Source organism: Herbiconiux liukaitaii (genome assembly GCF_041927495.1).
Classification (GTDB): Bacteria; Actinomycetota; Actinomycetes; order Actinomycetales; family Microbacteriaceae; genus Herbiconiux; species Herbiconiux liukaitaii.
The window spans coordinates 169,108-225,718 of the sequence record NZ_JBHFHG010000006.1; the positions used below are offsets into that span (position 1 = coordinate 169,108).

Sequence of the window (56,611 nt, forward strand, 5' to 3'; positions counted from 1 at the left end):
CGCAGCCATTGCGCCACGAGGGCGAGACGCATGATGAAGTACCCCGTGGTGATGAGCAGGTAGTCGCCGGTCTCGAAGGCGCTCGGCACACCCGCCGCGAGCACGAGCACACCCCCCATCTGCAGCATCGTGAGCAGCCGGTAGGGCACGTCGTCGGTGTCGTAGGCGGAGGCGAACCAGGTGAAGTTGAGCCACGCCCACCAGATGGCGAAGAACACCATGAGGAAGTTCGGCAGGGCGGTGTCGAAGTGGTCCTCGGCGATGGCGTGGGCCAGCTGGGTCACGATGGAGGCGACCGCCACCACGAAGGTGAGGTCGAAGAGCAGCTCGAGCGGGCTCGAGACCCGGCCCGGCTCGTCGACGTCGCGGCCGCGCATCCGCACGAAGGGCAGCAGCTGGCGGGTCGGGGGCGCGCTCGCGGTCATGATCAGATCATAGGAACAGCAGCACGAACTGCAGCACGATCGCGAAGATCCCCGCTCCGAGGAGGATCCATCCCGTGGTGCGGAAGGCGCGCCCCTCGTGGCTCGGCTCGTCGGCGCGGCCCACGGCGGGATCGCGCGGATTCACGTAGACGGTGAGCTCGTCGCCCGGCTCGAGCACCTGCGTCTCGTCTTCATGGGCCGGTGCCTGGTAGAGCACGTTGTCCTCGCCCAGCCAGCGGTAGGCGCGCTCGCCGCGGTCGTCGAGCACCACCACGCCGAGCGTCTCGCGCCAGCCGCGGAAGAACGCGCCGCGCACGTAGCCGACGATGAGCAGCAGCACCCCCGCGCCGATGCCGATCCAGCCGAACAGCTCGGTGATGAGCATCACGGCGTCGATCGGATCCTGCATGGTCAGTACTCTAGCTAGGCTGAGCCCCGTGAACGGCGTGCAGCTCCTCCTCGTGATCGTGGGGGCCATCGCCGTGACCGGGCTCGCCCAGCGGCGGGGGCTGCAGCCGGCCCTCGTGATCACGATCGTGGGCTTCGCGGCGTCGTTCATCCCGGGCTTCACCCGGCTCGAGCTCGACTCCGAGATCATCCTCGGTCTCGTGCTGCCGCCGCTGCTCTACTCGGCGGCGCTGCAGTTCTCGTTCGCCTCCTTCGCGAAGAACCTGCGGCCCATCGTCGGTCTGGGTGTGGGGCTCGTGGTGATCACGGCCCTCGTGGTGGGTGCCTTCTCCGCCTGGGTGGTGCCCGCGCTCACCCTCGGATCCGCTCTCGTGCTCGGCGCCATCGTGGCGCCCCCGGATGCCGTCACGGCTGTGTCGATCGGCCGCAAGCTCGGCCTGCCCAAGCGCGTCATGTCGATCCTCACGGGTGAGAGCCTCGTCAACGACGCGGCCGCGCTCACCCTCTTCAGCATCACGGTGGCCGCGGTCGCGGGCACCCACACCTTCATCGAGAACCCGCTGCTGCTCTTCGGCTACAGCTCGGTCGTGGGCATCGTGGTGGGCCTCGCGCTCGCCTTCGTGGCGGTCGCCATCCGTCGCCTGCTGCAGGACTCGGGGCTCGAGACGGTGCTCGGCCTCATCGTGCCGTTCGCCGCCTACCTGCTCGCGGAGCAGCTCGAGGCCTCCGGAGTGCTCGCCGTGGTGGCGGCCGGGTTCGCGGTGGGCGGCTCGTCGGTGCGCACGGGGTACCAGACGAGGCTGCAGGAGCGGCAGGTCTGGTCGTCGCTCGACGTGCTGCTCGAGGCGTTCGTGTTCGCCTACATGGGGCTGCAGCTGCGCTTCGTCATCCAGGACGTGGAGGAGGCGGGCGACTCGGTCTGGTCGATCTTCGCGATCGGTGCGCTCATCCTGCTCGTGGTGCTCTTCATCCGGCCGGTGTGGGTGTTCGTCTCGTTCGGCCGCAACTTCCTCTCCGACAAGATCCTGCGGCGCAGGCTCGCGAGCGACGAGCGGCTGCAGGAGCGCATGCGTGTGACCAACGAGCGGCGGGCGGCGCGGGGCCTGAAGCCCAGGCACTTCCCCATCTTCCTGAACTGGCGCGAGAGCCTCGTGGTCTCGTGGACGGGCATGCGCGGTGTGGTGACCCTCGCGGCGGCGGCCGGTGTGCCGCTCGCGCTCGCGAACGGCGATCCGTTCCCCGGGCGGCCGGAGATCCAGGCCATCGCGTTCCTCGTGGCCGTGGGCACGCTGCTCGTGCAGGGGCTCACGCTGCCGCTGCTCATCCGCTCGCTGGGGCTGAGCGATCCGGGGCAGGACGAGTACGACCGGGCGCAGGCCGAGCACGCGCGGCAGGTGGCGCGAGCCGCCTCCGCCGAGGTCTTCGACGGGTTCCTGAGCTCGCCGCCCGCCGGAGTGGCCCCCGAACTGCTCGAGCGCATCGCCGAGCGCGTGGCGAAGCAGTCGGACGACGCGGAGCAGGACGAGGCCACCCTGGGCGACGACCGTGGCGCCGAGTTCGGTGCCCTCTACCGGCGGGTGCTGACCGCGCAGCGCCTGGCGATCGTGCGCGAGCGCGAGGCGGACAGGCTCGACGACGACGCGGCCAGGGACTTCCTCGAGAAGCTCGACTACCAGGAGGCGGCGATCGTCTCGCGACTCGGCGACCGGCTCTGACCCACTCCCTCGGTCGGTCCCGACCGGGCTCCGACCACCCCGCGACACAGGAGACGACGATGCTCATCACCTACGACGGCGAGACCCCCGAGATCGACCCGAGCGCCTGGGTGGCGCCCACCACCACCGTCATCGGGCGGGTGCGCCTCGCCGCCACGGCGAGCGTGTTCTACGGCGCGGTGCTGCGCGGCGACAACGACCCGATCGTGCTGGGGGAGGGCTCGAACCTGCAGGACAACGTGGTGGTGCACACCGATCTCGGCAGCCCCACCACCATCGGCCGCGGGGTGAGCGTGGGCCACAGCGCGGTGCTGCACGGCTGCACGGTGGAGGACGACTGCCTCATCGGCATGAACGCCACGGTGCTGAACGGAGCCGTCATCGGCACGGGATCGCTCGTGGCGGCCGGTGCCGTGGTGCTCGAGGGCACGATCGTGCCGCCCGGTTCGCTCGTGGCCGGGGTGCCCGGGAAGGTGCGGCGCGAGCTCGCGCCGGAGGAGCGCGAGGGCATCCGGCGTAACGCGGAGACTTATCTCCGGCTCTCGGCCGCCCATCGGGAAGCGACCTCCTGAACCGCTCCTAGACTCGGAGGATGGCTTCGACCCCGCGCGTGCACATCATCCACGAGAACCCCGAATGGCTGCCGCCTCTCGCCGCCGCGTTCGAGGCGGAGGGTGTGCCGTTCACCGAGATCCTGCTCACCGAGGATGCCGTGCACGAGGGCATCGACCTCTCGGCGGCGCCGGCGCCCGGCGTCTACTGGTCGCGGATGAGCGCCTCGGCGCACACCCGCGGCAACCCGCACTCCAAGGACTACACGCGGGCGCTGCTCTCCTGGCTCGAGAACTCCGGGGCGCGCGTGGTGAACGGGCGATCCGTGATCGACCTCGAGGTGAGCAAGGTCGACCAGCACCTGCGCCTCGGCCGGGCGGGGTTCGACGTGCCGCGCACCGTCGCGGTCTTCGGGCGCGGAGGGCTCGTGGCCGCGGCCCGCGACTTCGAGCTGCCCTTCATCTCGAAGCACAACCAGGGCGGCAAGGGCCTCGGGGTGCGGCGCTTCGACAGCCACGCGGAGTTCGAGGCCTACGTGACGGGGCCGTCGTTCGAGGAGCCCGTCGACGGCATCACGCTGCTGCAGGAGTTCCTCGTGGCGGCGGAGCCGTTCGTGACGCGCGCCGAGTTCGTGGGCGGGCGGTTCGTGTACGCCGTGCGGGTCGACACCTCTGCCGGCAGCTTCGAGCTCTGCCCGGCGGATGCCTGTGCGGTGCCGGGTGCGGATGGGGTGACCCCGCCGCCGCTGTTCTCCCTGAGGGAGGGCTTGGAAGGGGATCCGCTGATCGCCCGCTACGAGGCGTTCCTCGCCGAGAACCTCATCGACATCGCCGGGATCGAGTTCATCGAGACCGCCGATGGGCGCCGGGTGACCTACGACATCAACACCAACACGAACTACAACCCGGATGTCGAGGCGGCGAGCCCCGTGTCGGGCCCGCGCTCGATCGCGCGCTTCTTGGGCGGGCTGCTCTGATGGGGGCCGCATCTGAGGGATCCGTGCCTGTGACGCCCATGCGGTTCGGCTACTGGACCCCGATCTTCGGCGGGTGGCTGCGCAACGTCGACGACGAGGAGACGCCCACGACCTTCGCCCACGTCAAGGAGATCGCGCAGACCGCCGAGGCCACGGGCTTCGACGTGACGCTCATCGCCGAGCTCAACCTCAACGACATCAAGGGCCAGGAGGCGCCGAGCCTCGACGCATGGGAGCTCGCCGCCGCCGTGGCGGCCGTCACCTCGCGCCTCGAGATCCTCACCGCCATCCGCCCCGGTTACCACCTGCCCGCCGTGGCGGCGAAGCGGGCGGCCACGATCGACGACATCAGCGGCGGTCGCTTCACGCTCAACGTGGTGTCGGCGTGGTGGGCCGAGGAGGCGCGGCAGTACGGCGGCATCTTCTCCGAGCACGACGACAGGTATCGGCGCAGTCTCGAGTTCGTCGAGATCCTGCGCGGGCTGTGGTCGGAGACGCCGTTCAGCTTCTCGGGCGAGTACTACGAGCTCACGGACACCTACCTGTCGCCCAAGCCGCAGGTGCAGCCGGTCATCTACGCCGGCGGCGAGAGCGAGGGCGGCAAGAACGCCATCTCGCGCTTCGCCGACGCCTACGTGACCCACGGCGGCACTCCCTCCGAGCTGCGCACGAAGATCGCCGACCTCACCGCGCGGCGAGCCGCCGTCTCCGCCACGCCGTTCTCCTCGTTCGGCATGGCCGCGTACGCGATCGTGCGCGACACCGAGGAGGAGGCGCAGGCCGAGCTCGAGCGCATCACGGATGTGCGGGGCGGGGCCGCCTACGAGTCGTACCAGGACTTCGTGTCGAAGTCGCAGCTCGAGACCACCGTCGACCTGCGCGACTACTCGGTGTCGAACCGGGGGCTGCGGCCGGATCTGGTGGGAACGCCCGATCAGGTGGCGGAGCGGATCGTGGAGTTCTCGCGGGCCGGCGTCGACCTGCTGCTGCTGCAGTTCTCGCCGCACCTGCGCGAGATGCAGCGCTTCGCGGCGGAGGTCATCCCGCGCGTGCGCGCACTGGAGGCCGCCGCCCTCGAGGCCCGCTGACCCGAGGGTGGGGTCGTCTCCGCTGACGTGACTGGTAGGGGCGGATGCGCTGACCTCACTGTCAGGGGGCGTAGGTAGTGTGGCGGCATGGCCGAGATGACACCCGCGGAATCGTTGATCGGCGACGAACTGCTGCAGCGCATCCGGTCGCGGGCCTCCGTGCACGACCGCGAGAACACCTTCCCGGTCGACGACCTGCGCGAGCTCGCCGAGGTGGGCTACCTGCGCATGTTCGCCCCCGTCGACGACGGCGGGCTCGGCTTCGGCCTCGAGCGCGTGGCCCGCGAGCAGACCCGCTTGGCCACGGCGGCCCCCGCCACGGCGCTCGCCCTCAACATGCACCTAGTGTGGACCGGCGTGGCCAAAGTGCTGCTCGAGCGCGGCGACGACTCGCTGCGCTGGGTGCTGCAGGATGCGGTGGCCGGCGAGGTCTTCGCGTTCGGCAACAGCGAGGCCGGCAACGACCTCGTGCTCTTCGACTCGCGCACCGCGGCGGTGCCGGCGGCCGACGGGTCGTACGCCTACACGGGCCGCAAGATCTTCACGTCGCTCTCTCCCGTCTGGACCAGGCTGGGGGTCTTCGGGCGCGATGACAGCGACCCCGAGCATCCGCTGCTCGTGCACGCCTTCCTCGACCGCAGCACCGCCGGTGTCACGACGCTCGACGACTGGGACACCCTGGCCATGCGGGCCTCGCAGAGCCGCACCACGGTGCTCGACGGCGCCGTGGCCGAGGCGTCGCGGGTGATCAGGCGGCTGCCCGTGGGGCCGAGTGCCGATCCGCTCGTCTTCGCCATCTTCTCGAACTTCGAGATCCTCGTGGCCGCGGTCTACACGGGCATCGGCCAGCGGGCTCTCGAGCTCGCCGTGGAGGCCGCGCACCGGCGCACCTCGCTCAAGTTCGGGGGGCGGCCGTACGCGCATGACCCCGACATCCGCTGGAAGCTAGCGGCGGCGGGGATCGCGCAGGACGGCATCCCGCCGCAGATCCGGGCGCTCGCCGTCGACCTCGACGAGCACGTGCAGCACGGCGCCGCCTGGTTCCCGCTGCTCGTGGGGCTCAAGGTGCGCGCCACCGAGAACGCGCGGTTCGTGGTCGACCAGGCGCTGCGTGTCTCCGGCGGCTCCTCCATCGCCAACTCGAGCGAGCTCGGGCGGTTGTACCGCGATGTGGTGGCGGGCATCTTCCACCCCTCCGACGGGGAGTCGGCGCACTCCACCGTGGCGAACGCTCTGCTCGGGCCGATCCCGGAGTGAACGCCTCATGAAGACCAGGGCGCGGGTGATCGCGGCCGGGCTCGTCGTGCTCGTGGCGGCGGGGCTCGGCGGGTGCGTGGGCGGTGCGCCGGGCAACGCGGGCTCGGTGGAATCCACGGCGGATTCCACTGCGGGTGGCAGCGCTTCGGGTGCGACCGCAGAGGGTGGGGCCGGCGCGGGCGGGGGTACGGTGGCGCGGGCGCGCGGCGAGTTCCCGGTGGTCACGCGGCAGCAGCAGGTGCGGCTCTACGCCCAGGTGAGGCTCGACACCATGACGCTCGAGCAGAAGATCGCGTCGCTCTTCATGGTGCACATCGCGGGCAGCGATCCGGCGCCCGTGCGGGCCTACCTCGCGGCGCACGATACCGCCGGCGTGCTGCTGCTCGGCGACAACGTGCCGGGGAGCACGGCGCAGACGGCGGCGTTCACGGCCGCGCTCCGCTCGGGAACCCCAGGCAGCGGCGGCACCGAGGGGCTCGGCACCCTCGTGGCGATCGACGAGGAGGGCGGCATCGTGGCGCGCCTCTCGGCCGACACCTTCGCCTCCGCCGAGACGCTCAAGAGCCAGCCCGTGGAGGCCACGACCGAGGCCTTCCGCCAGCGGTCAGCGCTGCTCGACGAGACCGGCATGAGTGTGAACTTCGGCATCGTGGCCGATGTGACGAGCGACCCATCCTCGTTCATCTACGAGCGCGCCCTCGGCACGGATGCCGGCGGGGCGAGCGAGCGGGTGGCGGCCGCCGTGGGCGCGGAGGAGGGTGTGGTGTTCAGCACGCTCAAGCACTTCCCGGGGCACGGTGCGGCGTCGGGCGACTCGCACAGCTCGGTGCCGACGACCGATCTGCCGCTCGACGCGTGGCGAGCGGAGGACGCTCCGCCGTTCGCCGCCGGCATCGACGCGGGCGCCGAGCTCGTGATGTTCGGTCACCTCGTGTACTCGTCGGTGGATGGTGCGCCGGCGTCGCTGTCGAAGCCGTGGCACGACATCCTGCGCGACGAGCTCGGGTTCGACGGTGTGGCCGTCACCGACGACCTGCTCATGCTCGAGGCCTCAGGGGTGCCCGCCTACGCCGACCGCACGGCCAACGCGATCGCGGCGATCGGCGCGGGCAACGACCTGCTGCTCTACAACACGACGGTCGACGTTCCCGCGCTCGTGACGTCGGTGGCGTGGGCGGTGCGCACAGGAGCCCTGTCGGAGGACACCGTCGACGAGGCGGCGCTCCGCACCCTCGAGCTCCGCCGCGAACTCTGGCTCCGCCAGAACCCCACCCCCGCCCCCGCGGAGTAGCGCCGCCGGGCGGGCGCGCCAGGGATTAGGTGGGCGCCGCGCCAGGCCGCATCCATCCGCTGCTCAGACCGCGGGTGGCCCCTGGGGCTGATCCGGCTGCGGGGGCTGCTGAGTCTGGCCGGCCTGCTGAGGAGCCTGGGTGGACTGCTGCTGCTGCTGGGTGGGCTGCTGTTCCGGCTGGGTGGGCTGCTGCGGGCGCATGGGCTGGTGGGCCGGCGCGGCGGACTGCTGCTGCGCTGCGGACTGCTGCTGTGCGTGCGGCTGCGTGGCCCGGCGGGAGCCGCGGCGGCTGAGGGCCACGATGAGCACGATCACGCCGGCGATCACCGCGAGCGGCAGCAGCCACGGGAGGAGCACACCGATCACCACGACGAGCCCGCTGAGCGTGGCCACGAGCGACGCCCATCCCACCGCGAGTCCGCTCCAGAAGTCACCGGGTGCGCTCGAGGGCAGTGCGCCCTTCTCGCGCAGGTCGAGCGTGAGGGTGGAGTACGAGATCTGATCGGCCAGGTACTCCTTCTGCGACTTGAGGCTGTCGAGCTGCCCCTGCCTGTCGGAGATGGCCGTCTCGAGCTCCACGAGGTCGGCCGTCGTGGCCGCGCTGTCGACGAGGGCGAGCAGCCGGTCGACCGAGGCCTGCAGGGCCTCGATCTGCGCGTCGAGATCGCGCACCTGGAGGGTCACGTCGCTCGAATCGACCGAGACGGAGTCGACGGTTCCGAGGTCGCGGAGGCTCTCGATGGCCGCATCCACGTCGTCCGAGGGGATGCGCACGGTGAGCTGCGAGCTCGCCCGGCTGTCGTCGGTGCCGCTCTGCTGCGAGCGGGAGTCGATGCGCCCGTCGAACGAGTCGACCAGGGCGACCGCTTCGTCGGTGGCCACCTGGGCATCGTCGACCGTGATGCTGATCCAGCCCGTGGTGATGACGCTCTGCTCGGCGGGCAGCTGCGACTCGTCGGCGAACCCGCTCTCACCGGAACTCACCTCGGCCGGGCCTTCCTGGCTCGAACCGCTGTCGGGGGCCGATCTGTCGATGGCGGAGGGGTCGCTCGCCGTGGACGACCCCTGCGAGGAGGAGCACCCCGCGAGGAGCACGACGGCGAGCACGGCAGCGGAAGCGAGGATCGGTCGTTTCATGCCGCCAGACTAGGGACGGCACGCTGGGACCGGGCTGGGTCGCTCCGGATGGTTATCCGGTCGTTACCCGCGCTCCCGCGCCGAGCGGCCCGCACGCCGACCGCATAGAGTCGCAACCATGGACACTCGCACCCTCGGACGCACCGGACGCACCATCTCCTCCATCGGACTCGGCACCTGGCAGCTCGGCGCGGATTGGGGTGACGTCGATGAGGACTCGGCCCTCGACGTGCTCGCCGCCTCCGCCGAGGCCGGGGTCACCTTCTTCGACACCGCTGACGTCTACGGCGACGGTCGCAGCGAGCAGGTGGTCGGCCGCTTCCTCGCCGAGAACCCCGGTTCGGGCATCACGGTCGCCACCAAGATGGGCCGCCGCGGCCCGCAGGAGCCGGGGGAGTTCACGCTCGAGAACTTCCGCGCCTGGACGGATCGCTCGCGCAAGAACCTCCGCGTCGACACCCTCGACCTCGTGCAGCTGCACTGCCCGCCCACGCCCGTGTTCTCCACCGACGCCGTCTACGACGCGCTCGACACCCTCGTCGACGACGGGGCCATCGCGGCCTACGGCGTGAGCGTCGAGACGTGCGACGAGGCCCTCGCCGCCATCGCGCGGCCAGGCACCGCGACCGTGCAGATCATCCTCAACGCGTTCCGGCTGAAGCCGCTCGACGAGGTGCTGCCCGCCGCGAGCGCAGCCGGAGTCGGCATCATCGCGCGGGTGCCGCTGGCCTCGGGCCTGCTGAGCGGCCGCTACACGGAGTCGACCACGTTCTCGGCCGACGACCACCGCTCGTACAACCGCGACGGCAGCGCGTTCGACGTGGGGGAGACCTTCTCGGGAGTCGACTACGCCGACGGGGTCAAGGCGGCCCAGGAGTTCGCGGCGCAGCTGCCCGAGGGTGTGGCGCCGTCTGCGGCCGCGATCGCGTGGGTGGCCGCTCAGCCGGGTGTCTCTGCCGTCATCCCCGGGGCGCGCAACCGTGCGCAGGCCGAGTCCAACGCGGCCGCCGGTTCGCTCGAGCTGCCCGCAGGGCTCGACGCCGCCGTGCACACCCTCTACGACCAGTACTTCCGCGCCGCCATCCACCCCCGCTGGTAGCGCACCGGCCGTTGTGCCAGCACCGCCCGGCCCGACTGGCGGTCGGGGGTGCGGGTGTGGCGGTTCCGCCGGTAGCGCTTGGCACCGGCTGGGCCGGCCCGGCGGCCTCAGTTGCGGTCGTCGGGGTCGACTCCGGTGCGCTCGCCCGTCTCCAGGGTGGCGAGGGCGGCGAGGTCGTCGGCGTCGAGCGTGAAGTCGAAGACGTCGATGTTCTCCAGGATGCGCGAGGGCGTGACCGACTTCGGGATGATCGCGATGCCGAGCTGCAGGTGCCAGCGCAGCACGATCTGAGCGGGCGTGCGCCCGTGCTTGCCGGCCAGCTGGGCGAGCACGGATCCGTCGCCCGCCTGATCGAGCACCTGACCGCGGGCGAGCGGCGACCACGCCTGGGTCACGATCCCGAGCCCGGCGTCGAAGGCGCGCAGTTCGGCCTGGGGGAGCCACGGGTGCAGTTCCACCTGGTTCACCGCGGGCACCACACCCGTCTCGCCCACGATGCGCTCGATGTGCTTCGGGTGGAAGTTCGCCACGCCGATCGACGTCGCCCGCCCCTCCTCACGCAGCCGGATGAGGGCACGCCAGGTGTCGACGTACCTGTCCGAGGCGGGTGCCGGCCAGTGGATGAGGTAGAGGTCGACGTGGTCGGTGCCCAGCCGCTCGAGGCTCTCGTCGAACGAGCGCAGCGTGGAGTCGTAGCCGTTGTCGGTGTGCCACACCTTCGTGGTCACGAACACCTCGTCGCGCGGCAGGCCGCTGCGTCGCAGGCCCTCGCCGACGCCGCGCTCGTTGAGGTACATCGCGGCGGTGTCGATGAGCCGGTAGCCGTGCTCGAGCGCGAAAGCGACCGCGTCGGCCGACTCCGCATCCGTGGTCTTGTACACGCCGAGACCGAGCTGCGGCAGGCTGCGACCGTCGTTGAGGGCGAGCAGGGGGGAGAGCGGATCGGCCATGCGTCCATTATCCCAGCCCCGCAGGGCCGGCCGGCCCGACAGAGCTCAGCTCAGGCGTGCCCGGCTCAGCCGACGACGGTGGTGGGCTCCGTGTCGGGCAGCGGGCTCGCATCCCGACCCCGGAGATCGGGGTGGAAGCGCTTGCCGAGCACCGGCACCACGAAGCCGAAGAACGCGAGCCCCGCCGCCACGAGGAACGCGCCCGTCGGCCCGACGCCGTCGATGAGGAAGCCCGCGAGCGCCGAACCCACCGCCGCTCCGATGAGCTGGCCCGTGCCCACCCAGCCGTACGCCTCCGCGGTGTCGCTGAAGCGCACGCTCGCCGAGACGATCGAGAACATCACCGCGAGGGCGGGCGCGATGCCGATGCCCGCGATGAAGAGCACGATCGAGAGCCACCAGATGTTGAGCGAGGCCGCGGCGACAGCGGTGCCCACGAACACGATCGCCATGCGCTTCGCGAGCGCCCACGGGCCGATGGGTCGGTGCCCGAGCGACAGCCCGCCGACGAGCGAACCGACGGCGAAGATCGCGAGCACGATGCCGGCCTCCGCGCCGCCCTCGCCGAACGCCGAGACCACACCGGCTTCGATGGCGGCGCACGTGGCGACGAGCAGGAAGCCCACCACGGTGGCCAGCAGCACCGGCGGCTTCTTGAGCACCGCTCCGAGCTTGCGCTTCGAGCGCGGGATGCGCACCCGGCCGAGCTCGGGGCTCGTGAGGAACCAGATGCCGCCGCCCACGAGGAACGCGACCGCGAGCAGGATGCCCCAGACCGTGCCGATCTGGAGCGACACGAAGGTCGTCATGACGGGGCCGAGCACCCAGATGATCTCCTGTGCCGACGCGTCGAGGGAGAACAGCGGGGTGAGCTGCTTGGAGTTGACCATCTTGGGGTAGATGGTGCGCACGGCGGGCTGAATGGGCGGCATCGTGAGACCGGCCACGAACGCCACGGCCATGTCGGCCGCGATGCCCAGCGGCACGAGGGCGATCACCGAGATGGCGCTCGCGCAGACGATCATGGTGCTGAGGATGACGGGACGCATGCCCCAGATGCCCATCAGTCGGCTCGTGAGCGGCCCGGCGATGGCCTGACCGATGCTGAGCGCGGCGAGCACGAGGCCGGCCACCCCGTAGGAGTCGTAGGTGTGCTCGATGTGCAGCAGGAACGCGAGCGACAGCATGCCGAACGGGAACCGGGCGGTGAGCTGAGCGGCGATGATGCGAGCGACCCCACGGGTCTTGAGAAGATCGGCGTAGCTGCTCACTGAAGAGATTGTAGCGGGCGGGGTGGGTGGGCCAGCGGGGTGGGGTGTGTGGCACGGGTGGGGTGTGGGCACGGAGGGGGTGTGGGCGGCGTGAGGCACGGAGGGTGTGGGCGATGTGAGGCACGGATGGGGTGTGGGCGACGTGTGGCACGCGTGAGGTGTGGGCGGCGTGGGGCACGGATGGGGTGTGCGCGGCGTGAGGCACGGATGGGGTGTGTGGGGGGCGTGAGGCACGGATGGGGTGTGGGCGGTGTGGGGCACGGAGGGGGTGTGGGCGATGTGAGGCACGGAGGGGGTGTGCGCGGCGTGAGGCACGGGTGAGGTGGCGGGCGGGTGGGAGTTCGGCTGTGTTGGTTGCCGGGGGCGCCGTGCTTCGCGCGGCGTCCCCGGGCTGCGCCGGTCCCTGCCCGGCGCAGGGCGGCGTGTTCGGCTGCCGTCGCTTCGCGGCGGCGGCCTCACCTTGGGTCGTCGAGTACGGCCCGTTGCGTGGTGGCTTCGTGCCTGGCTTCGCCGGCAGCGGGCAGATCGCGAACCACCATTCCCCGGGCCTCTGCTCTCTTGCGAAAGCAGCTGGGCGCTCCTACTCGACCCGAGGTGACACCGACGCCGCGCAGCGACGGCGGCGTCACATGTCCCCGGCGCCGCAGGAGCGGCGGCGCCGAATGAAAACACAGCTAAGCCAGGAGCTTCGTGATTCGTTGCAAGGAGGCGGGCTCTGCCGTGCCCAAGGGCTGCGCGAAGAGGCTCACTCGGAGTTCCTCCAGGAGCCAGCGGGCTCGCACGAGGTTGGCGGGGGAGTGGGGGGCCAGGGGGAGGCGGCCGCCTGCGTCGGTGTAGCGGGCTGTGGCGGTCTGCACCTCGGTCATCCAGGCGCGGTCGCGGGCCGGGTTGTCGGGCAGCTTCTCGAGGCGGTAGACGATGCCCGCCAGGTAGCGCGGCAGGTGCTCCAGGCGCGCGAGGCCCGTCTCGCTGATGAAACCCGGGCGCACGAGGGTGGCGAGCTGCTCTCGTGCGTCGCTCACCGCGGGCAGGAGCGCCATGCTGGAGGTCTTCTTGAGGGCGCGGTCGACATCCCGCGCGGCCGTGAGGATGCGCAGAACCGTCGCGACCGTGCGGTCGAGCAGCGGCAGAACGGCCTTCGAGAGCCGGTCGCGCACGGCCTCGAACCCGGCGGCGGTCCACACGAGCCCGTCGGGGTGCAGAGCGAAGAGGGCCTCGTCGGCGCACGCCGCCATGGCGTCGTCGAAGAGCGCGTTGACGTTCTGGTACGGGCTCGTGGCCAGCAGCAGCTTCTCGTTCTGCGTGAGGTGCTCGCGCACGTACGACGCGGGGCTCGGCACCGCGAGCAGCAGCAGCCTGCGCACTCCGGCGGGAGTGGTCTCGGCCTGCTCGGCCGCCGTGGCCATGAGCCGCAGCGCCACCGTGCTCTTCTCGTCGACGAGAGCGGGGTAGGCGCGGATGACGCCCCCGTGCTGCTCGGTGTCGACGAACCGCGGCAGGTCGCCGAGATCCCACGAGGTGAGCCCCGCGCGCTCGGCGAACCCACCTGTGCGGCGCCCGCCGGCAGCTGCGGTGGCGGCCGCCCGAGCGGCGACTCCGGGTGCTGCGCCGGTGGGCTGCGCACGGGGCTCGCTCTTCCCACGATCGGCTTTCGCTGCCGTGCCTCCCGAGGCGCGCGCGATGCTGGCGCGGGCCGCATCCGCGAGCGACGCCTGCAGGGCCGCCAGATCCTTGCCCGCCCCCACGGTCGCCCCGCGCTCGTCGACCACCCGGAACGTCACCCGCAGGTGCTCCGGCAGTTTCGACCGGTCGAAGTCCACCGCCGACACCGGCACGTGCACGAGCTTCTGCATGAGAGCAGCGAGGCTCGCCAGGAAGTCGTCCCCCGCATCCGGCCCCAGCTCGGCCAGCAGCCGCGTGGCCCAGTCGGTGGCGGGCACGAAGTTCACCCGCAGCCGCTTCGGCAGCGAGCGGATGAGCGCGGTCACGAGCTCCTGCCTGAACCCGGGCACCTGCGACTCGAACGCCCGCTCCTCGAGCCGCGGCAGCAGGGCGAGCGGCACGGTGGCTGTGACGCCGTCGTCGTCCGACCCCGGCTCGAAGCGGTAGCGCAGCGCGAGCCGCTGGTCGCCCTGCTGCCACATCGCCGGGAACTCGGTCTCGTCGACCTCGGGCGCCCCCTCGGGCAGCAGGGTCTCGAGCGTCATGGTGAGCAGCGCGGGGTCGTCGTGACGCGCCGTCTTCCACCACCCCTCGAAGCTCCGCTGCGACACCACGTCGCGCGGGATGCGGGCCTGGTAGAACTCGAACACGGCCTCGTCGTCGAGCAGCAGGTCGCGGCGCCGCGAGCGCTCCTCGAGCTGCTCGAGGTCGCGCCGGAACTCCCGGTTGGCGCGGTCGAACGCCTGCTGCGACTCCCACTCGCCCTCCACGAGCGCGTGCCGGATGAAGAGCTCACGCGCGTACTCGGGGTCGATCCGAGCGAACTGCACCCGCCGGCGCGCCACGATCGGCACCCCGTAGAGCGTCACGCGCTCGTACGCCACGGCCGCACCCTGCTTCTTCTCCCAGTGCGGTTCGGAGTAGCTGCGCTTCAGCAGATCCCCGGCGAGCGGCTCGGCCCAGGTCGGATCGATGGCCGCGCTCATCCGCGCGAACAGTCGACTCGTCTCCACGAGCTCGGCGCTCATCACGGCCGCCGGCTGCTTCTTGGCGAGAGCGGATCCGGGGAAGATCATGAACCGGGTCTGCCTGGCCCCCAGGTAGTCGCGCTTCGCCTGGTCGCGCAGTCCGATCTGCGAGAGCAGGCCGGAGAGGATCGACTTGTGGATGCCGTCCGGGTTCACACTCGGCTCGCCGATGGTGAGGCCGAGGGGCTTGGCGAGCTGGCGCAGCTGGCGGTAGACGTCCTGCCACTCGCGGATGCGCAGGTAGTTGAGGAACTCGGCCTTGCAGAGGCGACGGAACGCACTCGATGAGAGCTCGCGCTGCTTCTCCTCGAGGTAGTTCCAGAGGTTGAGCAGCGTGAGGAAGTCGCTCGTCTGATCGGCGAACCGCGCGTGCAGCTCGTCGGCGCGACCGCGCTTCTCGAGGGGTCGCTCGCGGGGATCCTGGATGGTGAGCCCCGCCACGATGGCGAGCACCTCGCGGCTCGTTCCGGTGCGCTTCGACTCCACCACCATGCGCGCGAAGCGCGGCTCGATGGGCAGGCGTGCGAGGTCGCGACCCACGGCGGTGAGGCGGGGCACCGCATCCTTCGTCTCGGGCGCGCGCAGGGCGTTGAGCTCGGTGAGGAGGTCGACGCCGTCCTTGATGCCGCGCGAGTCCGGCGGCTGCAGGAACGGGAAGGCGGCCACGTCGCCGAGGCCGAGCGAGATCATCTGCAGGATGACGGCCGCGAGGTTGGTGCGCAGGATCTCCGGATCGGTGAACTCGGGGCGGCGGGTGTAGTCCTCCTCCGAGTAGAGGCGGATGGCGATGCCGTCGCTCGTGCGGCCCGAGCGGCCGGAGCGCTGGTTGGCGCTCGCCTGCGAGATCGGCTCGATCGGCAGTCGCTGCACCTTGGAGCGCACCGAGTACCGGCTGATGCGTGCGGTGCCCGAGTCGATCACGTACTTGATGCCCGGCACCGTGAGGCTCGTCTCGGCCACGTTGGTGGCGAGGATGACGCGGCGACGGATGCCCGGTGTCGACGACCGCTGGAACACGCGGTGCTGGTCGGCGGCGCTCAGGCGGCCGTAGAGCGGGAGCACCTCCACACCGTTGCCCGTCGACGCGCTGCGGCTCGCGTACTTGCCGCGGAGGGCGTCTTCGGCGTCGCGGATCTCGTTCTCGCCCGAGAGGAACACGAGCACGTCACCCGGAGCTTCGCGTTCGAGCTCGTCGAGGGCTTCGCCGATGCCCTCGAAGAGGTCCTTCGGTTCGCGCTCGCCGCCGCCCGGGCCGCCCTTGCCTCCGCCGGCGCCTGCTGCTCCACGGCCGCCGCTCGGCCCTGCCGATCCGCGGCCGCCGCCGCGAGCGGGCCGGGCGGGTGGGCGCGAGTTGGTGCCGCTGCCGCTGCCGCTGCCGCTGTCGCCGCCCTCATCCTCGTCGTCGTCCGGGTCATCGGAGGGCGCATCCGGAGCGAGCGGCCGGTAGCGGATCTCGACCGGGAACGTGCGCCCCGAGACCTCCACGATCGGCGCGGGGCTGCCGTCGGCGGCCGCGAAATGCCGGGCGAAGCTCTCGGGGTCGATCGTGGCGCTCGTGATGATGAGCTTGAGGTCGGGGCGCTTCGGCAGCAGCTGCTTGAGGTAGCCGAGCAGGAAGTCGATGTTGAGGCTGCGCTCGTGCGCCTCGTCGATGATGATCGTGTCGTACCGGCTCAGCATCCGGTCGTGGTTCATCTCGTTGAGCAGGATGCCGTCGGTCATGAGCTTGATGCGCGTGGCCGCGGAGGCGCGGTCGGTGAAGCGCACCTGGTAGCCCACGAGGCCGCCGACCTCCTGGCCGAGCTCCTCCGCGATCCGCTCGGCGATCGTGCGCGCCGCGAGCCGCCGTGGCTGGGTGTGACCGATGTTCTCGCGGCCGAGCTCGAGGCAGATCTTCGGCAGCTGCGTGGTCTTGCCCGAGCCCGTGGCGCCCGCCACGATCACGACCTGGTTGTCGCGGATGGCGTCGGCGATGTCGTCCTTCCGCTGGCTGACGGGCAGCTCGGGAGGGAAGACGATGCGGAGGGCGGAGGTCTCAGACATGAGCCCTCCATCGTAAGTCCCCGAGCCGCCCACCCGTCACCCGCCCCGCCTCTCGGCTCAGGGGCGTGCGGCGGCGGCGTGGGTGAAGGCGGCCAGTTCGGCGGCCATGGGGGTGGGATCCCAGGAGTGCATGGCGCCTGCGATCTCTTTCTCCACCGCCTGGGGCATCGCGCCCGTCACGAGGGCGGCGGCCGCTTTCATCTCGGGGAAGGTCTCGGTGCCGTACATCGTGAGCACGGGCACGCGGATGTCGGCCAGCTCGCCGCTCGCGAGCGCCTCGGACGCCCAGACGAGCGAGCGCCCGTCGGCCCGCAGCGTGCGGGCGGACTTCAGGATGGCTGGCCAGGCCGGCGAGGAGCTCGCGGCCTCGAGGAACTCGGGCGGCATGTCGCGCATGTACTGCCGCTGGGCGCCGTCGAGGTCGCCGGCGTCGAGCAGGCGCTCGAACTCGGCGATCCACTCGGCTGTGCCCTCGGCATCGGCGCTGAGCGGGAACTCCCACAGTGCCAGCCCGCTCACGGGCAGGCCGGCCGCCGCCGCGGCGAGCGCGAGGGAGCACCCGGAGGAGTGGCCGCACAGCACGGCGGGGGTCTCGGCGTCGCCCGTGGCGGCTTCGATGGCGGCGCGGATGGCGTCTAGCTCGCGATCGAGGTCGAGCACGCCCTCCGCCTCGCTCTCGCCGCGGCCGAGGCGGTCGAACACGAGGGTGGTGATGCCCTCGAGTGCCGCCAGGCGGGCGGTCGCGGTGGTGATGGGGTCGCCCGCGCGGAACGGCCCGGCACCCGCGATGAACACCAGGGCGGGCCCCTCCCCGTACCGGTCGAACGCGACCCGATCCCCGCGAGCACTCTCGACGAACTCGGTGGGCCGGACCTCCACGCCCGACGACCCGGCGGCGGATGGCTCGATGGATGACGGCGCTGCGGTGGTGGGCGGCTCTGTGGATGACTGCTCTGTCATGGGGCGCTCCCGTGGTCTCGTGCGGTCGGCGATCGGCCGCGGCGGGGCCAGGCGGGCTCCGGATGCCCCGACCCTAGCCCCGTCGGTGGGCCGCGTCGAGGGTCGATGCGCAGAAGGAGCCCGTTCGCGGGCCCGGCGTAGGGTCGGGAAGGTGACCACGAGCGAGAACCCCCGCAACCACCTCGGCGATGCCGTGAGCCCCTACCTGCGCTCGCACGCGGGCAACCCGGTCGACTGGTTCCCCTGGGGCGAGGCGGCGTTCGACGAGGCACGGCGGCGCGGGGTGCCGCTGCTCGTCTCGATCGGCTACTCCACCTGCCACTGGTGTCACGTCATGGCCCGCGAGAGCTTCGCCGATCCGCTGCTCGCCGCCCAGCTCAATGAGCGCTTCGTGGCCATCAAGGTCGACCGCGAGGAGCACCCCGAGGTCGACTCGGTGTACCTCACGGCCGCCGGCGCCTTCACGCGCAACCTGGGCTGGCCGCTCAACGTCTTCGTCACGCCCGAGGGCCGCGCGTTCTACGCGGGCACGTACTGGCCGCCGGTGGCGGTCGACGGCCACCCCGCCTTCGCCGACGTGCTCGACGCGGTGCACGAGGCCTGGACCGAGCGGCACGACGAGGTGCTCGACACCGCGGATCGCCTGGCGGCCGCGATCGCCGCGAGCACGTCGGTGGCCACGCGGGAGCAGGGGCCCGCGGATTCGGGGGCGGCAGCGGAGGCAGGAGCGGCGGGGGTGGCGGGCGCGACAGCGGATGCGGGGTTCTCGGCGGTCATCGACGAGCTGCTCGGCTACGAGGATGCGGAGTTCGGCGGGTTCGGCTCGGCCCCGAAGTTCCCGGTGGCGCCGGTGCTGGGGTTCCTGCTCGGCTCGGGTGAGGATCGGGCGGTGCAGCTGGCTCAGCGCACGCTCACGACCATGGCGGCGTCCGAGCTGCGCGACCCGGTCGAGGGCGGTTTCTTCCGGTACAGCACGCAGCGCGACTGGAGCGACCCGCACTACGAGCGAATGCTCTACGACAACGCCCTGCTGCTGGATGCGTACACGACGGCCTGGGCGCAGACGGGACAGGATGTGCTGCGCGAGGCCGCGGAGGGGATCGCGCACTTCCTGCTCACGGTGCTGCAGCTGCCGTCGGGCGGTTTCGCCTCGGCCCAGGACTCGGAGAGCACGGTCGACGGCCGCCGCGTGGAGGGCGGCTACTACCGCCTGGATGCGGCCGCGCGCGCCGAGCAGACACCGCCGGCGCTCGACGAGAAGGTGCTCGCAGGCTGGAACGGCCTCGCCATCGGAGCCCTCGCCCACGCCGCCCTCGTCTTCGACCGCCCCACCTGGACCCTCGCCGCCCAGCACGCCGCCGACCACCTCCTCGCCGTCCACGTCCTCCCCACCCCTCCCGCCGCCGTGGATGGGACTGGGGAGCACACCCTCCCCACCCCGCCCGCCGCTGGGGATGGGAATGGGGAGAATGAGCCACCCGCCCCACCCGCCCCACCCGGCGCCAGGGGTGGGGATGGGGGTGGTGCGCCGAGTGGGGTCTCGCGCTCCGGCTCGCCCGCTCCTACCGACTCGCACGCTCCGGGGAGCTCGGGTGGGGGTGGGGTGCGGCTCGTGCGGGCCTCCATCGAGGGGCGTCTCTCGAGTGCGGCCTCGACGCCGGAGGACTACGGCATGCTCGCGGAGGGACTGCTGCGGCTGGCCTCCACCACCGGGTCGCTGCGTTACGCCGAGGCCGGGCGGATGCTCGTGGAGGCGCTGGCCGCGGCAGGCTTCCGAGCGCCCGGCGGAGGCGATCCGCTGCTCGCCGCCCAGGGCATGCTCGTGGAGCTCGACCCCTCGGAGGGCGCCTACCCCTCCGGCACGAGCGCCACGGCCGGTGCGCTCCTGCTGCTGCACGGACTCACGGGCGAGCGCCGCCACCGCGAGGCGGCCCGCGCCCTGCTCGCGCCCCTCGCCGCCCAGGCCGCCGCGCAGCCCATCTCGTTCGGCCGAACCCTCGAGCTCCTCTCCTCCCTCTCCCGCCCCGCCGAGCAGCTCGTCCTCATCGAGCCGGACCCCACCACCGACCCCGCCGAGCTCATCGAGCCCGACCCCACCACCGACCCCACCGAGCTCGCCGGTCCCGACTCCGCCGCCCACCCGGCCGAGTCGCCCGAGCCGGCGGGTGCCGCCACGCGCGACACGGCCGTCGATGAGGACCACGCGCGCAGCGAGGCCGAGGTACCCCGCGAGGGCGATACGGCCAGCGAGGCCGAGGCGCTGCGGGAGGCTGTGCGGCGGCGCACCGGTGCGCTCGTGGCGAGAGCCGGCGAGACCGAGGCCCGCCTGCTCGCAGACGCCGGCTTCGAGCTCTTCGCCGAGCGCACCGCCCGGGGATCCCGCCCCACCGCCTACCTCTGCCTCGACTTCGTCTGCCGCCTCCCCACCACCACCGCCCGCGACCTCGCCCCCACCCCGCGCGCCGCCTCCGACCCGGGCGCGATCGTGCACGACCACCCCCACCCCCACCCCCACGCCGCCTCCGACCCCGACGGCGGCCCCGGCGCCACCGTGCACAGCCCCTGATCAGGCCCCCGTGCCACACTGGAACCAAGGCCGCACGGCGGCCTCCGGACGAGGGCGCAGTACCCGGAGAGCGACAAGACTGACCACGAAAGGTCGACAGTCATGTCCTGGATCATCCTCATCCTCTCCGGCGTCCTCGAAGCCGTCTGGGCCACCGCGCTCGGCCGCTCGGAGGGCTTCACCAAGCTCTGGCCCACCGTCATCTTCGGCGGCGGCCTCGTGGCGAGCATGGCCGGGCTCGCGTTCGCGCTCCGCACCATCCCCGTCGGCACGGGCTACGCCGTGTGGGTCGGCATCGGCGCCGCCCTCACCGTGGGCTACAACATGGCCTTCGGCGACGAGGAGTTCTCGATCGTGAAGGTGCTGCTCGTGCTCGGCATCGTCGCGTGCGTCGTGGGCCTCAAGCTGCTCCACTGATCCCACGACGGTCACGGATCGGTAACGCTAACCGGCCCACGGTTGTGCAGCGCTCGCGCCCCCGGCTACCGTGACATGCCGCGGAGGCATCGCCCCGCAGAGCCCAGCCCGCAAGAACCCCGCACGAGAGAGGACGACCGTGATGTATCGCACAGATCTGACGCTCGACCTCCAGCGCGCCCTCGCAGAAGCGAACGAGCGCGACACGATCATCGACGCGGTGCACCCGGCCTGATCGCCCGGCCGCAAGGCCAGGCTCTCCCAGCCCCGTACCCGTCGAGGTCCGGGGCTTCTCCGTTGCACTCCGCAGCGGGCCCACCGCCTCCTGCCCGTGCGGGTCAGGGCGCCCCGGACGAGGGCCCATGAAGAACAAGCAACGAAGAGAGAAAGGATCATGGAGAAGATCACCGACCGCCTGTACTCGTGGGCGAGCATCCTCGACGAGAACGCCCGTGCTCAGGCCGTCACCACCTCCACTATGCCGTTCGTGTTCCCGCACCTGGCCTTGATGCCGGATGCGCACCTCGGCCTCGGCGCGACCGTCGGCTCCGTCATCCCCACGCTGGGCGCCATCATCCCGGCGGCCGTGGGGGTCGACATCGGCTGCGGCATGATCGCGGTGAAGACGCAGTTCACGCGTGAGGGCGTGGCCGAGCGGGCCGGCAACGACCCGAGGGGCCTCGCCGAGCTGCGTGAGCAGATCGAGCGCGCCATCCCGCTCTCCGCGGGCGGCACGAACCGCAAGGTCGTCGAGACGGCCGAGCCGCGCCTGCGCGAGCTGGAGGAGCGCGCCGAGGTGGCGGGCTTCGATCCGACCGCGCGCGCCAAGAACTGGCGTCTGCAGCTCGGATCGCTCGGCTCGGGCAACCACTTCATCGAGGTCTCGGCCGACGAGACGGGCGCGATCTGGCTGTTCCTGCACTCGGGCAGCCGCGGTGTGGGCAACCGCATCGCGCAGCACCACATCCAGATCGCTCGCGCGCATGCCAAGAAGCACTGGATCGAGCTGCCGGATCCGGATCTCGCCTACCTCGTGGAGGAGACCCCGGAGTTCGACCGCTACATCGCCGAGCTGCGCTGGGCCCAGCACTACGCCCTGCTCAACCGCGAGGAGATGATGGACCGCGTGGTGCGCCAGATGTCGGAGTGGATGGGGGAGCCGGTCGCCGAGAGCGAGCGGATCAATTGCCACCACAACTTCACCGAGAAGGAGCGCCACTTCGGCAAGGAGGTGTGGGTCTCCCGCAAGGGGGCCATCATCGCCACCGAGGGTGCTCCGGGCCTCATCCCGGGGTCGATGGGCACGGCCTCGTACGTGGTGGAGGGGGCGGGCAACCCGATGGCGCTCAACTCCTCGCCGCACGGCGCCGGGCGCGAGTACTCGAGGTCGAAGGCCCGCAAGACCTTCACCCACGAGCAGCTGCGCACGGCGATGGAGGGCATCGAGTTCCGTGACACGGATGCGTTCATCGACGAGATCCCGCAGGCCTACAAGCCGATCGACCGGGTCATGGAGGATGCGCAGGGCCTCGTGCGCATCCGCCACACCCTGCACCAGCTGGTCAACGTGAAGGGCGACTAGCTGCGGGTGAAGGCATGGCTGCAGTCCCGGGTCACAGCGCGAGCAGCTGCACACCGGCGAGCGAGAGCCCGCCGATGAGCAGCCATGAGCAGAGACCCACGATGAGCGCGCGCCACCCGGTGCGGGCCAGCGTGCGCACGCGGATGTTCGAGCCCAGCGCGAACAGCGCCATCGCGAGCAGTGCCGTCTGGGCGAGGTCGGCGACCGTCAGCACGAGGTCGCCGGCCTCGGTTCCCGGGGTCACGAGGAGGGTGCGCACGAGCACGGCGGCGAGGAACCCTGCGACGAACAGCGGCACGATCGGCGGCCGCTTCAGGTCGGCGGACGGATGGCGGCGCCGCTCCACGAACCCCACGATCGCGACCATCGGCGCGAGCGTGAGCACACGTGTGAGCTTCACCACGACGGCCGCGGCGAGCGCGGTGGGCCCCGCGATCTGCGCCGTCGCCACCACCTGCCCCACGTCGTGCACGCTGAGCCCCACCCACACGCCGAAGTCCTCCGGCCCGAGGCCCAGCGGGATCCGGAGGGCGGGCAGCACCACGATCGCGAGCGTGCCGCAGAGCGTCACGAGGGCGATGGGTGTGGCGGTGTCCTCGTTCTTCGACCGCGTCACCGCGGCCATCGCACCCACCGCCGAGGCACCGCAGATGGAGAACCCGGCGGCGATGAGGATCGGCTGCGTACCCGGCAGCCGCAGCAGCCGGCCGAGCAGCAGGGTCAGCACGAAGGTCAGCGAGACGATCACCACGATGACGGCGATCGCCTCCCACCCGAGGCCGGCGATGTCGACCAGGCTGAGCTTGAGGCCGAGCAGCACGATGCCGACGCGCAGCAGCCGCCTGGCCGCCACCGCGAGCCCCGGGGCCAGCGGCCCGTCGAGCACCCGCTGCACGGGCGGCAGCTGACCCGCCACGATGCCGAGCGCCACCGCCGCGGTGAGCAGCGGCACGGCCGGCAGCGCGACGTGCACACCGAACGCGAGCAGTGCCGCCCCCGCGGCCACCGCGACCCCCGGCAGCCACGAGGCGTTCCGACCGCTCCCGGCGGCAGGCGCGCCCCCGGTAGTCCCACCCCCGGCTGCCGCACCCCCGCCGGCCGGGGTCGAACTCATCGCCAGCTCGGCAGCCAGTAATGCAGGCTCAGGAACCACGCGGGCACGGGCATGCCCGTCCACACCGGGTAGAACCACGCCGTCACGAGCACGCACACCACGAGGAACGCCCCCACCACCCAGAGCGCGCGAGTGCGCACCCACCGCGGATCATGCCGCGACCCGAGCGCGAGCCCCACCACGAACGTGAGCCCCAGGATCATGTAGGGCTCGAACGCGATCGTGTAGAACTGGAAGATCGTGCGGTTGAGGTACATCAGCCACGGCAGGTACCCGGCCACCATGCCCATGAGCACGAGCCCCACCTGCCACTCGCGCTTGCGCACCAGCCGGTAGACGAGGTAGAGCAGCGCCGCCGTGGCGCACCACCAGATGATGGGGTTCGCGATCGACGTGATGTTCTCGTAGCAGACGGCGCCCCCGCACGTGCTGGCGTCGACCTCGTTGACGTACATCTGCGTCGGGCGCACGAGGAACAGCCACGTGAACGGGTTCGACGAGTAGGGATGCGGCGAGTTCTCGCCCACGTGGTAGTTGTACACGGCCACTTCGAGGTGCCAGAAGTTCTGCACCGCGAGCGGCACCCACGAGAGAGCGCCCGACCACTGGCCACCGGTGTCCTGCGCCCACGTGCGGTACATGCCGCCCGAGGTGGCGAACCAGCCGATCCAGGTGGTGAGGTAGGTGATCACGGCCACGGGCACGAGCAGCAGGAACGTGGCCGGTGCCTGCTTGAGCACCGCCGCACTGAACCACAGCGGAAGGCCGAGGCGGCGGCGCGCGAGCGCGTCGACCACCACGAGGTACACCCCGAACGCGGCGAGGAAGTACAGGCCGGACCACTTCACCGACGAGGCGAGCCCGAACGACACGGCGGCCGCGAGCACCCACGGTCGGTTCCACAGCACGGGGCCCCAGGAGGGCCGCACGGGCTCGTCGTCCGGCGACGCCCCCGGCCGCGTACCGGCCGCGACGGCCGCGGCGAGCCGGGTGGCGTGCCACTCGCGATCCAGCAGCACCGCCCCGAAGCCGAGCAGCAGGAAGAGCGCCACGATGCCGTCGAGGATGGCGACCCTGCTCATCACGATCGCGTGACCGTCGATGGCGAGCAGGAAGCCCGCGATCACGCCGAGCAGCGTCGACTTGAAGAGCCTCGTGGCGATGAGCGCCGTGAGGAGCACGAGCAGGATGCCGCAGACCGCCACGGCGATGCGCCAGCCGAACGGGTTGTCAGCGCCGAACAGCGCCATCCCGGCACCGATGATCCACTTGCCGAGCGGCGGATGCACGGCGAACGACGCGGTGGTCTGGAAGATGTCGGTGGCGCCTGCCGCGAACCGCGTGTCGGCATCGGCCGGCCAGGTGGCCTCGTAGCCGAGGTTCCAGGTGGTCCAGGCATCCTTCACATAGAAGGTCTCGTCGAAGACGAGGGTGGAGGGGTGGGCCAGGTTCACGAGCCGCAGCACGGCCGCGAGCAGCGTGACAGCGATCGGACCGCCCCAGCGCCACAGCCGCACCCTGGCCGGAGTGCTCATGAGGCGCTGCCACCGGTCGTCGAGCCGCGAGCCCGTGGGGCCGTCGACCGCGGCCGTCTCGGGTCCGGTCGTCACCTCTGTGCTCACCGGGCAATGCTAACGGTCGGGGCCAGCGGGTGTGGTGCGAGACTGGGCACATGCTCATCCTCGCGGCCACGCCCATCGGCAACCTCAAGGATGCGTCGGTGCGGCTCGTGGAGGTGCTCGAGGCCGCTCAGGTGGTCGCCGCCGAGGACACGAGGGTGACGGCGAAGCTGCTGCGCGGCCTCGGTGTGGAGAACCGGCCGCGCCTGCTGCCCCTCCACGAGCACAACGAGCGGGAGCGCTCCGCGGCGCTCGTGGAGCTCGCGCGGGAGGGCGACCTGGTGCTGCTGTCGGATGCGGGCATGCCGACGGTCTCGGATCCCGGCTACCAGCTCGTGGTCGCGGCCGTCGAGGCGGGTGTCGACGTCACCGTCATCCCCGGCCCGTCCGCCGTGGTCACCGCGCTGGCGCTCTCCGGCCTGCCCACCGACCGCTTCACCTTCGAGGGCTTCCTGCCGCGCAAGCACGGCGAGCGGTCGGCGGCGTTCCGCGCCCTCGCCAGGGAGCCGCGCACGATGGTGTTCTTCGAGTCGCCCAACCGGCTGGCCGAGTCGCTCACCGACCTCGCCGCCGAGCTCGGGGCCGATCGGCGCGTGGTGGTGGTGCGCGAGCTCACCAAGCTCTACGAGGAGGCCAAGCGCGGCACCGCCGCCGAGCTCGCCGCCTGGGCGGCCGGGGGAGTGCGCGGCGAGATCTGCATCGTGGTGGCCGGGGCGCCCGCCCTCGAGGTCGACGACGCCACGGGCATCACGCAGGTGCTCGAGCTCGTCTCCGACGGCTACCGCCTCAAAGACGCCGCGGCCGCGATCGCCGACGCCACGGGGCTCTCGAAGCGCACCCTGTACGAGGGCGCCCTCGCCGCCCGCCAGCCTGAAACCCGCCAGCCCGAACCCCGCCACCCGGAGCCCCGTCACACGGCGGGCGGCGAGTGGCCCGGCCTTTAGGATGGACTCCATGTCCGCCGGCTCCTCGTTCTACGTCACCACGCCGATCTTCTATGTCAACGACGTGCCCCACATCGGGCACGCCTACACCGAGGTCGCGGCCGACGTGCTCGCGCGCTGGCACCGCCAGGCGGGCGACGACACGTGGTTCCTCACGGGCACCGACGAGCACGGGCAGAAGATCCTGCGCACCGCCACCGCCAACGGCGTGACCCCGAAGGAGTGGGCCGACAAGCTCGTGGCCGAGTCGTGGCAGCCCCTGCTCGAGACCATCGACATCTCGAACGACGACTTCATCCGCACCACCGAGGAGCGGCACGAGACCAACGTGCAGCTGTTCCTGCAGCGCCTGTACGACGCCGGGTACATCTACACGGGCGAGTACGAGGGCTACTACTGCGTGGGCTGCGAGGAGTACAAGCAGCTCTCCGACCTCGTCGACGGCACGGGCCAGTACGAGGGGCAGCTCGTCTGCGCCATCCACTCCAAGCCCGTCGAGCTCCTCAAGGAGCGCAACTACTTCTTCCGCATGAGCGACTTCACGCAGAAGCTGCTCGACCTCTACGAGGAGCGCCCCGAGTTCGTGCAGCCCGCGAGCGTGCGCAACGAGATCGTCGCGTTCGTGCAGCGCGGTCTCACCGACCTCTCCATCTCGCGGCAGACCTTCGACTGGGGCATCAAGGTGCCGTGGGACGAGTCGCACGTGGTCTACGTGTGGTTCGACGCCCTGCTCAACTACGCGACCGCAGCGGGTTACGGATCCGACCAGGAGAAGTTCGACAGGCTGTGGCCGGCCACCCACATCGTGGGCAAGGACATCGCGCGCTTCCACGCCGTCATCTGGCCCGCCATGCTCATGGCCGCCGGCCTCGAGGTGCCCAAGCAGGTCTACGGCCACGGCTGGCTGCTCGTGGGCGGCGAGAAGATGTCGAAGTCGAAGCTCACCGGCATCGCGCCCGAGCAGATCACCGACACCTTCGGATCGGATGCGTTCCGCTACTACTTCATGCGCGCCATCAACTTCGGCCAGGACGGCTCGTTCTCGTGGGAGGATCTCGCGGCCCGCTACCAGGCCGAGCTCGCCAACGGCTTCGGCAACCTCGCCTCGCGTGTGGTCGCCATGATCACGCGCTACTTCGACGGTGTGATCCCGGCGGTCGTCGAGAGCGCGGTGACGGATGCAGAACGTTCCATCCAGGAGACCGAGCGCCGGGTCACCCTGGCCGCCGACGAGGCCATCGAGCGCGTCGCCGTGCACGAGGCCCTCGCCCGCATCTGGGAGCTCGTCGACGAGCTCAACGGCTACATCACCGTGCAGGAGCCGTGGGCGCTGTCGAAGGATCCGGCCAACGCCGAACGCCTCGCCGTGGTGCTCGGCACGGCCGTGCGCGGCCTCGGCACGCTCGCCGTGCTGCTCTCGCCCGTGCTGCCCGAGGCGTCCGCCAAGCTCTGGACGGCGCTCTCGGGCACCGCATCCGTGACCGACCAGCCCATCCGCACCGCGTGGGAGTGGACGGGTGGCGAGCGCGTGCAGCCACTCGATGCGCTCTTCCCGCGCATCGAGGTGGAGGCGACAGCATGATGCTCCCCGAGGGTCAGCCGGCGTTCCTCCGCGAACGCGAGCCGTCCGACCGCACCGAGCAGGCCTACCCGCCGCTGCCCGAGGCGCTCGTGGTGCCCGTCTACGACAACCACACGCACCTCGAGATCGCGCACGGCGCCGATCCGATCGACTATCACGAACAGCTCGACAGGGCGTCGTCGGTGGGCGTGCGCGGTGTCGTGCAGGTGGGCACGGATCTCGAGACGTCGCGCTGGTCGGCCGAGCAGGCCGCCAGGGAGCCGCGCATGCTCGCGGCTGTCGCCATCCACCCCAACGAGGCGCCCGAGTACGACGCCGCGGGCGGGCTCGACGACGCGCTCGCCGAGATCGCGGAGCTCGCGAGCTGGCCGCGCGTGCGTGCCGTGGGCGAGACGGGGCTCGACTTCTACCGCACGGGCGAGGCGGGGCTCGCTGCGCAGTACCGCTCGTTCGAGGCGCACATCGAGATCGCGAAGGAGCAGGGCATCGCGCTGCAGATCCACGATCGGGATGCGCACGCCGAGGTCATCGCCACGCTCAAGCGTGTCGGGGCTCCCGAGCGCACCGTGTTCCACTGCTTCTCGGGCGATGCCGAGTTCGCGGCCATCTGCGCCGAGAACGGCTGGTTCATGTCGTTCGCGGGCAACGTGACGTTCAAGAACGCCGGCGACCTGCGCGAGGCGCTCGAGGTGGCGCCGCGGTCGCTGCTGCTGGTCGAGACGGATGCGCCCTACCTCACCCCCATGCCCTACCGCGGTCGGCCCAACGCGCCCTACCTGATCCCGCACACCTTGCGGGCGATGGCCGCGCACCTCGGCACGGATGTGTCGATGCTCGCGGCGCAGATCTCGTCGAACACGGAGCTCGTCTACGGGCGCTGGGACGACGAGCCGGTGCAGGCCACGTGAGTTCTTCCTCCGAGGGCGGCGCGCCGGATGCGTCGGTGAGCGGCGTGCCCGATCCGTCGGAGAGCGATGCCCCGGATGCGTCGGTGTCGCTGCTCGGTCCGGCCGAGATCCGCGACCTCGCCGGCCTGCTCGACCTCACGCCCACCAAGAAGCTCGGCCAGAACTTCGTGATCGACGCCAACACCGTGCGCAAGATCGTGCGGGTGGCGAAGGTCGAGGCGGGCGACGTGGTGGTCGAGGTGGGCCCAGGTCTCGGGTCGCTCACACTCGGGCTGCTCGAGGCGGGGGCCGCCGTGGTGGCCGTGGAGATCGACCACCGGCTGGCCGAGCAGCTGCCGGTCACGGTGTCGCAGCTCGCCCCGTCTGCCCAGCTCACGGTCATCCGCGACGACGCGCTGCGCATCCGCTCGCTGCCCGACGAGCCCTCGCGGCTGGTCGCCAACCTGCCCTACAACGTGTCGGTGCCCGTGCTGCTGCACCTCCTCGAGCACTTCCCGTCGATCCGCTCGGGGGTGGTGATGGTGCAGGCCGAGGTCGGGCACCGGCTCGCGGCGGATCCGGGTTCGAAGGTCTACGGATCGCCGTCGGTGAAGGCCGCCTGGTACGGCGACTGGCGCACGGCGGGCACCGTGAGCAGGCAGGTGTTCTGGCCGGTCCCCAACGTGGACTCGGTGCTCGTGGGCTTCGAGCGCGTGGGCTCGGGCCTCGACACCGAGGAGCTGCGTGTGCGCACCTTCGAGATCGTCGACGCCGCGTTCGGCCAGCGCCGCAAGATGCTGCGCCAGGCCCTCTCGGAGCTCTTCGGCACATCCGCCGCCGCCACCGCGGTGCTCGAGGCGGCAGGAGTCGCTCCGACGGCCCGAGGCGAGTCCCTCACAGTCCACGACTTCCTCGCCATAGCCAAAGCCGCCCCCACCCCGCAACCCCCTGAGTAGCAACTACTCCTAACACCCCCGCCCCCATCGGCGAGTAGATGAATAATCATCTATTTCTATCGAGGGGGCTTCATGGTCCATTCACTGCTTCGTTCTCGTCCGGGCCGGGGTGCCGCGGTTGCTGCGGCGGCCGCACTCGCGCTCCTGGCATCGGTGCTCGCCGTGCCCACATCGGTGCTCGCCGCGGACGCCCCCGAGCGCATCGGGGGTGCCGACCGCTACGAGGTGTCCGCGCTCATCTCGCAGGAGACCTTCGACTCCGCCGTCGCCGTCGCCTACGTGGCCTCTGGCGCGGTGTTCGCCGATGCGCTCTCGGCGTCGGCTGTCGCCGGTTCCCGCCAGGCACCTGTGCTGCTCGTGTCGGCGACGGGCATCCCACCGGCCATCGCCACCGAGCTCACGCGACTGAAGCCCGCCCGCATCGTGGTGGTCGGCGGCGAGGCCACCGTGAGCGCCGAGACGCTCAAGGCGCTTGAGGCCTTCTCGCCCATCGTGGGGCGGGTGGCCGGCACGGACAGGTACGAGGTCTCCGCCCGCATCTCCGGAAGTGTGTTCGCTCCAGCCCGCCCCGTGGTCTTCGTGGCCTCCGGAGCGGTCTTCCCCGACGCGCTGTCGGGCTCTGCGGCGGCCGGTGCTCTCGGTGGCCCCGTGCTGCTCACCACCAAGGACTCGATCCCGCCGGTGGTGCTCACCGAACTGAACCGGTTGAAGCCGGAGAGGATCGTCGTGATGGGAGGCGAAGCCACCGTCTCCGAGACGGTCGTCAAGGCCCTCGCCGAGATCGCCCCCACGTCCCGTCGGGCGGGGGCCGACCGCTACGAGGTCTCCGCGCGGGCCGCCGCCGGATTCGTGACCGGTCTCGACACGGTCTACGTGGCCTCCGGCGCGGTCTTCGCCGATGCGCTGTCGGGCTCGGCCGCAGCCATTCTCGACAAAGCGCCGGTGCTGCTCGTGCAGCAGGACGGCATCCCCGACTCCGTCGCCGACGAGCTCGCCCGTCTGCGTCCCCAGCGCATCGTGGTGCTCGGTGGCCCGGCCACCGTCGGCGACGAGGTGCTCACCGAGCTCACGTCGTTCCTGCCGGGGCCGATGTGAACGCCGCCGCGGAGCGGATGATGCGCCGCTCGTCACACATTTCCGCCCCGAGACCCACTCACCCATCCACCGAAGGAGCTCCACCCATGTCCCAGTCGTCGTCTTTCGTGTTGCTTCGTCGTTCGTGGGGGCGGGGGGTTGGTGCCGCCGTTGCCGGTGCTGCTGTCGTCGCGTCGTTGCTGCTGGCGCCTAGTGCCGCTCAGGCGGCGAGCGAGCCTGAGCGGATCGGGGGTGCCGACCGGTACGCGGTGTCGGCGCTCGTATCGGAGCGGACCTTCGAACCGGGTGTGAACGTCGCGTACATCGCGTCGGGCACCGGGTTCGCCGATGCGCTCTCCGCCTCGGCCATGGCCGGACTCCAAGGGGGACCGGTGCTGCTGGTCTCGCCGTCCGGCATCCCCGCCGAGGTCGCGGCCGAACTCACCCGCCTGACTCCGCAGCGCATCGTCGTCGCGGGTGGCCCGGCCACCGTGAGCCCCGCCATCGTGGAGGCGCTCGGGGCCTATTCCAGCGATGTCGCGCGGGTCGGAGGCGAGGATCGCTACGCGGTCTCGGCGGGGCTCTCGAGCGACGTGCTCCGGGCGGGTCGGCCCGTGGTGTACATCGCCTCCGGAGCGGTCTTCCCCGACGCGCTCTCCGGGTCGGCGGCTGCAGGCGACGGTCTCGCGCCGGTGCTGCTGACCGCGAAGGACAGCATCCCCGACGTGGTGCTCGCGGAGATCAAGCGGCTGCGACCGCCGCGCATCGTGCTGCTGGGCGGGGAGGAGTCGGTCTCGAAGGCCGTCGAGGATCAGCTCGCCGAGTCGGCCGTCGTGACCCGCATCGCCGGCGCGGATCGCTACGCGGTCTCCGCCGGTGTCGCCGCGACGTTCAGCGGGGCCAGGACATCGGCGGTCTACGTCGCGTCGGGTGAGGTGTTCTCCGACGCCTTGTCCGGCTCCGCGGCCGCGATCGTCGATGATGCGCCGGTGCTGCTCGTCCGACGCGACGAGATCCCGATCGAGATCGCCGCCGAGCTCGGGCGGCTCAGTCCCGCGAGGGTCGTCGTGCTCGGCGGCACCGCCACCATCAGTGACGGCGTGCTCGAGCAGCTGAAGGCTTACATCCGCCAGCGCTCCTAGGCGCGCGGCAGCACCCCAGACGTGCGGCGTTGTGACGCCGTGTGTCGGGGTGCTTCCCCCTGGACAGGATGGGACGGCAGGTCTCGTTAGAATTGAGGGTCTGGCCGAGTGGCACCCCACGCGCCGCTCGCGACCGGACTCCACAGCAGACCTTCCGTAAGGGGACATCCATGTCGAACATCGCGCGCCGAGCCGGCGCCGCCGCACTCGCGGCCGGGCTCCTGGTATCCGTGGCCGCGTGCTCGAGCTCGGGCGGCGAGGGCGGCGACGCCGCGACCGACACCGAGAACTCGATCATCCTGATCACGCCCACGCCCATCGGCTCCAACAACTTCCTGCAGCTGGCCGCCGACGGCGCCGTGCAGGCCGGCGAGCAGTACGACGCCTCGGTCGACGTCTACGAGAGCGAAGACCCCACGAGCATCCAGCAGAACATCGACGCGGCCGTGCGCGAGCAGCCGAGCATCATCATCGGTGTCAGCTTCAGCGTGCTCGACCAGATCACCGCTGCCGCCGCCGACAACCCCGATCAGCAGTTCCTGCTCATCGACACCTCGGCCGAGGAGCCCACCGACAACCTCACCGCCGCGGTGTTCAAGGAGTACGAGGCCACCTACCTCACCGGCGTCGAGGCGGGCCTGCTGAGCCAGACCGGCAACGTCGGCGTGGTCGCCTCGCTCGACACCCCGTTCCTGCACCGCTGGGTCGACCCGTTCTTCGAGGGTGCGCAGAGCGTGAAGCCCGACGTGAAGACCGCCGTGCAGTACGTGGGCGGCGACAACCCGTTCGGCGACCAGGCTCGCTCGAAGGCCCAGGCGCAGATCCTCGCCGACGGCGGAGCCGACTACGTGCAGGCCGCAGCCTCCGGCGGCAACCTCGGCGTGTTCGAGGCCGCCTCCGAGACGGGCTTCAAGGCCTTCGGTGTCGACACCAACCAGTGCCTGGACTCGCCCGGCAATGTGGTCGACAACGCGATCAAGCGCGTCGACGTCGCACTCATCACCTCCGTCGGCGACATCCTCGACGGCGAGACGGGCGGCTTCACCGCCTACGGCCTCGCCGAGGGCGGCGTCGGCCTCACGGGTCTCGAGGAGGGCGTGGAGGACTCCGAGTGCCTCATCGCCGACCACCCCGACGTCATCACCCAGGTCGCCGCCATCCGCGACCAGATCATCTCCGGCGAGATCGTGGTCGCCGACCCGCTGACCGCCGGATGACCTCACCCGCTCCCACCGCCGTGACCGACGGCTCGGCGGCTCCGGCCGTCGAGCTCGTCGGGATCGGCAAGCGGTTCGGCGCCGTCGTGGCCAACGACGGCGTCGATCTCGTGCTGCGCCGCGGCACCGTGCACGCCGTGATGGGCGAGAACGGGGCCGGCAAGTCGACCCTCATGTCGATGCTGTTCGGGCTGCTGAAGCCCGACGAGGGCGAGATCCGTGTTGATGGCGCCGTCGTGCACTTCGACGGCCCCCTCGACGCGATCGCAGCGGGCCTCGGCATGGTGCACCAGCACTTCCGGCTGTTCGAATCGATGACCGTGGCCGACAACGTCGTGTACGGGGCGGAGCCCACGAAGGCGGGCCGCATCGACCGCCGTGCCGCGGCCGCCCGCGTGCGCGAACTGAGCGAGCGCTACGGACTCGAGACGGATCCCGCCGCCGTGGTCTCCACGCTCTCGGCGGGCGCCAGGCAGCGCGTCGAGATCCTCAAGGCCCTGCACCGCGACGCGCGCATCCTCATCCTCGACGAACCCACGGCCGTGCTCACCCCCAGCGAGGTCACCTCGCTCTTCGCCGTCATCAGACGGGCAGCGGATGCCGGCACCACGGTCGTGCTCGTCACCCACAAGATCCACGAGGTGCTCTCGGTGAGCGACGAGGTCACCGTGCTCCGCGACGGCAGGGTGACGGGCCGCTTCATGACCTCCGAGGCCACGAGCGCCTCGCTCGTGCACGCAATGACCGGGCGCGAGATCGACGAGGTGCGGAACCCCGGCACGGGCACGCCCGGCGACGTCGTGCTCGAGGTGGCGGGGCTCACCGTCGGCGACCCCAAGCATCCGGCGGTCGAGGATGTCTCGCTCGCGGTGCGCCGCGGCGAGATCGTGGGCATCGCAGGGGTCTCGGGCAACGGCCAGCACGAGCTCGTGGCCGCGGTGCTCGGCACCGTGCAGCCCGCCTCGGGCCAGGTGCGCCTGCTCGGCGAGGAGGTGACGCGCCGCTCGGTGCGCGACCGCCGTGCCGCGGGCCTCGCCGTCATCCCGGAGGACCGCAGGGGCGAAGGCTCCGCCGTGACCCTCTCGGTCGCCGAGAACGTGACCCTCGGCCACCACCGCAGCGCGCCCATCGGCGCCTCGAAGGGCCTCCGCCGCGGCTGGATGTCGATCAGGGCGGAACGCGCCCGCGCCCGCGAGCTCATCGCCGACTACGACGTGCGCACCTCGGGCGAGCAGCAGCCCATCGGCTCGCTCTCCGGAGGCAACGCGCAGAAGGTCGTGATCGCGCGCGAGCTCTCGCACGGCGCTCCCGTGCTCATCGCCGAGCAGCCCACGCAGGGCGTCGACGTCGGCGCGATCGAGTCCATCCACCAGCGCCTGCTCGACTACCGCGCGGGCGGGGGAGCGGTGCTGCTCGTCTCGCACGAGATCAGCGAGCTGCTCGCCCTCGCCGACCGCGTACTCGTGATGTACTCGGGCCGTGTGGTGGCGGAGTTCACCGCCGCCGAGGCCACCACCGCCCGCATCGGAGCTGCCATGGCGGGTGCGGCCGAGGAGCTGCCGGACAGTTCGCCGAACGCCGGCCCGCAGGTGTCCGACCCGCTGCACTCCGACCCCACCGACCCCACGACGTCCGAGCCCGGAACGGACCGCACCTCATGAGCGCCCCCGAGACACCCGAGAACACCGGGTCGCAGAACACCGGGTCGCAGAACACCGGGTCGCAGAACGCCGGGTCGCAGAACGCAGGGTCCCCGGGCACCGCGCAGCCCGCCAAGACACCCGGTCGCGGCTCGCGCCTCCTCCGTGCCGCCCTGCGCCACCCCGCCGTCGTTCCGATCGGCGCCGTCGTGCTCGCCCTCCTCATCGGCGCCGTCATCATCGCGGCCGCAGGCCTCGATCCGCTCACCGCCTACGTCGCCGTGCTCGAGGGCGCCCTCGATCCGCGTCAGCTCGACTACACCTTCTCGGTCTGGGGCTTCATCTGCGGCATGGCGCTCGCGGCGGCCATTCCGCTGCGCATGGGCGAGTTCAACCTCGGCGGCAACGGCCAGCTCGTGCTCGGCGGCCTCACCGCCGCGTGGGTCGCGCTCAACGTGCCGCTGCCCGGCATCCTGCTCGTGCCTCTCGCCGTGATCGCCGCCGCCGTCGTGGCGGGTGCCTTCGGTGCGGTATCGGCGCCGCTCGCCACACGCTTCGGCATCCCCATCATCATCTCCACGCTGCTGCTCTCGCCCATCGCGGTGGCCGTCGCCTCCTACCTGCTGCGCTTCCAGATCGGCGAGGCGGGATCAGCGGTGGCACAGACCCCGCGACTGCCCGAGGCGGGGCGCATGTGGGCGCTCGGCGACCTGTCGTACTCGAACGCGGGACTGCTCATCATCATCGCCATGATGGTCGCCTTCTACGTGGTCGACTCCCGCACGGCCGTGGGCTTCGAGCTGCGCGTGGTGGGCGCCAACCGCCGCTTCGGAGCCTACGGAGGGGTGCGCGTGGGCCGGCTCGCCTTCGGGGCCATGGCCGCCGCGGGCGCCGCAGCCGGCATCATCGGGGCCATCATCGTGATGTCGTCGCCGTACCGCCTCATCGACGGCGCGCTCATCTCTCCCGGCTACACCTTCGCGGGCCTCGCGGCGGCGCTCCTCGCGGGCGGGCGCCCTGCCCTCATCCCGGTCACCGCCATCCTGTTCACGGTGCTGCAGGTGGGAGGCGCCGCCATGGAGCGCTCGGCCGACGTGCCGCGTCAGCTCTCCGACGTGCTGCAGGGCGTCGTGATCGTGGTGCTCGCCCTCCGCACCGTGCTCGACCAGCGCCGCACCGAACGGAGCTCCGCCTGATGCAGATCTTCGAGCTGAGCTTCGTGGCCGCCGTGCTGCTCGCCGCCACCCCCATCCTCTACGCCGCCCTCGCGGGAGCGATCTCGGCGCAGGTCGGCGTGTTCAACATCGCGCTCGAGGGGCAGATGCTGTGGGGCGCCTTCGCGGCGGTCGCGGGCAGCTACTACACCGGCAGCGCGTGGGGAGGCGTGCTCGTCGCGCTCCTCAGCACCGCGCTCTTCGCGGTCATCCTCGCCGTGGGCACCGCGCGCTGGAAGGCCGATCCGATCATCATCGCGATCGGCACCAACCTGCTCGCCCTCGGCCTCACCGGGTTCCTGCTGCGGGTGCTGTTCGACGTCTCGGGATCGTTCTCGCCGCGCGGTCTCGAGGGCCTGCCCAAGATGGCGTTCCTCGCGGATGTGCCGATCCTCGGCCCGATCTTCGCCGGTCAGACGCTGCTCGTGCCGCTCGCCTTCGTGGTGATCGCGGCGGTGGGCATCTGGCTCAAGTCGACACCCGCCGGTCTCCGCCTGCGCGGTGTGGGCGAGCATCCGGAGGCCGCCGCGAGCCTCGGCGTGAACGTCGCCTCGTACCAGACCTGGGCCACCATCGTGGGCGGTGCCCTGTGCGGCATCGCGGGCGCGCAGCTCGCCCTCGGCAACGTGACGGTCTTCACCGAGAACATGACGGCGGGGCGCGGCTGGATCGCGGTAGCCGCCGTGATGCTCGTGGCGGGCCGCCCGCTGTGGCTGCCGCTCGCGTGCCTCGGGTTCGGTGCCGCCGAGGCGCTCGGCTTCCGGCTGCAGGGCATCGGTGCCCCGCAGCAGCTCACCGACGCCGCGCCCTACGCCATCACCCTGCTCGTGCTCGTCCTCACGCGCATCCGCTACGCCAGCCAGAGAAAGGTCACCGCATGACCGACCCGCAGACCCCCGCCGCCGCCACTCGCGCCACCGGCCCCGCCGCATCCACCCCCGCCGACGACGGCATCCGCCACATCGTGCTCGACACCGACACGGGCATCGACGACGCCCTCGCGCTGCTCTACCTGGCCGGTCGCCCCGACGCCGAGATCTCGGCCATCACGAGCGTCTACGGCAACACCCCCGTGGAGTCGGCGCTCGAGAACATCGCGCGCGTGCTCAAGGTCGCCGGTCTCGAAGACACGCTCGTCGCCAAGGGCGCGGCGGGCCCCCTCAACGGCGAGCCGAGGATCGCGGCGCACGTGCACGGCGCCGACGGACTCGGCGACCTGTGGCCCGAGCGGCTCACCCCCAACAACCTCTCGCCGCTCAGCTCGGCCGAGCTGCTCGTGGAGCTCGGCCGCTCGCGCCCCGGCTACTACGACCTGCTGCCGATCGGACCGCTCACCAACCTCGGCCTCGCGCTGCAGATCGAGCCCGACCTGCTCACCCTCTACCGCTCCGTGGTCATCATGGGCGGATCGGGGCCGTTCCCGCCGCTCGGCACCGTGCAGATGGTCGACGCCAACATCCACAACGACTCCGATGCGGCCGCCCTCGTGTTCGCCGCGCCCCGCAGCGAACTCGTCATGGTGGGTGTGAACGTGACGGCCGGCACCATCGTGGACGAGCAGGCCGTGCAGGCGCTGCACCGTGCGGGCACCGAGTGGGGCACCTTCTCGGCGCAGGTGCTCGAGGCCTACATGGACTTCTACCAGGTCTCCTGGGGCCGTCGGGTCTCTCCCGCGCACGACGGCCTCGCGGCCGCCCTGCTGGTGCAGCCGGAGTGGATCACGAAGTCGGTGCGCGGCCCCGTCAACATCACCACCGACGGCTTCGCCACCCGCGCGCACCTCATGCAGACCGCGGAGGGACTGCCCGTGAGCTGGCCGACCGACGCAGCCCCCGACACCCTCGTGGTGCTCGACGTCGACCGCGAGGCGTTCCTCGCCGACTTCGTGCGGGTGCTCTCCGGGCGCTGAACGGAGCGCCTCGGCGCGTGGGATAAGTTGGGTCCATGACCACCAGGGGCCAGACGAAGACCGTGCACGTGCGGGCCCCCGGCAAGATCAACGTGTTCCTCAAGGTGGGCGCGGTGATGGACGACGGCTACCACGACGTGGCCACCGCCTACCAGGCCGTCTCGCTCTACGAAGACGTCTACGCCTCGCTCGCCGACGACTTCTCGGTGGAGTTCGGTGGGCACATCGACACCTCCGGTCTCGAGACCGACGGCTCGAACCTCGCCATCCGCGCCGCGAGGCTGCTGGCCCGCACCACGGGCTTCCGCGGCGGTGTGCACCTCAGGATCGAGAAGAACGTGCCCATCGCGGGCGGCATGGGCGGCGGATCGGCGGATGCTGCGGCCACGCTGCTCGCGTGCGACGCGCTGTGGGGCACCGAGATCGGCCGCGAGGAGCTCCTCGCACTGGCCTCGGGCCTCGGCGCCGACGTGCCGTTCGCGTTCACGGGCGGCACCGCGATCGGCACCGGTCGCGGCGACCAGCTGAGCCCCGCGCTCGCGAAGGGCCAGTTCCAGTGGGTGCTCGTGCTGCAGGAGCACGGGCTGTCGACCCCCGAGGTCTACCGCGAGCTCGACAGGCACCGCGAGCGTCACGCGCAGGACATCTTCCCCGCCCAGGGCCAGCCGCAGGTGGAGTCGGATGTGCTGCAGGCGCTCAGGGCCGGTGATCCGCACATGCTCGCCGAGTCTCTGCACAACGACCTCCAGGCGCCGTCGCTGCACCTCCACCCGGGTCTCGGCTCGGTGCTCGAGCTGGGCGAGGCGAACGGTGCGCTGGCCGGCATCGTCTCCGGATCCGGCCCCACGGTCGCGTTCCTGGCCGCGGATCTCGACGGGGCGCTCGAACTGCAGATCGCGCTGAGCGCGGCCCGCTACCACGTGGTGCGCGTCACGGGCCCGGTGGCGGGCGCCCGCATCGTCGGCGACTAGAACGTCAGCAGCGACTTCACCGGCGCGTCCGTCGACTGCGCGAGCACCCCGCGGCCGTCGAACTCGCCCGCGAGCTCGATGACCACGGCGACTCCCGCCACCACCCAGCCGGCGCGCTCCATGAGCCGCAGCGTGGCCGTGAGCGTGCCACCGGTGGCCAGCACGTCGTCGACGATCACCACGCGGGCACCCCGCGGCAGCGTGTCGGGGTGCACCTCGAGCGTGGCGGTGCCGTACTCGAGTTCGTAGCTCTCCGCGAGCACGTCGCCGGGGAGCTTGCCCGCCTTGCGCACCGCGAGCATCCCGATCCCGGCCGCCACAGCGGCGGCGGCGCCCAGCACGAAGCCGCGCGCCTCGACGCCCACCACCGCGTCGATCGGGCCGAAGCCCTCGAGCAGCTCCTCCGACACGGCGCGGAGTGCCGGCCCATCGGCGAACAGACCGGAGAGGTCGCGGAACAGGATCCCGGGGCTCGGGAAGTCGGGGGTCTCGGTGAGACGCGAGCGGATGAGAGCGGAGATCGGGGTTTCTGACACGGCCCAATCGTATTCGCCCGTGTTCACCGAAACTTTTCGGGCGCCCGTGTCGATTCCCGCCGTCGCCGTTCGACGACATAGTAGGAGGACGCAGAAGGCGGCCCCACGAACGAGGAGTTCCCCATGAAGTACATGCTGATCATGCGATCGACCGAAGACGCCAAGACCGCCTACGAGGACGCCGATTTCGAGCAGATCATCAACGCGATGGGCGCCTACAACGAGGCGATGATGAAGGCGGGTGTGCTGCTCGCGGGCGACGGCCTCGCCGACGACATGTCGAAGAACTTCGTGGTCGACTTCTCGGCCGAGACGCCCATCGTGACCGACGGCCCCTACGGCGAGACGCACGAGCTGTTCAGCGGCTTCTGGATGCTCGAGGTCTCGTCGAAGGAGGAGGCGGTGGAGTGGGCGACGAGGGCTCCGCTCGGCGCCGGCTCGAAGCTCGAGGTGCGCCGCGTCACCGAGATGAGCGACTTCGAGGGCTTCGAGGACAACGAGTTCCTGAAGAAGGAGGAGGGCTGGCGCGAGGAGCAGGCGAACCGGTGATCCCGGAGGGCGATCCCGCCGCCGCGCTCCGTCGTCGGCTCGACGCGGTGTGGCGGATCGACGGATCGCACGTGGTCGCCACACTCGCGCGCCTCACGGGCGACATCGGCCTCGCCGAGGATCTCGCCCAGGAGGCCGTGGTCGATGCGCTTCGCCAGTGGCCGGAGTCGGGCGTGCCGGAGAACCCGGCCGCCTGGCTCACGGCGGTGGCCAAGCGCAAGGCGATCGACGGCTGGCGACGCCGCGAACGCCTCGACGATCGCTACCGCCAGCTCGCGCACGACCTGGCCGACGACCTGACCCACGGTTCCGGGCCGGGCGGGCCGGGTGGGGTGAGCGGGCCGGGCGCCGACGAGCAGTGGCGCCCCATCGACGACGACGTGCTGCGGCTCGTCTTCACCGCCTGCCACCCCGTGCTCTCGCGCGAAGCGCAGGTGGCGCTCACGCTCAAGGTCGTGGGCGGGCTGACCACCGAGGAGATCGCCCGGCTCTTCCTCCTGCCCGTGGCCACGGTGCAGCAGCGCATCGTGCGCGCCAAGAAGACGCTCGCGGCGGCCGCCGTGCCCTTCGAGGTGCCCGAGCCGAGCGAGTGGCGCGCTCGCCTCGGCCCCGTGCTCGGCGTCGTCTACCTGATCTTCACCGAGGGCTACGCCGCCACCGCGGGGGATCGCTGGATGCGCCCCGAGCTCGCCCTCGAGGCCATCCGGCTCGGCCGTGTGCTCGAGGGGCTGCTGCCCAGGGAGCCCGAGATTCACGGGCTCGTGGCGCTCATGGAGTTCCAGGCCTCGCGCTTCGCCGCTCGCGTGCGCACCGACGGCACCCCCGTGCTCCTCGACGAGCAGGACCGCTCGCTCTGGGACCGCTCGCGCATCGCGAGAGCCCGCGCCGCCCTCGCCCGTGCCGACGGTCTGGGCCGCGGGCGGAGCAGTTACTCCCTGCAGGCGGCCATCGCCGAGTGCCACGCGATCGCTCCGAGTGTCGAGGCCACCGACTGGGAGCGCATCGTGCTGCTCTACGAAGCGCTCGGCCGGCTCGCCCCCAACCCGTTCGTGGAGCTCAACCGCGCGGTCGCCGTCTCGATGGCGACGCATCCGGCGGTGGGCCTCGAGATCGTCGACGAGCTCCGCCGGGGCGGCGCGCTCGCCGGCTCGCACCTCCTCCCGAGCGTGCGCGGCGAGCTGCTCTCGCGCCTGGGTCGCGCGGAGGAGGCGAGGGCGGAGTTCGAGGCCGCGGCCGCCCTCGCCCGCAACGACCGCGAGCGAGCGGTGCTCGAGGCGAAGGCGCGTGCGGCGGTCGACCCGAAAGCTGCCCCGCCACACCGCTGAGAGCTTCCCGCCCCTTCGCTAGAGTGGCGCCATGCGCAGAGTGTTCGGCATCATCCGCATCGTGGCGGCCGGCGTCATCATCGCCGCCATCGTGGCGCAGCTCGTGCACAGCATCGCCCTCGTGCCCGATGTGCCGCACTTCCTGGTGAACTTCTTCAGCTACTTCACCATCCTCTCCAACGCCCTCGCCGCCCTCGCGCTGCTGGTCGGCGCCTACTACTCGTTCACGGTGCGACGCGATCCGGCCTGGTACAACCTCGCGCTCGCCGCGATCGTGACCTACATGGCCACCACGGGTGTCGTCTACAACCTGCTCCTCCGCGGCATCGCGCTCGACCAGGGCAGCACGGTGCCGTGGTCGAACGAGGTGCTGCACCTCGTGGCGCCGATCTACATCGTCGTGGTGTGGATCCTCACGCCGGGCAAGTCGCCGCTGAAATGGTCGGCCGTCGGTTCGATCGTGGTCTTCCCGCTCGTCTGGGTCGTCTACACGATGATCCGCGGCCCGCTCGTGGGCTGGTACCCGTATCCGTTCCTGAATCCGGCGCAGCCGGGCGGCTACGGAGCGGTGGCGGTCTACGTGATCGCGATCGCCGGCTTCATCGGCATCATGGCGTGCGCGGTCGTGGCGCTCAGCCGCACGCGCCTCCTCCGCGCTTGAGCCGACGAGCCCTTCAGGCCCAGCGGGGATCGTCGGGGTCGGGGGAGTCGGTCGCGTCGGCGTCGGTCATGGGGGTGGCGCCGCCGATCCAGCGGGTGAGCTCGTCGCCGTGCAACAGGTGCGGGCGGGGCTCGCCCAGCAGCTCGGGGCGGGCGGCCACGGCGAGCGGTGCGTCGCTCCCCACCACCACGACGTTGCCGAGCGGCCCCTCGTCGTCCTCGGGCTCGAAGTCGAGCACCACCGCCACGTGCGCGAACAGGCTCGCGAGGGTGGCGGCCTGCCGCCTCGCGTAGTCGAACGGATGCCCGTCGAGCAGGTTGACGGCCATCACACCATCGGGGGCCGACCGCGCGGCCACCAGTGCATAGAACTCGCGGCTGGCCACGTGCGCGCGGATGATGGCCGCGTCCCACAGATCCACCACCGTGAACGCCGCATCACTCCAGGAGCCGTCGGGATCGGAGCCGTCCGGATCGACGGATGCCTCCACCGGCACCTCCGCAAGAGCCCGCGCGTCGCCGTACAGCAACCGGATGCCGCTCTCCTCAGGCAGCGGCAGGGCCTCGAGCACGGCCTCGCACACCTCGCGCTCGAACTCCACCACGACCTGCGCCGAGCCCGGCCGGGTCGCTGCGACGTAGCGGGGCAGCGTCAACCCGCCCGCACCGAGATGCACCGCACGGAGGGGCTCACCGGCCGGCGCGGCCGCGTCGATCATGCGCGCGATGTGCCGCACGTACGGGTAGGCGAGCCGGCGCGGATCCGCGAGCGACACGACCGACTGCGCCACTCCGCCCACCGAGAGCTCGAAGCTGCGGCTCGCCTTCTCCACCTGCTTGAGCTTCACCTTGCGGCGATTGATCCTGAGCGAGAACGACCGGCGATCCGAGGGCACCCGCACAGTGTACGCGGGCCGGGACACCCGGTCGGGCGGCCGCCCAGCCGAGGCACGGTACCCTCGATGGGTGGCTCATCTTCTGGGCGCTGAGGCGCTCCATCTCGAATATCCGACCAGAGTCATCTTCGATTCCGTGACCATCGGCATCAACGAGGGCGATCGCATCGGCATCGTCGGCCGCAACGGCGACGGCAAGTCGACCCTGCTCTCGCTGCTCTCCGGCCGCATCGAACCCGACGGCGGTCGCGTCACGCGCCGCCGCGGCGTGACGCTCGGCATGCTCGACCAGGCCGACACCGTCGACTCCTCGCAGACCGTGGCCCAGGCCGTCGTGGGCGACCTCGACGAGCACGAGTGGGCGGGTGATGCCAAGGTGCGCGACGTCATCGGCGGCCTCCTCGGCGACGTCGACTGGAACGCCCTCATCGGCACCCTCTCCGGTGGCCAGCGCCGCCGGGTGGCGCTCGCCGCGCTCCTCGTGGGCGATTGGGACGTCGTCTTCCTCGACGAGCCCACCAACCACCTCGACGTCGAGGGGATCGCCTGGCTCGCCCAGCACCTCAAGCGCCGCTGGCCGGCCGGCTCGGGCGGCCTCGCGGTCGTCACGCACGACAGGTGGTTCCTCGACGAGGTCTCCACCGACACCTGGGAGGTGCACGACCGCCTCATCGAGCCCTTCGAGGGCGGCTACGCGGCGTACATCCTGCAGCGCGTCGAGCGCGACCGCATGGCGAGCACGATGGAGTCGAAGCGCCAGAACCTCATGAAGAAGGAGCTCGCGTGGCTCCGCCGCGGAGCCCCCGCCCGCACCTCGAAGCCCAAGTTCCGCATGGATGCGGCGGCCGAGCTCATCGCCGACGAGCCGCCCGTGCGCGACACCGTCTCGCTCACTCAGATGGCCACCGCGCGCCTCGGCAAAGACGTGGTCGACATCCTCGACGTCTCGGTGTCGTTCGGCGACAAGCTCGTGCTCGAAGACGTCGAGTGGCGCATCGCGCCCGGCGAGCGCACGGGCATCCTGGGTGTCAACGGTGCGGGGAAGTCCACACTGCTGGGGCTCGTGACGGGTGCCGTCGAGGCCACGACCGGTCGTGTCAAGCGCGGCAAGACCGTCAAGATCGCCACGCTCACGCAGCAGCTCGCCGAGCTCGAAGACGTCAAGAACGATCGTGTGAGCGATGTCATCGGCCGCTACCGCACCTCCTACGTGGCGGGCGGCAAGGAGCTCACCCCCGGTCAGCTGCTCGAGCGCCTCGGCTTCACGAGCGCCCAGCTGATGACCCCGGTCAAGGATCTCTCGGGTGGCCAGAAGCGCCGCCTGCAGCTGCTGCTCATCCTGCTCGACGAGCCCAACGTGCTCATCCTCGACGAGCCCACGAACGACCTCGACACCGACATGCTCGCCGCCCTCGAGGATCTGCTCGACTCGTTCCCGGGCACGCTCCTCGTGGTGAGCCACGACAGGTATCTGCTCGAGCGCGTCACCGATCAGCAGTACGCCGTTCTGGACCACAAGTTCCGGCACCTGCCCGGTGGCCTCGAGCAGTACCTCACTCTGCGCAAGCAGGGAGCGGGCTCCGCGGATGCGCGAGCGCGCGATCGCGGACCGGGCGGCACCTCGTCGAGCCTGCCGTCGGCCGGTTCGGCGTCGGGGTCGGATGCCGCCGCGGGTGCGACCACGTCCTCCGGGGCTCCTGCCCTCCAGGGTGCCGAGCTGCGCACCGCGGAGAAGGAGCGCTCCTCGCTCGAGCGCAAGATCAACAAGCTCACGGGCCAGATCGACAAGCTGCACCACCGCATCGCCGAGTTCGATCAGGGCGACTACGTGGGGCTCGGCGAGCTCACGGCCGAGCTGCAGACCCTCCAGGCGCAGATCACCGAGCACGAGACCCGCTGGCTGGAGCTCTCGGAGCTGCTCGACTAAGCCATTTCAATGGCAAGGCGACGCAGGAGTGCCGCGAGGCGCTCCTGGTCGGCCTTGTTGAGCCCGGAGAGCAGCTCGGACTCGGCGGCCACGAGGTGCGAGATCGCCGCATCCACCCGATCCCGCCCCTCGACGGTCATCGAGACGAGCACGCCGCGCCCATCGTTGGGATCGGTGCGGCGCTCCACGAGGCCGCGGCGCACCATGCCGTCGATGCGGTTGGTCATGGTGCCGCTCGACACGTAGGTCTGCTCGAGCAGCGCCTTGGGGCTCAGCTCGTGCGTGCCCCCCGCGCGCCGGAGCGCCGCGAGCACGTCGAACTCCCACGTCTCGAGGTCGGCGGTGGCGAACGAGGCCCGTCGTGTCTTCTCGAGCTGCTTCGCCAGGCGCGAGACCCGCGAGAGCACCTTGAGCGGCGAGAAGTCCAGATCGGGGTGCTCGCGCATCCACGCGTCGACGATCTCGTCGACCGTGTCGCGCGGCTCGCCTCTGCTCATCCCCCCATTATCCCCAGCCCGGGTCTGGCAGACTGGACCATTGCGTCGCGAGAGCGGCGATCCGCCTTGGTGTAATGGCAGCACGACAGCCTTTGGAGCTGTTAGGTCTAGGTTCGAACCCTGGAGGCGGAGCGGCTTTCGCCGCAGCTGAGCACGGAAGAGGAATGCAATGACCGACGCCCGACTCGCGATCATCGTCCTGGCGGCCGGCCAGGGCACCCGGATGAAGTCCGCGACCCCCAAGCTCCTGCACGAGATCGCCGGAGTGCCGCTCATCGGCCACGTGCTCGCCACCGCGGGGCGCCTCGATGCCGCCTACACCGTGAGCGTGGTGCGGCACGAGCGCGACCGCGTGGTCGAGGTCATCCACGACCACTTCCCCTCCTCGCTCGTGGTCGACCAGGACGAGCTGCCCGGCACCGGCCGCGCCGTGGAGCAGGCCCTCACCGCGCTGCCCGCCGACTTCGACGGCGACGTGCTCGTGGTCTCCGGCGACGTGCCGCTGCTCGATGCCGCCACCCTCACCGAGCTCGTCGCCGGTCACCGGGCCAGCGGCGCCAAGGCCACCCTGCTCTCGGCCGAGCCGGACGACGCCACGGGCTACGGCCGCATCGTGCGCACCGCAGACGGCATGCTCGACCGCATCGTCGAGCAGAAGGATGCGACCGATTCCGAGCTCGCCCTCCGCGAGATCAACGCGGGCGTCTACGTGTTCGGCCTCGCCGAGCTCCGCGACCAGCTCGCGCAGGTCACGACCGCCAACGCTCAGGGCGAGAAGTACCTCACCGACGTGATCGGGCTGCTCCGCAGGGCCGGATCCGAGGTGGCCGCCGTGCCCGTCTCCGAGTCGTGGCTCGTCGCGGGCGTCAACGACCGCGCCCAGCTCTCCGAGGCCGCGGCCAAGCTCAACGCGCTCATCGTGCGGGGCTGGCAGCTGCAGGGCGTGACGGTACAGGATCCGGCGACCACCTGGATCGACCTCAAGGCGAGCCTCGCCGCGGATGTCACGCTGCTCCCCGGCACCCAGATCAAGGGCGCCACGAGCATCGCGAGCGGCGCCGTCGTGGGCCCCGACACCACGCTCGTGGACTGCGAGGTCGGCGAAGACGCAGTGGTCAAGCGCACCGACGCCACCCTCTCCGTCATCGGGCCGCGCGCTACCGTGGGGCCCTTCGCCTTCCTGCGCCCCAACACCGTGCTCGACGAGGACGGCAAGATCGGCACCTTCGTCGAGACCAAGAACTCGCACATCGGCGCGGGCAGCAAGGTGCCGCACCTCTCCTACGTGGGCGACACCGAGGTGGGGGTCGGCTCCAACGTGGGGGCGGGCACGATCACGGCCAACTACGACGGCGTGAACAAGCACCGCACCCACGTGGGGTCGCATGTGCGCACCGGATCGCACAACGTGTTCGTCGCCCCGGTTAGAATCGGTGACGGCGCTTACACGGGTGCAGGCACGGTCGTCCGCAAAGACGTTCCGGCCGGTGCCCTCGCGATCAGCGTGGCGCCGCAGAGGAACATGACCGGCTGGGTCGAGACGAACCGGCCGGGGTCGGATGCGGCGACGGCGGCGCGTTCCGCAGGGCACGACGAATCAGGGCACGACAGGGCCGAATCGGCCGAACAGAGCGGAGAATAGGTGTCCGGAATCAAGGCCAGCGGTGAGAAGAGCCTCGTCCTCGTCTCGGGGCGAGCACATCTGAAGCTGGCGCAGGACATCGCGGCCGAGCTCGGCACCGACCTCGTCGAGACCGAAGCGCGCACGTTCGCCAACGGTGAGCTCTACATCCGCTACGGCGAGAGCGTGCGCGGCAGCGACGTGTTCGTGCTGCAGTCGCACACCGCTCCCATCAACGAGTGGCTCATGGAGCAGCTCATCATGGTCGACGCCCTCAAGAGGGCCTCCGCCAAGCGCATCACGGTGGTGGCGCCCTTCTACCCCTACGCCAGGCAGGACAAGAAGGGCCGCGGTCGCGAGCCCATCTCCGCCCGCCTCGTGGCCGACCTGTTCAAGGCGGCGGGGGCCGACCGCATCATGTCGGTCGACCTGCACGCCGCGCAGATCCAGGGCTTCTTCGACGGCCCCGTCGACCACCTCTTCGCCATGCCCGTGCTGCTCGAGCACATGCGCAAGTCGCTCGACTCCGCCACCCTCACCGTGGTGTCGCCCGACATGGGTCGCGTGCGCGTGGCCGACATCTGGAGCGACAAGCTCGGTGTGCCGCTGGCCATCATCCACAAGCGCCGCGACCCGCGCGTGCCGAACCAGGTCTCGGTGCACGAGATCGTCGGCGACGTGAGCGGCCGCGTGTGCCTTCTCGTCGACGACCTCATCGACACCGGCCGCACCATCGTGGCGGCCGCGGAGGCGCTCAAGGCCAACGGCGCCACGGGCGTCGTGGTCGCGGCGACGCACGCCGTGTTCTCGGATCCGGCCACGAGCATCCTGCAGTCGGAGTTCATCGACCAGGTCGTGGTCACCGACACGCTGCCCCTGCCGCCCGAGAAGCACTGGGACCGCCTCACCATCCTCCCCATCGCCCCCCTCATCGCCCGAGCCATCCACGAGGTCTTCTCCGACGGCTCGGTCACCACCATGTTCGACGGAGACGCCTGATGGCCGACATCGCCACCTTCACCCCCGCAGCGGGGTCCATCACCATGTTCTCGACCACCTGGTGCGGCTACTGCGCCCGGCTCAAGACGCAGCTCGACAAGCAGGGCATCGGCTACACCGAGGTCAACATCGAGGAGGTCGAGGGCACCGCCGAGCTCGTGGCCTCGGTCAACGGCGGCAACCAGACCGTGCCCACCGTCGTCTTCCCCGACGGCTCGACCGCCACGAACCCCTCCGCTCGTGAGGTCGCCGAGCGGGTCGGCTGACCCCGTGGCCGACCGCACCCCCTGGTCGCTCTCGGGTGCCCTCAGGGGCATGTTCCAGAAGCGCACCATCGACGCCGACACCTGGGACGACCTCGAAGACGCGCTGCTGAAGGCCGACTTCGGGCCCACCGTCACCGAGCAGGTCGTCGACGACCTGCGGGCGAAGGTGCAGCGCTACAACACGACCGACCCTCGCGACCTGCAGCGCATGCTGCGCGAGTCGATCGAGGAACGGCTGTCGAAGTACGACTCCACGCTCAAGCTCACCGAGCGCCCCGCCGTGGTGCTCGTGGTGGGTGTGAACGGCGTGGGCAAGACCACGACGATCGGCAAGTTCGCCCGGTTCCTCAAGACCTACAACCGCACGGTCGTGGTCGGCGCGGCCGACACCTTCCGCGCCGCCGCCGTCGAGCAGCTCGCCACGTGGGCCGAGCGCGCGGGTGCCGCCGTGGTGCGGCCGCAGCACGAGGGCCAGGATCCCGCCTCCGTGGCGTTCCAGACCATCGAGATGGCGAAGCGCACGGGCACCGAGATCGTCATCATCGACACCGCGGGCCGGTTGCAGACCAAGGGCGGGCTCATGGACGAGCTCGGCAAGATCCGCCGCGTCATCGAGAAGCAGGCGCCGGTCGCCGAGGTGCTGCTCGTGCTCGACGCCACGACCGGCCAGAACGGTCTCGCGCAAGCGGATGCGTTCATCCAGCACGCCGGGGTCACCGGCCTCGTCATCACCAAGCTCGACGGCTCGGCCAAGGCCGGCTTCGTGCTGGCGGTGCAGGAGAAGACGGGCATCCCCATCAAGCTCGTGGGCCAGGGCGAGGGAATCAACGACCTCACGGGCTTCACGCCCCACGTGTTCGCCCAGAATCTGGTCGGCTAGAGAACCTTCGGCACTCGTTCGAGGAACGTCTTCAGGAGGGGGATGACCTGGGGGTGCCTCGGGGTGTCGCCGTGGGAGGCGGCGTCGAGGGTGTGGAGCTCGCTGTGGGGGAGGAGCGAGTGCACGTGCTCCGCCGCTCTCAGGCGCTCGGTGTCCCTCGTGCCCGCGAGGAGGAGAAGGGGCATCGAGAACGCCGCGATGTCGGCGTCGGGCACCCTCGGATCGCCGTCGTTCGCCCGCATGTAGGCCGCGAGAGCCGCCGGGTCGTTGGCCTCGAAGGCCTGGCGGGTGAGCGGATCGAGCGGATGGCCGGATGCCCGCTCCCACCCGGCCAGGAACCCCGCCATCCCCCCGTGCTCGAGCGCCTGCACCGTGCCCTCGAAGAACACGCGGTCGAACGCTCCGCGGCCGGTGCCTGGCGCTCCCCCCAGGCTCGTGAAGCTCGCCAGGCGCTCGGGGTGCGATGCGGCGAGCGAGAAGCCCACACGCGCGCCGAGCGAGTAGCCGAGGTAGTGCGCCCGCTCGATCCCCGCGGCGTCGAGTACGGCGAGCACGTCGCCCACGAAGCGGTCCATGGCGTAGGACGCCTCGTCGTGGAGTTTGCCGCTCCGGCCGTGACCGCGCAGGTCGAGGGTCACCACGGGGCGGTCGGGGCTCAGCGCCTTGAGGTAGCCGAAGCCGCGCCAGATGGCCTGCGAGAGGGCCGTGCCGTGCACGAGCACGATCGGGGTCGCCTCCGGGGCGGGGATCGGGCCTGTCTCCGAGCCTTCGTTCGACCGCGCAGCCTCGGCCGTGCCCGTCGCCGCCGTCACCCGATAGGCGATCGTCACGCCGTCGGCCGGGTTCGTGGTGGTGTCCATTCCCATCACGCTACCCGGCCCCCGCGCTGCCCGGCCCCACCGCGCTGCCCGGCCGGCCGCCGCGAGGTCAGGCCACCGACCAGCCGCCGTCCGAGGGCAGGATGACGCCGTTGACGTTCACGCCGTCGTCGCTCAGCAGGAAGGTGATCGAGGCGGCCAGGGCATCGGCCTCCACGGCGTCGGGCAGGATCGCCATCGCCTGGCGCACGCGCTGGGCGCCGAGCGGTGAGGCGAACGTGGCCTCGATGTTCGTGATCGTGGGGCCGGGCGCCACGGCGTTCACGCGGATTCCGCTCGGCCCGTACATGAACGCGCTGCTCTTCGTGAGCCCCGCCACGGCGTGCTTCGACGCCGTGTAGGCGACGCCGGCGGCCGACCCGCGGAGGGCCGCCTCGGAGGCGGTGTTCACGATGGAGCCGGCGCCCTGCGCGAGCATGGCGGGGATCACCGCACGCATGAGCTTCATGGTGCCGTCGACGTTGATGGCGAAGACGCGGCTCCAGACGGCGTCGGTGACCTCGCCCACGGGGGTCATGTCGTCCATGATGCCGGCGATGTTCGCGAGACCGTCGATCCGCTCGCCCGCTGCGGCGACGATCCCGGCCACGGCGGCATCGTCGGTGATGTCGGCGACGACGGTCTCGATGGCGGCTGCCGGATGCGTGGCCACGACCTCGGCCTTGAACTCGTCGAGGCGCTCGGCCGAGATGTCCACCGCTATCACCCTGCCGCCCTCCCGGGCGAGGCGCGAGGCGGTGGCGCGGCCGATGCCGGAGCCCGCGCCCGTGACGATGATCGTCTTGCCGGCGAATCGGCCGGAGTCGATCCGCTCGACCCACTCGGGACTCTCGACGGGCACGACGCCCACCTCGGTCGCGCCGGCCGCGCCGGCCGCGCCGGCCGCGCCGGCCCCGCTGGCCGCGTCGGGCACGTCGTCCACCTGGGTCGCGTCGGCCGCGTCCGGCACCTCGCCCGCGGCCACTCGTGCGACGAGTCCATCCACGATCTCCTGGCTGAACTGGCCCTTGCTGAGCTTCACGAGCCGCTTGAGGGCGAGCCGACGCACGGGCCGGAGCGCATCCGCATTCTGCCCGGACTGTGCCAGCAGATCGCGCAGCACGGGCCCGCCCACGGGGTGGTCGAGCCAGGTGGCGATGGAGTCGTCGCCGCTGAGGAGGGTGGGGGAGGAGGCCATGGGTGGGGTCGCTTTCTGGTCGGATCGCGGCTCCGTCGGTCGCCGAGCCGCCTACCGGACAACATTGTCCGCAAGTAGGCTACACCCGTGACCGTGGCGCCGAAAGAGAACCGGGGCCCGAGTGCCGGGCCCGCCAATCGGCGCGCGCTCGTGGCGGCGGCACGGGAGATCTTCACCGACACGGGCTTGCACGCTCCGCTCAGCGCGGTCGCCAAACGAGCGGGCGTGGGCCAGGGCAGTCTCTACCGGCACTTCCCCGATCGCATGAGCCTGGCCGTCGCCGTCTTCGACGAGAACATCGAGCAGCTCGAGCGGGTCGCCGAGGCGCCGGAGTCGACGCTCGACGACCTGCTCGCCCGGGTGACCGAGCAGGCGCTCGTCTCCAAGGCGCTCATCGAGCTCGTCACCGCCGACCCCGAGGACGAGCGGGTGGCGCACCTCGGCACGCGTGTGCAGGCCGTCGTCGACCTCCTCGTGGAGCGCGACAAGGCGGCCGGCCGCATCGGCCCTCAGGTCGCGGGCGCCGATGTCATGCTCGCCATCTCGATGCTCGCGGGTGTGCTCGGCCGCACCCCGCAGGCCGACCGCGCCGAGGTGGCCCGCCGCGCCTGGTCACTCTTCCACGCCGCCTTCAGGGGCGCGTGACCACCCGGGCGACGGCCTCCTCGAACGCGGCCTCCGTGCCTGCGTAGATGCCCTCGGCGCGCGGCCAGTGGCTGATCACGTCGGTGAAGCCGAGCGCCTCGGCCCGCCCGCACGAATCCTCGTAGGCGTCGGCGCTCTCGAACGAGAACAGCCCACCCGAGTCGAGCGAGAGGTAGCGGTCGACGGCCAGCGGATCGCGCCCGCTCGCGGCCACCGCCTCGTCGAGGCGCGCCGAGAGCTGCTCCACCTTGCGCCACCACTCGTCGCCCACGAGTCCGTCGCCACCGGTGGTCACCCACCCGTCGGCGATCCGCGCCACGAGTGCGAGCCCCTTCGGCCCGTTCGCCGCGAGCACGAACGGCATCCGCGGTGCCTGAGCGGGAGTCCCCACCATGCGGGCCTCCCTGGCCGTGTACCAGGAGCCCTCGAACGAGAACCCGCCGGCGCCGGCACCGGCACCGGGTTCGTCCAGCTCCGTCCCGTCCTCGAACCGGAGCAGCGTGTCGAGGGCCTCCACGAACTCGGTGAAGCGGTCGTGGCGCTCCCGCGGGCTCAGCTCGGCCTGCCCGAGCACGAAGGCGTCGAACCCCGTCCCGCCCGATCCGAGACCCGCGATCACGCGCCCTCCCGCGATGTCGTCGAGCGTCGCGAGCTCTTTGGCGAACGGCACGGGGTGCCGGAAGTTGGGTGACGCCACGAAGGTGCCGAGCCGCATGCGCTCGGTCACGAGTGCCGCGGCGGTGAGGGTGGGCACGGTGGCTCCCCACGGTTCACCGGCGAGCGATCGCCAGCTGAGGTGGTCGTAGGTCCAGGCGTGGTCGAAGCCGAGCTCCTCGGCGCGCACCCACTTCTGCCGGGCCGCCGGCCAGGAGTCCTGGGGCAGGATGACGATTCCGTGTCGCATGCGCCCAGTGTGCCAGCCCCCACCGACGCTCAGGCCCGGCGCGCCTCGGCCTCGTCGAGCTCGAGCCCCTCGGCCAGCTTCTCCCTGGCGCCCACGGCCGTGAACGACCCGGTCGCCGTCATCGACCCGGCCATCCGATCGCCAGGCCCGAACTCCAGCCGCAGCCGTGGCCGGATCCGCAGCCGGGCATCCCGGTAGACCACGAGCCACCCCACCCCGATCCCGAACGCCACGACCCCCGCCAGCGCGGCCACCCCGAGCGCCCACCGCGGCCCGAACGTGTTCGCCACGGCCCCGATGAGCGGCGCCCCGACCGGGGTCCCGCCCATGAAGATCGCCATGTAGAGCGCCATCACCCGCCCGCGCATGCGCGGATCCGTCGTGGTCTGCACGGTGCCGTTGGCCGTGGTCATGAGGATCTGCCCGGCGAACCCGATGAGCACGAGCGCCCCGGCGAACAGCCACAGGCTCGGCGCCAGCGCAGCCAGCAGAGCGCACACCCCGAAGGCCGCGCACGCCACGAAGACGAGCCGCAGCCGGGGCTTGTCGCGGCTCGCCGACACGAGCGCGCCCGCCACCGACCCCACGGCCATGACGGCCGTGAGCAGTCCGAACCCGGCGGAGTCGAGCCCGAACTCGATCGTGGCCATGGTGGAGGTGAAGATCGCGTAGTTGAAGCCGAAGGTGCCCACCACGAAGACGATCACGAACACGATCATCAGGTCGGGCCTGCCCCGCACGTAGCGGAACCCCTCCAGCAGCTGCCCCTTCTCCCGAGGCGCCCGCTCGGCCGGCCGCAGCCGCGACGGGCGGATGAAGCGCAGCGAGACGAGCACGGCCGCGAAGGTCGCGCCGTTGACCACGAACACCCAGCCGGCCCCCATCACCACCACGAGCACTCCCGCGATCGCGGGCCCCACGGTGCGCGCCGCGTTGAACGAGGCCGAGTTGAGCGCCACGGCGTTGCCCACGTCCTTGCCCGACACGAGCTCGGAGACGAACGTCTGCCGCACGGGCGCGTCGATCGCCGAGGCGATGCCGAGCAGCAGGGCGAAGGCGTACACGATCCACAGCTGCGCGAGCCCGGTCACCACGATGATGCCGAGGGCGAGCCCGAGCACACCCATCGCCGCCTGCGTCACCATGAGCGTGCGTCGGCGGTCGAAGCGGTCGGCGATCAGCCCCGAGATCGGCACCATGAGCAGCTGCGGCCCGAGCTGCAGGGCCGTCGTGATGCCGAGGGCCACGGCGTCGTGATCGGTGAGATCGGTGAGCACGATCCAGTCCTGGGCCGTGCGCTGCATCCATGTGCCGATGTTCGACACCAGAGCGCCCGCGAACCAGATGCGGTAGTCGATGCTCGCGAGCGAGCGGAACATCGCGCTCACAGCTCGGTCGCAGTCATAGTTCTCATCCGCTAACTAGTATCGCACGACCCGTGATGCCCACGCCCTTCAGCGAGCACATCGCCGGAGCGGTTAAACTGTGCGCACGATGGCTACTTTTGGAAATCTCTCGGACAGGCTCGCCGAAACCTTCAAGAACCTCCGCACGAAGGGCAAGCTGAGCCCCGCGGATGTCGATTCGACGGTCCGCGAGATCCGCCGCGCCCTGCTCGACGCCGACGTCGCGCTCGACGTGGTGAAGGAGTTCACGGGCAAGGTGCGCGATCGCGCGCTCGGCGACGAGGTCAACAAGGCGCTCAACCCCGCCCAGCAGGTGGTGCAGATCGTCAACGAGGAGCTCGTGCAGATCCTGGGCGGCCAGCAGCGCCGACTCGAGTTCGCCAAGCGGCCGCCGACCGTCATCATGCTCGCCGGCCTCCAGGGTGCCGGCAAGACGACCCTCGCGGGCAAGCTCGCGAAGTGGCTCGCTAAGGACAACCACACGCCGATCCTCGTGGCCGCCGACCTCCAGCGCCCCAACGCCGTCAACCAGCTGCAGGTCGTGGGCGGCCAGGCGGGTGTGCCCGTCTTCGCGCCCGAGCCGGGCAACGGCGTGGGCAACCCGGTCAAGGTGGCCAAGGACTCCATCAAGTTCGCGATCGACAAGCAGTACGACACGGTCATCATCGACACCGCCGGTCGTCTCGGTGTCGACGCCGACATGATGAAGCAGGCGGCAGACATCCGCAAGGCCGTCAATCCCGACGAGGTGCTCTTCGTCATCGACGCCATGATAGGTCAGGACGCCGTGGCCACGGCCCGCGCCTTCCAGGAGGGCGTCGACTTCACGGGAGTCGTGCTCACCAAGCTCGACGGCGACGCCCGCGGTGGTGCCGCCCTCTCGGTGGCCTCGGTCACGGGCCGCCCCATCATCTTCGCCTCCACGGGCGAGACGCTCGACGATTTCGAGCCCTTCCACCCCGACCGCATGGCCTCGCGCATCCTCGACCTGGGTGACATCCTCTCGCTCATCGAGCAGGCCCAGTCGGCGTTCGACGAAGACGAGGCGCGTGCGGTCGCGGAGAAGTTCGCCACCGACTCGTTCACCCTCGACGACTTCCTCAAGCAGATGCAGCAGCTGCGCAACGTCGGCTCCATCAAGAAGATGATGGGCATGCTCCCGGGCGCCGGCGGCCTCAAGCAGCAGCTCGAGAACTTCGACGAGAAGGAGATCGTGCGCACGGAGGCCATCATCCAGTCGATGACCAAGGCCGAGCGCGCCAACCCCAAGCTCCTCAACGGATCACGGCGCCTCCGCATCGCGCGCGGTTCCGGCATGACCGTGACCGACGTCAACTCCCTCGTGCAGCGCTTCGAGCAGGCCTCGAAGATGATGAAGACGGTCGCGAAGGGCGGCATGCCCAACGTGCCAGGCATGGGCCCCATCCCGGGTGCAGGCTTCGGCGGCGGCCGCGGCAAGCAGCAGGCCAAGAAGAAGAGCGGATCGCGGTCGGGCAACCCGGCCAAGCGTGCGCAGGAGAACGCCCTGCGCGCCTCGGGCGAGAAGCCGGCGATCGCCGCGGGCAACGGGGGAGGGGCCGGCTTCGGCCTCGGCTCGAAGGCCGCGGACGGCACGCAGAACCCGAGCCCCGAGGAGCTCGAGGCACTGCAGCGCTTCCTGCGTTGAGAGGAGGGCGAGAGGCAGCTCGCATGCTTATGCTGACAGCATGACGACTCCCTCCCGCCCTGTGCGCATCGGCGTGCAGATCGCTCCTCAGCACGCCGACTACCGGACCATCCGCGACACCCTCGCCGCCCTCGAAGACCTCGGCGTCGACATCGCGTTCAACTGGGACCACTTCTACCCGCTCTCGGGCGAGCCCGACGGTCTGCACTTCGAGGGCTGGACCATGCTCGCCGCCTGGGCGGAGCAGACCTCCCGCATCCAGTTCGGGCCGCTCGTGACCTGCAACAGCTACCGCAACCCCGACCTGCTGGCCGACATGGCCCGCACCGTCGACCACATCAGCGCCAAGAACCTGGGCGACGAGGGCCGGCTCGTCTTCGGCATCGGCTCCGGGTGGTTCGAGCGCGACTACGACGAGTACGGCTACGAGTTCGGCACAGCCGGGCAGCGGCTCGATGCGCTCTCCGAGGCCCTGCCCCGCATCGAGGCGCGCTGGGCGAAGCTCAACCCCGCTCCCACGCGCGACATCCCGGTGCTCATCGGTGGCGGTGGCGAGAAGAAGACCCTGCGCATTGTGGCCCAGCACGCCGACATCTGGCACTCCTTCTCGGATGTCGAGACCCTGCAGCGCAAGCTCGTCGTGCTCCGCGAATGGTGCGACAAGGTCGGCCGCGACTTCTCCGACATCGAGATCTCCACCGGCACGCGCGGTGCCGATGGCAAGGCCAAGGAGCAGCTCGACGAGCAGCTCGAGAACGGGGTGACGCTCTTCACTCTCGGCATCACGGGCCCCGACATCGACCTGCAGGGCGTGAAGGACCTGGTGGCCTGGCGCGACGAGGTGAGCGGCTAGCCCGTCAGACCGTTCCTGAGCTCCTTCGTGAGGGAGGCGACCACCGCCCGGAGGCTGCCGCCGTTCTGCTCGGCCACACGCAGCTGGCGCTGGTAGCTGGCGCCGTTGTCGAGGATGAGGTTGACCTGGTCGAGCTCTGCGGCGCAACCGAGCCGTTCGGCGACCGGGGCGAGGCGCTCGAGCTCGCCGCGCACCGCATCCGTCACGAGCTGCTCGTCGCCCGAGGAGTT

General features: G+C 71.1%; 50 protein-coding genes, 1 tRNA gene and 1 riboswitch (2 of these 52 running past the window's edge). Of the genes, 34 read left to right on the top strand and 17 right to left on the bottom strand.

All coding sequences use genetic code 11. The features are described 5' to 3' along the window. Window positions 1-425 carry the 5' portion of a low temperature requirement protein A gene (locus ACEXQC_RS13220; RefSeq protein WP_374822983.1) on the bottom strand. 817 nt of this gene lie to the left of the window's left edge, so 425 of the gene's 1,242 nt are visible here — the first part of the coding sequence; the start codon lies at window positions 423-425; its stop codon lies off the left edge, out of view. Window positions 426-432: 7 nt separating this feature from the next. After that, complete coding sequence (locus ACEXQC_RS13225) at window positions 433-834, bottom strand: DUF3592 domain-containing protein (protein ID WP_374822986.1); 402 nt, start codon at window positions 832-834, stop codon at window positions 433-435. 28 nt (window positions 835-862) lie between these two features. Between ACEXQC_RS13225 and ACEXQC_RS13230 the strand changes: the two genes are divergently transcribed. From ACEXQC_RS13230 to ACEXQC_RS13255, 6 genes are all read left to right on the top strand, one after another. Further along, entirely contained in the window at window positions 863-2,548 is a 1,686-nt protein-coding gene (locus ACEXQC_RS13230; protein WP_374822989.1) for a cation:proton antiporter, read from the top strand. Window positions 2,549-2,607: 59 nt separating this feature from the next. Continuing rightward, a complete protein-coding gene (locus tag ACEXQC_RS13235) occupies window positions 2,608-3,120 on the top strand; it encodes a gamma carbonic anhydrase family protein (RefSeq protein WP_374822992.1) in 513 nt (170 codons plus the stop codon). 20 nt (window positions 3,121-3,140) lie between these two features. Further along, window positions 3,141-4,076: an ATP-grasp domain-containing protein gene (locus ACEXQC_RS13240; protein WP_374822995.1), complete on the top strand. Its 936-nt coding sequence runs from the start codon at window positions 3,141-3,143 to the stop codon at window positions 4,074-4,076. Between the two features lie 38 nt (window positions 4,077-4,114). Further along, the gene (locus ACEXQC_RS13245) at window positions 4,115-5,164 is read left to right on the top strand and encodes an LLM class flavin-dependent oxidoreductase (RefSeq protein WP_374823653.1); all 1,050 of its coding nucleotides are present in this window, start codon (window positions 4,115-4,117) and stop codon (window positions 5,162-5,164) included. Window positions 5,165-5,260: 96 nt separating this feature from the next. Beyond that, window positions 5,261-6,421 carry an acyl-CoA dehydrogenase family protein gene (locus tag ACEXQC_RS13250; RefSeq protein WP_374823656.1) on the top strand — a complete coding sequence of 387 codons (1,161 nt, stop codon included), beginning with the start codon at window positions 5,261-5,263 and terminating at the stop codon, window positions 6,419-6,421. 7 nt (window positions 6,422-6,428) lie between these two features. Beyond that, on the top strand, window positions 6,429-7,712 hold the full coding sequence (locus ACEXQC_RS13255) for a glycoside hydrolase family 3 N-terminal domain-containing protein (protein WP_374822998.1): 1,284 nt from the start codon (window positions 6,429-6,431) through the stop codon (window positions 7,710-7,712). 63 nt (window positions 7,713-7,775) lie between these two features. Here ACEXQC_RS13255 and ACEXQC_RS13260 read toward each other — a convergent pair whose 3' ends face one another. Further along, the gene (locus tag ACEXQC_RS13260; protein WP_374823000.1) at window positions 7,776-8,849 is read right to left on the bottom strand and encodes a DUF4349 domain-containing protein; all 1,074 of its coding nucleotides are present in this window, start codon (window positions 8,847-8,849) and stop codon (window positions 7,776-7,778) included. Between the two features lie 118 nt (window positions 8,850-8,967). On the opposite strand from ACEXQC_RS13260, the gene ACEXQC_RS13265 reads away from it, so the two are divergent. Further along, window positions 8,968-9,948, top strand: coding sequence for an aldo/keto reductase (locus ACEXQC_RS13265; RefSeq protein ID WP_374823003.1), 981 nt, complete (start codon window positions 8,968-8,970; stop codon window positions 9,946-9,948). 107 nt (window positions 9,949-10,055) lie between these two features. On the opposite strand, the gene ACEXQC_RS13270 is transcribed toward ACEXQC_RS13265, so the two are convergent. The 4 genes from ACEXQC_RS13270 to ACEXQC_RS13285 form a co-directional block, all read right to left on the bottom strand. Further along, on the bottom strand, window positions 10,056-10,898 hold the full coding sequence (locus tag ACEXQC_RS13270; RefSeq protein WP_374823005.1) for an aldo/keto reductase: 843 nt from the start codon (window positions 10,896-10,898) through the stop codon (window positions 10,056-10,058). Window positions 10,899-10,963: 65 nt separating this feature from the next. Continuing rightward, a complete protein-coding gene (locus ACEXQC_RS13275) occupies window positions 10,964-12,169 on the bottom strand; it encodes an MFS transporter (RefSeq protein ID WP_374823008.1) in 1,206 nt (401 codons plus the stop codon). Between the two features lie 674 nt (window positions 12,170-12,843). Further along, window positions 12,844-16,902 carry an ATP-dependent RNA helicase HrpA gene (gene hrpA, locus ACEXQC_RS13280; protein WP_374823011.1) on the bottom strand — a complete coding sequence of 1,353 codons (4,059 nt, stop codon included), beginning with the start codon at window positions 16,900-16,902 and terminating at the stop codon, window positions 12,844-12,846. Window positions 16,903-16,959: 57 nt separating this feature from the next. Further along, window positions 16,960-17,862: an alpha/beta hydrolase gene (locus ACEXQC_RS13285; RefSeq protein ID WP_374823014.1), complete on the bottom strand. Its 903-nt coding sequence runs from the start codon at window positions 17,860-17,862 to the stop codon at window positions 16,960-16,962. Between the two features lie 151 nt (window positions 17,863-18,013). Here ACEXQC_RS13285 and ACEXQC_RS13290 point away from each other — a divergent pair, with 151 nt between their 5' ends. The 3 genes from ACEXQC_RS13290 to ACEXQC_RS13300 all read left to right on the top strand — a co-directional run bounded on the left by ACEXQC_RS13290 (window position 18,014) and on the right by ACEXQC_RS13300 (window position 22,427). Then, window positions 18,014-20,428: a thioredoxin domain-containing protein gene (locus ACEXQC_RS13290; protein ID WP_374823017.1), complete on the top strand. Its 2,415-nt coding sequence runs from the start codon at window positions 18,014-18,016 to the stop codon at window positions 20,426-20,428. 24 nt (window positions 20,429-20,452) lie between these two features. After that, window positions 20,453-20,515: riboswitch (guanidine-III (ykkC-III) riboswitch) on the top strand. A 15-nt stretch (window positions 20,516-20,530) separates the two neighbouring features. Next, a complete protein-coding gene (locus ACEXQC_RS13295; protein ID WP_374823020.1) occupies window positions 20,531-20,845 on the top strand; it encodes a DMT family transporter in 315 nt (104 codons plus the stop codon). A gap of 394 nt (window positions 20,846-21,239) precedes the next feature. Beyond that, on the top strand, window positions 21,240-22,427 hold the full coding sequence (locus ACEXQC_RS13300) for an RtcB family protein (protein WP_374823023.1): 1,188 nt from the start codon (window positions 21,240-21,242) through the stop codon (window positions 22,425-22,427). A 31-nt stretch (window positions 22,428-22,458) separates the two neighbouring features. On the opposite strand, the gene ACEXQC_RS13305 is transcribed toward ACEXQC_RS13300, so the two are convergent. Both ACEXQC_RS13305 and ACEXQC_RS13310 read right to left on the bottom strand, forming a co-directional pair. Further along, complete coding sequence (locus ACEXQC_RS13305; protein WP_374823026.1) at window positions 22,459-23,541, bottom strand: YeiH family protein; 1,083 nt, start codon at window positions 23,539-23,541, stop codon at window positions 22,459-22,461. Beyond that, on the bottom strand, window positions 23,538-25,163 hold the full coding sequence (locus ACEXQC_RS13310) for a dolichyl-phosphate-mannose--protein mannosyltransferase (RefSeq protein WP_374823030.1): 1,626 nt from the start codon (window positions 25,161-25,163) through the stop codon (window positions 23,538-23,540). The genes ACEXQC_RS13305 and ACEXQC_RS13310 overlap by 4 nt, the downstream gene beginning before the upstream one ends. A gap of 50 nt (window positions 25,164-25,213) precedes the next feature. Between ACEXQC_RS13310 and rsmI the strand changes: the two genes are divergently transcribed. From rsmI to ACEXQC_RS13370, 12 genes are all read left to right on the top strand, one after another. Next, entirely contained in the window at window positions 25,214-26,104 is an 891-nt protein-coding gene (gene rsmI / locus ACEXQC_RS13315) for a 16S rRNA (cytidine(1402)-2'-O)-methyltransferase (RefSeq protein WP_374823034.1), read from the top strand. Between the two features lie 10 nt (window positions 26,105-26,114). Next, complete coding sequence (metG, locus tag ACEXQC_RS13320; RefSeq protein ID WP_374823037.1) at window positions 26,115-27,686, top strand: methionine--tRNA ligase; 1,572 nt, start codon at window positions 26,115-26,117, stop codon at window positions 27,684-27,686. Beyond that, the gene (locus tag ACEXQC_RS13325; RefSeq protein WP_374823040.1) at window positions 27,683-28,594 is read left to right on the top strand and encodes a TatD family hydrolase; all 912 of its coding nucleotides are present in this window, start codon (window positions 27,683-27,685) and stop codon (window positions 28,592-28,594) included. The genes metG and ACEXQC_RS13325 overlap by 4 nt, the downstream gene beginning before the upstream one ends. Before the next feature lie 44 nt (window positions 28,595-28,638). Beyond that, a complete protein-coding gene (gene rsmA / locus ACEXQC_RS13330; RefSeq protein WP_374823658.1) occupies window positions 28,639-29,529 on the top strand; it encodes a 16S rRNA (adenine(1518)-N(6)/adenine(1519)-N(6))-dimethyltransferase RsmA in 891 nt (296 codons plus the stop codon). A 72-nt stretch (window positions 29,530-29,601) separates the two neighbouring features. Continuing rightward, a complete protein-coding gene (locus tag ACEXQC_RS13335) occupies window positions 29,602-30,624 on the top strand; it encodes a cell wall-binding repeat-containing protein (RefSeq protein ID WP_374823043.1) in 1,023 nt (340 codons plus the stop codon). 86 nt (window positions 30,625-30,710) lie between these two features. Next, a complete protein-coding gene (locus tag ACEXQC_RS13340; protein ID WP_374823045.1) occupies window positions 30,711-31,745 on the top strand; it encodes a cell wall-binding repeat-containing protein in 1,035 nt (344 codons plus the stop codon). A 170-nt stretch (window positions 31,746-31,915) separates the two neighbouring features. Continuing rightward, window positions 31,916-32,962, top strand: a complete 1,047-nt coding sequence (locus ACEXQC_RS13345; protein ID WP_374823048.1) for a BMP family ABC transporter substrate-binding protein — start codon at window positions 31,916-31,918, stop codon at window positions 32,960-32,962. Then, window positions 32,959-34,623 (top strand): ABC transporter ATP-binding protein, encoded by a 1,665-nt coding sequence (locus ACEXQC_RS13350; RefSeq protein WP_374823051.1) that lies wholly within the window; start codon window positions 32,959-32,961, stop codon window positions 34,621-34,623. The genes ACEXQC_RS13345 and ACEXQC_RS13350 overlap by 4 nt, the downstream gene beginning before the upstream one ends. Then, window positions 34,620-35,798 (top strand): ABC transporter permease subunit, encoded by a 1,179-nt coding sequence (locus ACEXQC_RS13355; protein ID WP_374823054.1) that lies wholly within the window; start codon window positions 34,620-34,622, stop codon window positions 35,796-35,798. Before ACEXQC_RS13350 ends, ACEXQC_RS13355 begins: the two co-directional genes overlap by 4 nt. Further along, the gene (locus ACEXQC_RS13360) at window positions 35,798-36,697 is read left to right on the top strand and encodes an ABC transporter permease (RefSeq protein WP_374823056.1); all 900 of its coding nucleotides are present in this window, start codon (window positions 35,798-35,800) and stop codon (window positions 36,695-36,697) included. Before ACEXQC_RS13355 ends, ACEXQC_RS13360 begins: the two co-directional genes overlap by 1 nt. Beyond that, window positions 36,694-37,725 (top strand): nucleoside hydrolase, encoded by a 1,032-nt coding sequence (locus ACEXQC_RS13365; protein WP_374823059.1) that lies wholly within the window; start codon window positions 36,694-36,696, stop codon window positions 37,723-37,725. The genes ACEXQC_RS13360 and ACEXQC_RS13365 overlap by 4 nt, the downstream gene beginning before the upstream one ends. 35 nt (window positions 37,726-37,760) lie before the next feature. After that, window positions 37,761-38,696, top strand: coding sequence for a 4-(cytidine 5'-diphospho)-2-C-methyl-D-erythritol kinase (locus ACEXQC_RS13370; RefSeq protein ID WP_374823061.1), 936 nt, complete (start codon window positions 37,761-37,763; stop codon window positions 38,694-38,696). Here the strand turns inward: ACEXQC_RS13370 and ACEXQC_RS13375 are convergent. After that, window positions 38,693-39,232, bottom strand: coding sequence for an adenine phosphoribosyltransferase (locus tag ACEXQC_RS13375; protein WP_374823064.1), 540 nt, complete (start codon window positions 39,230-39,232; stop codon window positions 38,693-38,695). The genes ACEXQC_RS13370 and ACEXQC_RS13375 overlap by 4 nt on opposite strands. A gap of 123 nt (window positions 39,233-39,355) precedes the next feature. Here ACEXQC_RS13375 and ACEXQC_RS13380 point away from each other — a divergent pair, with 123 nt between their 5' ends. The 3 genes from ACEXQC_RS13380 to ACEXQC_RS13390 are packed head-to-tail and all read left to right on the top strand — an operon-like array spanning window position 39,356 to window position 41,767. Then, a complete protein-coding gene (locus ACEXQC_RS13380) occupies window positions 39,356-39,781 on the top strand; it encodes a YciI family protein (RefSeq protein WP_374823067.1) in 426 nt (141 codons plus the stop codon). After that, window positions 39,778-41,106, top strand: a complete 1,329-nt coding sequence (locus ACEXQC_RS13385; RefSeq protein WP_374823070.1) for an RNA polymerase sigma factor — start codon at window positions 39,778-39,780, stop codon at window positions 41,104-41,106. The genes ACEXQC_RS13380 and ACEXQC_RS13385 overlap by 4 nt, the downstream gene beginning before the upstream one ends. A 31-nt stretch (window positions 41,107-41,137) precedes the next feature. Continuing rightward, entirely contained in the window at window positions 41,138-41,767 is a 630-nt protein-coding gene (locus ACEXQC_RS13390) for a Pr6Pr family membrane protein (RefSeq protein WP_374823073.1), read from the top strand. 13 nt (window positions 41,768-41,780) lie between these two features. On the opposite strand, the gene ACEXQC_RS13395 is transcribed toward ACEXQC_RS13390, so the two are convergent. Beyond that, window positions 41,781-42,662 carry a spermidine synthase gene (locus tag ACEXQC_RS13395; RefSeq protein ID WP_374823076.1) on the bottom strand — a complete coding sequence of 294 codons (882 nt, stop codon included), beginning with the start codon at window positions 42,660-42,662 and terminating at the stop codon, window positions 41,781-41,783. 70 nt (window positions 42,663-42,732) lie between these two features. On the opposite strand from ACEXQC_RS13395, the gene ACEXQC_RS13400 reads away from it, so the two are divergent. After that, window positions 42,733-44,589, top strand: a complete 1,857-nt coding sequence (locus tag ACEXQC_RS13400) for an ABC-F family ATP-binding cassette domain-containing protein (protein ID WP_374823079.1) — start codon at window positions 42,733-42,735, stop codon at window positions 44,587-44,589. On the opposite strand, the gene ACEXQC_RS13405 is transcribed toward ACEXQC_RS13400, so the two are convergent. Then, window positions 44,586-45,086 carry a MarR family winged helix-turn-helix transcriptional regulator gene (locus ACEXQC_RS13405; RefSeq protein ID WP_374823082.1) on the bottom strand — a complete coding sequence of 167 codons (501 nt, stop codon included), beginning with the start codon at window positions 45,084-45,086 and terminating at the stop codon, window positions 44,586-44,588. The genes ACEXQC_RS13400 and ACEXQC_RS13405 overlap by 4 nt on opposite strands. Before the next feature lie 60 nt (window positions 45,087-45,146). Here ACEXQC_RS13405 and ACEXQC_RS13410 point away from each other — a divergent pair. The 5 genes from ACEXQC_RS13410 to ftsY all read left to right on the top strand — a co-directional run bounded on the left by ACEXQC_RS13410 (window position 45,147) and on the right by ftsY (window position 48,852). After that, window positions 45,147-45,218 (top strand) — tRNA-Gln (locus ACEXQC_RS13410). A gap of 37 nt (window positions 45,219-45,255) precedes the next feature. Continuing rightward, the gene (gene glmU, locus ACEXQC_RS13415; RefSeq protein WP_374823085.1) at window positions 45,256-46,728 is read left to right on the top strand and encodes a bifunctional UDP-N-acetylglucosamine diphosphorylase/glucosamine-1-phosphate N-acetyltransferase GlmU; all 1,473 of its coding nucleotides are present in this window, start codon (window positions 45,256-45,258) and stop codon (window positions 46,726-46,728) included. Beyond that, window positions 46,729-47,706: a ribose-phosphate diphosphokinase gene (locus tag ACEXQC_RS13420; protein WP_374823088.1), complete on the top strand. Its 978-nt coding sequence runs from the start codon at window positions 46,729-46,731 to the stop codon at window positions 47,704-47,706. It abuts the gene before it with no gap. Next, on the top strand, window positions 47,706-47,972 hold the full coding sequence (locus tag ACEXQC_RS13425) for a mycoredoxin (RefSeq protein ID WP_374823091.1): 267 nt from the start codon (window positions 47,706-47,708) through the stop codon (window positions 47,970-47,972). The genes ACEXQC_RS13420 and ACEXQC_RS13425 overlap by 1 nt, the downstream gene beginning before the upstream one ends. Window positions 47,973-47,976: 4 nt before the next feature. Next, window positions 47,977-48,852, top strand: coding sequence for a signal recognition particle-docking protein FtsY (gene ftsY, locus ACEXQC_RS13430; protein WP_374823094.1), 876 nt, complete (start codon window positions 47,977-47,979; stop codon window positions 48,850-48,852). Here the strand turns inward: ftsY and ACEXQC_RS13435 are convergent. Further along, the gene (locus ACEXQC_RS13435; RefSeq protein WP_374823097.1) at window positions 48,849-49,712 is read right to left on the bottom strand and encodes an alpha/beta fold hydrolase; all 864 of its coding nucleotides are present in this window, start codon (window positions 49,710-49,712) and stop codon (window positions 48,849-48,851) included. The genes ftsY and ACEXQC_RS13435 overlap by 4 nt on opposite strands. A 67-nt stretch (window positions 49,713-49,779) precedes the next feature. Next, window positions 49,780-50,907 (bottom strand): SDR family NAD(P)-dependent oxidoreductase, encoded by a 1,128-nt coding sequence (locus ACEXQC_RS13440; protein ID WP_374823100.1) that lies wholly within the window; start codon window positions 50,905-50,907, stop codon window positions 49,780-49,782. An 87-nt stretch (window positions 50,908-50,994) separates the two neighbouring features. Between ACEXQC_RS13440 and ACEXQC_RS13445 the strand changes: the two genes are divergently transcribed. After that, the gene (locus ACEXQC_RS13445) at window positions 50,995-51,552 is read left to right on the top strand and encodes a TetR/AcrR family transcriptional regulator (protein ID WP_374823103.1); all 558 of its coding nucleotides are present in this window, start codon (window positions 50,995-50,997) and stop codon (window positions 51,550-51,552) included. Here the strand turns inward: ACEXQC_RS13445 and ACEXQC_RS13450 are convergent. Continuing rightward, entirely contained in the window at window positions 51,539-52,456 is a 918-nt protein-coding gene (locus tag ACEXQC_RS13450) for an LLM class flavin-dependent oxidoreductase (protein ID WP_374823106.1), read from the bottom strand. The genes ACEXQC_RS13445 and ACEXQC_RS13450 overlap by 14 nt on opposite strands. 29 nt (window positions 52,457-52,485) lie before the next feature. Continuing rightward, window positions 52,486-53,844 carry an MFS transporter gene (locus ACEXQC_RS13455; protein ID WP_374823109.1) on the bottom strand — a complete coding sequence of 453 codons (1,359 nt, stop codon included), beginning with the start codon at window positions 53,842-53,844 and terminating at the stop codon, window positions 52,486-52,488. A gap of 106 nt (window positions 53,845-53,950) precedes the next feature. On the opposite strand from ACEXQC_RS13455, the gene ffh reads away from it, so the two are divergent. Continuing rightward, a complete protein-coding gene (gene ffh / locus ACEXQC_RS13460; protein WP_374823112.1) occupies window positions 53,951-55,528 on the top strand; it encodes a signal recognition particle protein in 1,578 nt (525 codons plus the stop codon). A gap of 40 nt (window positions 55,529-55,568) precedes the next feature. Next, a complete protein-coding gene (locus ACEXQC_RS13465; protein WP_374823115.1) occupies window positions 55,569-56,381 on the top strand; it encodes an LLM class F420-dependent oxidoreductase in 813 nt (270 codons plus the stop codon). Here ACEXQC_RS13465 and ACEXQC_RS13470 read toward each other — a convergent pair. Further along, window positions 56,378-56,611, bottom strand: the end of a protein-coding gene (locus ACEXQC_RS13470; protein ID WP_374823118.1) for a glutamate--cysteine ligase. The gene runs 903 nt beyond the window's last position; 234 of the gene's 1,137 nt are visible here — the last part of the coding sequence; its start codon lies beyond the right edge, outside the window; the stop codon is at window positions 56,378-56,380. The genes ACEXQC_RS13465 and ACEXQC_RS13470 overlap by 4 nt on opposite strands.

Excerpts from the sequence above, each read along its gene's own strand:
- ACEXQC_RS13225 (WP_374822986.1), bottom strand. The coding sequence starts at position 834 with ATGCAGGATCCGATCGACGCCGTGATGCTCATCACCGAGCTGTTCGGC.
- ACEXQC_RS13235 (WP_374822992.1), top strand. The coding sequence starts at position 2,608 with ATGCTCATCACCTACGACGGCGAGACCCCCGAGATCGACCCGAGCGCC.
- ACEXQC_RS13240 (WP_374822995.1), top strand. The coding sequence starts at position 3,141 with ATGGCTTCGACCCCGCGCGTGCACATCATCCACGAGAACCCCGAATGG.
- ACEXQC_RS13245 (WP_374823653.1), top strand. The coding sequence starts at position 4,115 with ATGCGGTTCGGCTACTGGACCCCGATCTTCGGCGGGTGGCTGCGCAAC.
- ACEXQC_RS13250 (WP_374823656.1), top strand. The coding sequence starts at position 5,261 with ATGACACCCGCGGAATCGTTGATCGGCGACGAACTGCTGCAGCGCATC.
- ACEXQC_RS13255 (WP_374822998.1), top strand. The coding sequence starts at position 6,429 with ATGAAGACCAGGGCGCGGGTGATCGCGGCCGGGCTCGTCGTGCTCGTG.
- ACEXQC_RS13260 (WP_374823000.1), bottom strand. The coding sequence starts at position 8,849 with ATGAAACGACCGATCCTCGCTTCCGCTGCCGTGCTCGCCGTCGTGCTC.
- ACEXQC_RS13265 (WP_374823003.1), top strand. The coding sequence starts at position 8,968 with ATGGACACTCGCACCCTCGGACGCACCGGACGCACCATCTCCTCCATC.
- ACEXQC_RS13270 (WP_374823005.1), bottom strand. The coding sequence starts at position 10,898 with ATGGCCGATCCGCTCTCCCCCCTGCTCGCCCTCAACGACGGTCGCAGC.
- hrpA (WP_374823011.1), bottom strand. The coding sequence starts at position 16,902 with ATGTCTGAGACCTCCGCCCTCCGCATCGTCTTCCCTCCCGAGCTGCCC.
- ACEXQC_RS13285 (WP_374823014.1), bottom strand. The coding sequence starts at position 17,862 with ATGACAGAGCAGTCATCCACAGAGCCGCCCACCACCGCAGCGCCGTCA.
- ACEXQC_RS13295 (WP_374823020.1), top strand. The coding sequence starts at position 20,531 with ATGTCCTGGATCATCCTCATCCTCTCCGGCGTCCTCGAAGCCGTCTGG.
- ACEXQC_RS13300 (WP_374823023.1), top strand. The coding sequence starts at position 21,240 with ATGGAGAAGATCACCGACCGCCTGTACTCGTGGGCGAGCATCCTCGAC.
- ACEXQC_RS13305 (WP_374823026.1), bottom strand. The coding sequence starts at position 23,541 with ATGAGTTCGACCCCGGCCGGCGGGGGTGCGGCAGCCGGGGGTGGGACT.
- rsmI (WP_374823034.1), top strand. The coding sequence starts at position 25,214 with ATGCTCATCCTCGCGGCCACGCCCATCGGCAACCTCAAGGATGCGTCG.
- metG (WP_374823037.1), top strand. The coding sequence starts at position 26,115 with ATGTCCGCCGGCTCCTCGTTCTACGTCACCACGCCGATCTTCTATGTC.
- ACEXQC_RS13325 (WP_374823040.1), top strand. The coding sequence starts at position 27,683 with ATGATGCTCCCCGAGGGTCAGCCGGCGTTCCTCCGCGAACGCGAGCCG.
- ACEXQC_RS13335 (WP_374823043.1), top strand. The coding sequence starts at position 29,602 with ATGGTCCATTCACTGCTTCGTTCTCGTCCGGGCCGGGGTGCCGCGGTT.
- ACEXQC_RS13340 (WP_374823045.1), top strand. The coding sequence starts at position 30,711 with ATGTCCCAGTCGTCGTCTTTCGTGTTGCTTCGTCGTTCGTGGGGGCGG.
- ACEXQC_RS13345 (WP_374823048.1), top strand. The coding sequence starts at position 31,916 with ATGTCGAACATCGCGCGCCGAGCCGGCGCCGCCGCACTCGCGGCCGGG.
- ACEXQC_RS13350 (WP_374823051.1), top strand. The coding sequence starts at position 32,959 with ATGACCTCACCCGCTCCCACCGCCGTGACCGACGGCTCGGCGGCTCCG.
- ACEXQC_RS13355 (WP_374823054.1), top strand. The coding sequence starts at position 34,620 with ATGAGCGCCCCCGAGACACCCGAGAACACCGGGTCGCAGAACACCGGG.
- ACEXQC_RS13360 (WP_374823056.1), top strand. The coding sequence starts at position 35,798 with ATGCAGATCTTCGAGCTGAGCTTCGTGGCCGCCGTGCTGCTCGCCGCC.
- ACEXQC_RS13365 (WP_374823059.1), top strand. The coding sequence starts at position 36,694 with ATGACCGACCCGCAGACCCCCGCCGCCGCCACTCGCGCCACCGGCCCC.
- ACEXQC_RS13370 (WP_374823061.1), top strand. The coding sequence starts at position 37,761 with ATGACCACCAGGGGCCAGACGAAGACCGTGCACGTGCGGGCCCCCGGC.
- ACEXQC_RS13380 (WP_374823067.1), top strand. The coding sequence starts at position 39,356 with ATGAAGTACATGCTGATCATGCGATCGACCGAAGACGCCAAGACCGCC.
- ACEXQC_RS13390 (WP_374823073.1), top strand. The coding sequence starts at position 41,138 with ATGCGCAGAGTGTTCGGCATCATCCGCATCGTGGCGGCCGGCGTCATC.
- ACEXQC_RS13405 (WP_374823082.1), bottom strand. The coding sequence starts at position 45,086 with ATGAGCAGAGGCGAGCCGCGCGACACGGTCGACGAGATCGTCGACGCG.
- glmU (WP_374823085.1), top strand. The coding sequence starts at position 45,256 with ATGACCGACGCCCGACTCGCGATCATCGTCCTGGCGGCCGGCCAGGGC.
- ACEXQC_RS13425 (WP_374823091.1), top strand. The coding sequence starts at position 47,706 with ATGGCCGACATCGCCACCTTCACCCCCGCAGCGGGGTCCATCACCATG.
- ACEXQC_RS13435 (WP_374823097.1), bottom strand. The coding sequence starts at position 49,712 with ATGGACACCACCACGAACCCGGCCGACGGCGTGACGATCGCCTATCGG.
- ACEXQC_RS13440 (WP_374823100.1), bottom strand. The coding sequence starts at position 50,907 with ATGGCCTCCTCCCCCACCCTCCTCAGCGGCGACGACTCCATCGCCACC.
- ACEXQC_RS13450 (WP_374823106.1), bottom strand. The coding sequence starts at position 52,456 with ATGCGACACGGAATCGTCATCCTGCCCCAGGACTCCTGGCCGGCGGCC.
- ffh (WP_374823112.1), top strand. The coding sequence starts at position 53,951 with ATGGCTACTTTTGGAAATCTCTCGGACAGGCTCGCCGAAACCTTCAAG.
- ACEXQC_RS13465 (WP_374823115.1), top strand. The coding sequence starts at position 55,569 with ATGACGACTCCCTCCCGCCCTGTGCGCATCGGCGTGCAGATCGCTCCT.